47 protein-coding genes (2 of these 47 running past the window's edge) are annotated in these 57,671 nt (G+C 72.2%); 22 read left to right on the top strand and 25 right to left on the bottom strand.

What is annotated here, in order from left to right; all coding sequences use genetic code 11:
• A protein-coding gene (locus tag IE242_RS30300) for a hypothetical protein (RefSeq protein ID WP_189864932.1) crosses the window boundary here: on the top strand, positions 1-600 show its 3' portion. It extends 99 nt beyond the left edge of the window; only the last 600 of its 699 coding nucleotides appear in the window; the start codon falls outside the window, past its left edge; it ends in the stop codon at positions 598-600.
• A 146-nt stretch (positions 601-746) separates the two neighbouring features.
• Here IE242_RS30300 and IE242_RS30295 read toward each other — a convergent pair whose 3' ends face one another.
• The gene (locus tag IE242_RS30295) at positions 747-2,465 is read right to left on the bottom strand and encodes a peroxidase family protein (RefSeq protein WP_229859637.1); all 1,719 of its coding nucleotides are present in this window, start codon (positions 2,463-2,465) and stop codon (positions 747-749) included.
• Positions 2,466-2,862: 397 nt separating this feature from the next.
• Between IE242_RS30295 and IE242_RS30290 the strand changes: the two genes are divergently transcribed.
• Entirely contained in the window at positions 2,863-5,073 is a 2,211-nt protein-coding gene (locus IE242_RS30290; protein WP_189864928.1) for an alpha-N-acetylglucosaminidase, read from the top strand.
• A gap of 54 nt (positions 5,074-5,127) precedes the next feature.
• Here IE242_RS30290 and IE242_RS30285 read toward each other — a convergent pair whose 3' ends face one another.
• From IE242_RS30285 to IE242_RS30255, 7 genes are all read right to left on the bottom strand, one after another.
• Positions 5,128-6,471, bottom strand: coding sequence for a nucleobase:cation symporter-2 family protein (locus IE242_RS30285; protein ID WP_189865057.1), 1,344 nt, complete (start codon positions 6,469-6,471; stop codon positions 5,128-5,130).
• Between the two features lie 394 nt (positions 6,472-6,865).
• On the bottom strand, positions 6,866-8,245 hold the full coding sequence (locus tag IE242_RS30280; protein WP_189864926.1) for an 8-oxoguanine deaminase: 1,380 nt from the start codon (positions 8,243-8,245) through the stop codon (positions 6,866-6,868).
• 216 nt (positions 8,246-8,461) lie between these two features.
• Positions 8,462-9,367 carry a factor-independent urate hydroxylase gene (gene pucL / locus IE242_RS30275; protein ID WP_189864924.1) on the bottom strand — a complete coding sequence of 302 codons (906 nt, stop codon included), beginning with the start codon at positions 9,365-9,367 and terminating at the stop codon, positions 8,462-8,464.
• Positions 9,368-9,373: 6 nt separating this feature from the next.
• Positions 9,374-9,784, bottom strand: coding sequence for a hydroxyisourate hydrolase (gene uraH / locus IE242_RS30270; protein ID WP_189864922.1), 411 nt, complete (start codon positions 9,782-9,784; stop codon positions 9,374-9,376).
• Between the two features lie 7 nt (positions 9,785-9,791).
• Positions 9,792-10,301: a 2-oxo-4-hydroxy-4-carboxy-5-ureidoimidazoline decarboxylase gene (uraD, locus tag IE242_RS30265; protein WP_189864920.1), complete on the bottom strand. Its 510-nt coding sequence runs from the start codon at positions 10,299-10,301 to the stop codon at positions 9,792-9,794.
• A gap of 203 nt (positions 10,302-10,504) precedes the next feature.
• On the bottom strand, positions 10,505-10,816 hold the full coding sequence (locus tag IE242_RS30260) for a helix-turn-helix domain-containing protein (protein WP_373299627.1): 312 nt from the start codon (positions 10,814-10,816) through the stop codon (positions 10,505-10,507).
• 62 nt (positions 10,817-10,878) lie between these two features.
• Positions 10,879-11,130, bottom strand: a complete 252-nt coding sequence (locus IE242_RS30255) for a YkoF family thiamine-binding protein (RefSeq protein WP_189864916.1) — start codon at positions 11,128-11,130, stop codon at positions 10,879-10,881.
• A gap of 189 nt (positions 11,131-11,319) precedes the next feature.
• Here IE242_RS30255 and IE242_RS30250 point away from each other — a divergent pair, with 189 nt between their 5' ends.
• Positions 11,320-12,141: a TIM barrel protein gene (locus IE242_RS30250; RefSeq protein ID WP_189864914.1), complete on the top strand. Its 822-nt coding sequence runs from the start codon at positions 11,320-11,322 to the stop codon at positions 12,139-12,141.
• Between the two features lie 41 nt (positions 12,142-12,182).
• Positions 12,183-13,082, top strand: coding sequence for a 2-hydroxy-3-oxopropionate reductase (locus IE242_RS30245; protein ID WP_189864912.1), 900 nt, complete (start codon positions 12,183-12,185; stop codon positions 13,080-13,082).
• Between the two features lie 645 nt (positions 13,083-13,727).
• On the opposite strand, the gene gcl is transcribed toward IE242_RS30245, so the two are convergent.
• The gene (gene gcl / locus IE242_RS30240) at positions 13,728-15,512 is read right to left on the bottom strand and encodes a glyoxylate carboligase (RefSeq protein WP_189864910.1); all 1,785 of its coding nucleotides are present in this window, start codon (positions 15,510-15,512) and stop codon (positions 13,728-13,730) included.
• A 362-nt stretch (positions 15,513-15,874) separates the two neighbouring features.
• Here gcl and IE242_RS30235 point away from each other — a divergent pair, with 362 nt between their 5' ends.
• The gene (locus IE242_RS30235; RefSeq protein WP_189864908.1) at positions 15,875-16,861 is read left to right on the top strand and encodes a hypothetical protein; all 987 of its coding nucleotides are present in this window, start codon (positions 15,875-15,877) and stop codon (positions 16,859-16,861) included.
• A gap of 24 nt (positions 16,862-16,885) precedes the next feature.
• Here the strand turns inward: IE242_RS30235 and IE242_RS30230 are convergent, their stop codons facing one another.
• The gene (locus IE242_RS30230) at positions 16,886-17,533 is read right to left on the bottom strand and encodes a TetR/AcrR family transcriptional regulator (protein WP_189864906.1); all 648 of its coding nucleotides are present in this window, start codon (positions 17,531-17,533) and stop codon (positions 16,886-16,888) included.
• A 234-nt stretch (positions 17,534-17,767) separates the two neighbouring features.
• Here IE242_RS30230 and abc-f point away from each other — a divergent pair, with 234 nt between their 5' ends.
• Both abc-f and IE242_RS30220 read left to right on the top strand, forming a co-directional pair.
• Positions 17,768-19,399 carry a ribosomal protection-like ABC-F family protein gene (gene abc-f / locus IE242_RS30225; RefSeq protein ID WP_189864904.1) on the top strand — a complete coding sequence of 544 codons (1,632 nt, stop codon included), beginning with the start codon at positions 17,768-17,770 and terminating at the stop codon, positions 19,397-19,399.
• Positions 19,400-19,451: 52 nt separating this feature from the next.
• Positions 19,452-20,108 (top strand): CatB-related O-acetyltransferase, encoded by a 657-nt coding sequence (locus IE242_RS30220; RefSeq protein WP_189864902.1) that lies wholly within the window; start codon positions 19,452-19,454, stop codon positions 20,106-20,108.
• 49 nt (positions 20,109-20,157) lie between these two features.
• On the opposite strand, the gene IE242_RS30215 is transcribed toward IE242_RS30220, so the two are convergent.
• On the bottom strand, positions 20,158-21,837 hold the full coding sequence (locus IE242_RS30215; RefSeq protein WP_189864900.1) for an AMP-binding protein: 1,680 nt from the start codon (positions 21,835-21,837) through the stop codon (positions 20,158-20,160).
• A gap of 310 nt (positions 21,838-22,147) precedes the next feature.
• On the opposite strand from IE242_RS30215, the gene IE242_RS30210 reads away from it, so the two are divergent.
• From IE242_RS30210 to IE242_RS30170, 9 genes are all read left to right on the top strand, one after another.
• Positions 22,148-24,970 carry an ATP-binding protein gene (locus tag IE242_RS30210; protein WP_189864898.1) on the top strand — a complete coding sequence of 941 codons (2,823 nt, stop codon included), beginning with the start codon at positions 22,148-22,150 and terminating at the stop codon, positions 24,968-24,970.
• Between the two features lie 276 nt (positions 24,971-25,246).
• Positions 25,247-26,038, top strand: coding sequence for a S1 family peptidase (locus IE242_RS30205; protein ID WP_189864896.1), 792 nt, complete (start codon positions 25,247-25,249; stop codon positions 26,036-26,038).
• A 195-nt stretch (positions 26,039-26,233) separates the two neighbouring features.
• Positions 26,234-27,820, top strand: coding sequence for an ABC transporter substrate-binding protein (locus IE242_RS30200; protein WP_189864894.1), 1,587 nt, complete (start codon positions 26,234-26,236; stop codon positions 27,818-27,820).
• Positions 27,821-27,840: 20 nt separating this feature from the next.
• Positions 27,841-28,809, top strand: coding sequence for an ABC transporter permease (locus IE242_RS30195; protein ID WP_189865055.1), 969 nt, complete (start codon positions 27,841-27,843; stop codon positions 28,807-28,809).
• The gene (locus tag IE242_RS30190) at positions 28,799-29,698 is read left to right on the top strand and encodes an ABC transporter permease (RefSeq protein ID WP_189864892.1); all 900 of its coding nucleotides are present in this window, start codon (positions 28,799-28,801) and stop codon (positions 29,696-29,698) included. Before IE242_RS30195 ends, IE242_RS30190 begins: the two co-directional genes overlap by 11 nt.
• A 32-nt stretch (positions 29,699-29,730) precedes the next feature.
• On the top strand, positions 29,731-30,750 hold the full coding sequence (locus tag IE242_RS30185; RefSeq protein ID WP_229859636.1) for an ABC transporter ATP-binding protein: 1,020 nt from the start codon (positions 29,731-29,733) through the stop codon (positions 30,748-30,750).
• A gap of 7 nt (positions 30,751-30,757) precedes the next feature.
• The gene (locus IE242_RS30180; RefSeq protein ID WP_189865053.1) at positions 30,758-31,459 is read left to right on the top strand and encodes an ABC transporter ATP-binding protein; all 702 of its coding nucleotides are present in this window, start codon (positions 30,758-30,760) and stop codon (positions 31,457-31,459) included.
• Positions 31,460-31,518: 59 nt separating this feature from the next.
• Positions 31,519-32,271, top strand: a complete 753-nt coding sequence (locus tag IE242_RS30175) for a GntR family transcriptional regulator (RefSeq protein ID WP_189864888.1) — start codon at positions 31,519-31,521, stop codon at positions 32,269-32,271.
• A gap of 52 nt (positions 32,272-32,323) precedes the next feature.
• On the top strand, positions 32,324-33,997 hold the full coding sequence (locus tag IE242_RS30170) for a purine-cytosine permease family protein (protein WP_189864885.1): 1,674 nt from the start codon (positions 32,324-32,326) through the stop codon (positions 33,995-33,997).
• 69 nt (positions 33,998-34,066) lie between these two features.
• On the opposite strand, the gene IE242_RS30165 is transcribed toward IE242_RS30170, so the two are convergent.
• From IE242_RS30165 to IE242_RS30145, 5 genes are all read right to left on the bottom strand, one after another.
• Positions 34,067-35,158 carry a tartrate dehydrogenase gene (locus IE242_RS30165; protein WP_189864883.1) on the bottom strand — a complete coding sequence of 364 codons (1,092 nt, stop codon included), beginning with the start codon at positions 35,156-35,158 and terminating at the stop codon, positions 34,067-34,069.
• Between the two features lie 130 nt (positions 35,159-35,288).
• On the bottom strand, positions 35,289-36,188 hold the full coding sequence (locus IE242_RS30160) for a LysR family transcriptional regulator (protein ID WP_189864881.1): 900 nt from the start codon (positions 36,186-36,188) through the stop codon (positions 35,289-35,291).
• A gap of 43 nt (positions 36,189-36,231) precedes the next feature.
• The gene (locus tag IE242_RS30155) at positions 36,232-37,416 is read right to left on the bottom strand and encodes a glycerate kinase (RefSeq protein WP_189864879.1); all 1,185 of its coding nucleotides are present in this window, start codon (positions 37,414-37,416) and stop codon (positions 36,232-36,234) included.
• Positions 37,416-38,894: a C4-dicarboxylate transporter DctA gene (dctA, locus tag IE242_RS30150; protein WP_189864876.1), complete on the bottom strand. Its 1,479-nt coding sequence runs from the start codon at positions 38,892-38,894 to the stop codon at positions 37,416-37,418. The genes IE242_RS30155 and dctA overlap by 1 nt, the downstream gene beginning before the upstream one ends.
• Positions 38,895-39,527: 633 nt before the next feature.
• Positions 39,528-39,968: a hypothetical protein gene (locus IE242_RS30145; protein ID WP_189864874.1), complete on the bottom strand. Its 441-nt coding sequence runs from the start codon at positions 39,966-39,968 to the stop codon at positions 39,528-39,530.
• 504 nt (positions 39,969-40,472) lie between these two features.
• On the opposite strand from IE242_RS30145, the gene IE242_RS30140 reads away from it, so the two are divergent.
• Both IE242_RS30140 and IE242_RS30135 read left to right on the top strand, forming a co-directional pair.
• Positions 40,473-41,909, top strand: coding sequence for a serine/threonine-protein kinase (locus IE242_RS30140; RefSeq protein WP_506417257.1), 1,437 nt, complete (start codon positions 40,473-40,475; stop codon positions 41,907-41,909).
• A gap of 252 nt (positions 41,910-42,161) precedes the next feature.
• The gene (locus IE242_RS30135; RefSeq protein ID WP_189864872.1) at positions 42,162-43,184 is read left to right on the top strand and encodes a sporulation protein; all 1,023 of its coding nucleotides are present in this window, start codon (positions 42,162-42,164) and stop codon (positions 43,182-43,184) included.
• 158 nt (positions 43,185-43,342) lie between these two features.
• Here IE242_RS30135 and IE242_RS30130 read toward each other — a convergent pair whose 3' ends face one another.
• Complete coding sequence (locus tag IE242_RS30130; protein WP_189864870.1) at positions 43,343-44,608, bottom strand: DUF418 domain-containing protein; 1,266 nt, start codon at positions 44,606-44,608, stop codon at positions 43,343-43,345.
• Between the two features lie 460 nt (positions 44,609-45,068).
• Here IE242_RS30130 and IE242_RS30125 point away from each other — a divergent pair, with 460 nt between their 5' ends.
• Together IE242_RS30125 and IE242_RS30120 are read left to right on the top strand one after the other, a co-directional pair.
• A complete protein-coding gene (locus IE242_RS30125; protein WP_189864868.1) occupies positions 45,069-45,734 on the top strand; it encodes a response regulator in 666 nt (221 codons plus the stop codon).
• Positions 45,731-46,951 carry a sensor histidine kinase gene (locus IE242_RS30120; RefSeq protein WP_229859635.1) on the top strand — a complete coding sequence of 407 codons (1,221 nt, stop codon included), beginning with the start codon at positions 45,731-45,733 and terminating at the stop codon, positions 46,949-46,951. Before IE242_RS30125 ends, IE242_RS30120 begins: the two co-directional genes overlap by 4 nt.
• Here IE242_RS30120 and IE242_RS30115 read toward each other — a convergent pair.
• The 7 genes from IE242_RS30115 to IE242_RS30085 all read right to left on the bottom strand — a co-directional run bounded on the left by IE242_RS30115 (position 46,948) and on the right by IE242_RS30085 (position 55,426).
• Complete coding sequence (locus tag IE242_RS30115) at positions 46,948-47,199, bottom strand: formate dehydrogenase subunit delta (RefSeq protein WP_189864866.1); 252 nt, start codon at positions 47,197-47,199, stop codon at positions 46,948-46,950. The two genes, IE242_RS30120 and IE242_RS30115, sit on opposite strands and share 4 nt — an antisense overlap.
• An 8-nt stretch (positions 47,200-47,207) precedes the next feature.
• Positions 47,208-49,997: a formate dehydrogenase subunit alpha gene (fdhF, locus tag IE242_RS30110; RefSeq protein WP_189864864.1), complete on the bottom strand. Its 2,790-nt coding sequence runs from the start codon at positions 49,995-49,997 to the stop codon at positions 47,208-47,210.
• Entirely contained in the window at positions 49,994-51,619 is a 1,626-nt protein-coding gene (locus IE242_RS30105) for a formate dehydrogenase beta subunit (protein ID WP_189864862.1), read from the bottom strand. Before IE242_RS30105 ends, fdhF begins: the two co-directional genes overlap by 4 nt.
• On the bottom strand, positions 51,616-52,146 hold the full coding sequence (locus IE242_RS30100) for a formate dehydrogenase subunit gamma (protein ID WP_189864860.1): 531 nt from the start codon (positions 52,144-52,146) through the stop codon (positions 51,616-51,618). The genes IE242_RS30105 and IE242_RS30100 overlap by 4 nt, the downstream gene beginning before the upstream one ends.
• Before the next feature lie 119 nt (positions 52,147-52,265).
• Complete coding sequence (locus IE242_RS30095; protein WP_189864858.1) at positions 52,266-53,228, bottom strand: LysR family transcriptional regulator; 963 nt, start codon at positions 53,226-53,228, stop codon at positions 52,266-52,268.
• A gap of 149 nt (positions 53,229-53,377) precedes the next feature.
• Entirely contained in the window at positions 53,378-54,565 is a 1,188-nt protein-coding gene (locus IE242_RS30090; protein ID WP_189864856.1) for a peptidoglycan recognition protein family protein, read from the bottom strand.
• Between the two features lie 327 nt (positions 54,566-54,892).
• Positions 54,893-55,426 (bottom strand): MarR family winged helix-turn-helix transcriptional regulator, encoded by a 534-nt coding sequence (locus tag IE242_RS30085; RefSeq protein WP_189864854.1) that lies wholly within the window; start codon positions 55,424-55,426, stop codon positions 54,893-54,895.
• 353 nt (positions 55,427-55,779) lie between these two features.
• Between IE242_RS30085 and IE242_RS30080 the strand changes: the two genes are divergently transcribed.
• Entirely contained in the window at positions 55,780-56,244 is a 465-nt protein-coding gene (locus IE242_RS30080) for a hypothetical protein (protein WP_229859634.1), read from the top strand.
• A 402-nt stretch (positions 56,245-56,646) separates the two neighbouring features.
• Here IE242_RS30080 and IE242_RS30075 read toward each other — a convergent pair whose 3' ends face one another.
• The gene (locus IE242_RS30075; protein ID WP_189865045.1) at positions 56,647-57,069 is read right to left on the bottom strand and encodes a hypothetical protein; all 423 of its coding nucleotides are present in this window, start codon (positions 57,067-57,069) and stop codon (positions 56,647-56,649) included.
• 163 nt (positions 57,070-57,232) lie between these two features.
• Between IE242_RS30075 and IE242_RS30070 the strand changes: the two genes are divergently transcribed.
• Positions 57,233-57,671: the 5' end (the start) of a polysaccharide pyruvyl transferase family protein gene (locus IE242_RS30070; protein WP_189864852.1), read on the top strand. 482 nt of this gene lie beyond the right edge of the window; 439 of the gene's 921 nt are visible here — the first part of the coding sequence; it begins with the start codon at positions 57,233-57,235; its stop codon lies beyond the right edge, outside the window.

The raw sequence follows: 57,671 nt of genomic DNA, 5'->3' as shown, positions 1-57,671 counted from the left end.
GTGAAGCGAGGGCTCGCCTTCCGGCATCCGCGTCCGCCGCACGATCACTTCCTGACGCCTGCCGGGCACCGGTTGCGGGAGGGGGCCACGGGCACCGGCGCGGGCGCGGACGTTCCGTCACCCTCCCCCGCCGAGGCCGGATCCGGCGCCTCCCCCGCCGAGGCCGGATCCGGCGCCTCCCCCGCCGAGGCCGGATCCGGCGTCTTCGCCGCCCGCGTCGGCGGGGAGGATGCGGCGGGGTCGGGGCCTGCCCGCACGCGCGAGGTGCACAGCGCCTGGCAGGGGCTGCTGGAGCTGCGGCGGATGACCAATCCGGACGGTTCCGTGCACCGGCCGTGCGGGTGGGAGCGCGCTCATCTCATACGGGCCGCCGCGCTGGCCCTGGAGGCAGCCGGTCACCGGCCGGCCACGGGGGCGGAGGACGCCGGTTACCGGGTGCGGGCCACTCCACAGCCGGAGGCCGTCGCGGTGCGCGAGCCGGATGTCGCGGCGCTGCGGGCCTGCGCGGACACGTTGGAGGACGCGGGCTGGCAGGTCAGCGAGCACACCGAGCCACGTACCGGCGTGCGCTATGTGCTGGCCTCGCCCCGCCGGGTGTGACGCGAAGGAAACACCACGACCGAACCGTCTCCTGTCTGTTCAGTGATGTCTCCTGCCGTTTCAGCGCCTGGCGGCGGCTCCGTGGCCCTTCGGGCCGTGAGCCGCCGCCAGGGTGACCTCTCCCGTGGATCGCCCCGTTGTCGCCGTTACCCCTGGCCCAGCGGGTTCAGCAGATCCGCGTCCTCCTCGAACGCGAACAGCAGCAAGTCCGTCATCGTGAACTGGCGCGGGCGGCGGGACGGGAGGCTCGGGCGCCAGCCCGGATGCTTCACTATCGAGATGCGGCTGCCCTCCATCGCCCGGTGGAAGACCTCCGCGACGAGCGTGCCGCCGACTCCTGTGAGGCTGCCGGGATGGCGCTCGTTCACCTCCGCCTCACGCAGGACGTAGAACCAGAGCGGGGTGTGGGCCACCACCTGCTCCCGCTCGGCGGGCGTCAGGCCGTCCAGGACCGCGCCGCCGTCGCCCCGGAGGATCTGGTCCTCCGTCAGCGGCTCGATGCACATCTGGGCGGCTAGCTGCTGGCCGGTGGCGAGCTCGACCATGCCGGCCCGGGTGAGGTTGCGGAAGGCCAGGTTGCGCTGGACCGGTGTCGGGACCGGGCGGCCCCGGCCGTCGAAGGTGCCCGCGGGCAGCGCGGCCAGCGGGTCGACGAGCAGGGTGTCGATGCGTTTGGCGACGTTGGACTCGGCCTCGGGCACCACCAGGTCCTCGCGGCCCGCCTCGCCGAAGTCGAAGAGCCGGCGCCAGTCGGCGATCCAGTTGCTCGGCAGGCGCAGGTTCTCCCCCGCGTTCGGGTCGTCGAGGTCGCTCAGGTCGTCCGGGCCCGGGGTGAGGTTGCCCGCCGTGCCGCTGAACCGGAACAGCGCGCCGAGCGTGGCGATGCCGCCGGGTCCGCCCGCGCGGAAGACGCTGTTCCACTGGTAGGCCCCGCGCACCATGCTGTGCCCGAGCCGGTAGGCGGCCACGGAGAACTCGATGGGCATGGTGGGGAGGTCGCCGGGGCGGGTGCGTCCCGGGACCTCGAAGTGGCGGCGGCCGCGGGTGAAGACGCGCTCGACGATCTCCGGGTCGACGATGCGCGGCAGGAAGTCGGTCCGCAGCATCCACTGGTAGTGCTTGACGACGGCGTCCCGGGCCGCGTGGAAGAGCAGGGGCTCGGGCACGCCCCGCTCGGCGAGCCGGTCCATCACGCGGTTGTGGAAGCGGATGAAGGCGAGATGCAGCTGGCCCACGACCAGGTTCTCGTCGTTGCGGGCGTCCGGGATCAGCGCGGCACGCTTGTCGGCCCGGGTGCCGCCCGCCGTCTCGCCGGCCCGGGGCAGGTCGAAACCCTTCTGGTCGGTGTTGGCGGGCGGGAACTCGGGCGGGAAGGGCACGCCCAGCGTCGTGCCCATGGCCAGGTGGCCGTCCGGCTCGTAGAAGCGGGCGCTGCTGGCGTGGTGCGGACCCAGGCCGTAGAGCGAGTCGAGGTCCAGGGTGGGGCTGCGGCCCTGTAACAGTTCCTCGATCGGGACCGGCTCGCCCAGGCCCACCTGGGTGCGGTCGAGCGTGAGGTCGTGGTCGACGAACTGGCCGAGGTAGGTGAAGCCCGCCGGTACCGGTGTGCCCGCCGTTCCCCCGGGCCCCGGCTGCCCCGAGTCCGGGTCGGCGCCGCTCCCGCCGACCGTGGTCATGGCCTCGGCGAGCTTGACGCGCAGCGCCTCGTCGAGCTGGACCCCCTTTTCCTTGCCGAACCTGGAGAAACGGAAGGCCAGCTGCTGCTCCGCGGCGGTCGGTACGCGCGCGGTCGCGGTGCCCTTCTCGAACTCCAGGATCCGGCCCTCGTCGACGACGTAGTAGGTCTCGCGGTGGTGTCGGTGCACCGTGTGTCCCCTTCTCTGTCCCCCGTACCCCGCACCGGCCATAACCGGACGTAAAGGTTCCTCCGGGATGTACCGTCCCCCACAGGACGCGGAGTGGTCATACGGGCGAATCTCTGCATCTTGACAACCCGGTACGTACCGCCACAAGTTCCAAAAGCGGCGCACTGTGTCACACAGCGCGCACCGGCGCGCGACGGCGCGAGCGGAGCCGTACAGGCGAAGGGGGGCGTTCACGCCAGGTTCTCCCTCTTGTGGCCCCCTGTGCGTGAGCGAGGAGCGGCGTACCGGGTATCCCTCCCAGGGCGCTTCCCAGCCCCCAGGTCCCCGATCCCCTGCCCCAGGTCCCCGCACCCCGCGTCCCGCGTCCCCCCTGCGTCCCGCGTCTCCCGGAGGCATCATGCCGCTCGCCCGTCGTGCCCTCCTGACCGTCCTCGCCGCCGGCTCCGCCGGAACCGCCGTCGCCCGCACCTCGCCGACGGAGGCGGAGCCCTCGGCCGGCCGGCCCGCCGGGGGCTCCGCCGCGGCCGCGGCGGCCCGCCGGCTGCTCCCCCGCCACTGGCGGCAGATCCACTTCCGCACGGAGCCGGACGGCGAGCCCGACACCTTTCGCGTGTCGGGCCGCACCGGGCACATCACCGTCTCCGGCGATACTCCGGGCACCCAACTCACCGGCCTCAACTGGTACTTGCGGCACATCGCCCACGCCGAGATCAACTGGGCCGGTGAGCAGACGGGTCTCCTCCCCCGCGAGCTGCCGGGCATGGACGGCACCGTCACCCGCCGCGCGAACGTCCCGCACCGCTTCGTCCTCAACGACACGAACGACGGCTACACGGGCGCCTATCACGACTGGCCGTACTGGGAGCGCGAGCTGGACGTGCTCGCGCTGCACGGTTACAACGAGGTCCTCGTCTACGCGGGGGCGGACGCGCTGTACCACCGGGTGTTCCGGGAGTTCGGGTACGGGGACGAGGAGCTGAGGGAGTGGATCCCCGGGCCGGCCCACCAGCCGTGGTGGCTGCTGCAGAACCTGTCCGCGTTCCCGTACCCCGTGTCGCGTCGGCTCCTCGACGCGCGGGCCGCGCTGGGGCGCCGTATCGCGGACCGGGTGCGGGAGCTGGGGATGACGCCGGTGTTCCCCGGCTACTTCGGGACCGTCCCGCCCGGCTTCGCCGAGCGCAATCCGGGGGCGCGTACGGTGCCGCAGGGCGAGTGGATGGGGTTCGCGCGGCCCGACTGGCTGGACCCGCGCACGGACCACTTCGCGCAGGTGGCCGAGGCCTTCTACCGGACCCAGGACGAGATGTTCGGCGGGCCGTCGACCCTGTACAAGATGGATCTGCTGCACGAGGGCGGCACCGCCGGCGACGTACCGGTCGGGGACGCGGCGCGCGGTGTGGAGCGGGCGTTGCAGGAGGCGCGCCCGGGGGCCGTGTGGGTGATCCTCGGCTGGCAGCGCAATCCGCCGCGGGAGATCGTGGACGCCGTGGACAAGCGGCACATGCTGGTCGTCGACGGGCTGTCCGACCGCTTCCCGACCGTCGTCGACCGCGAGGCCGACTGGGGCGGCACGCCGTACGCGTTCGGCTCGATCTGGAACTTCGGCGGGCACACCGCGCTCGGGGCCAACACCCCGGACTGGGCCGAGCTGTACGAGAAGTGGCGCACGAAGGACGGCAGCACGCTGCGCGGCGTCGCGCTCATGCCGGAGGCCGCGGACAACAACCCGGCCGCCTTCGCCCTCTTCTCCGAACTCGCTTGGAACAAGGGTGAGTTGAGGCTGGACGAGTGGTTTCGCTCATGGGCGCACGCCCGGTACGGGGCGCGTGATCCGCACGCCGAGGCCGCCTGGGACGTACTGCGCCGCACCGCGTACGGCACGACGCGCGCCGACCGGTGGAGCGAGGCCGCGGACGGGCTGTTCGGGGCGCGGCCGTCGCTGACCGTCGACCGCGCGGGCCGCTGGTCACCGAGACGGCTGCGGTACGACGGGGAGGAGTTCGAGCCCGCGCTCATCGAACTCCTGCGCGTCGAGCCGCGGCTGCGTACGTCCTCGGCGTACCGCCATGACCTTCTGGACGTCGCCCGTCAGGCCCTCTCCAACCGCAGCCGGGTCCTCCTCCCGCGGATCAAGAAGGCGTACCACGCCGGGGACGCGGCCCGCTTCGACGAGCTGACCGCCGGCTGGCTGGAGCTGATGGATCTGCTGGAGCGGCTGGTGGCCACCGACTCCCGTCACCTGACGGGGAGATGGGTGGCGGACGCGCGGGCGTGGGGCGCGGGCGACGGGGAGCGGGAGCGGCTCGCGTACGACAATCTGTCGCTGCTCACGGTGTGGGGCACGCGCGCGGGCGCGGACGCCGGGCTGCGGGACTACGCCAACCGCGAGTGGGCGGGGCTGGTCGGCGGGCTGTACCGGCTGCGCTGGTCCACGTACTTCGGTGGGCTGCGGGCCGCGCTCCGGGCGGGCCGGGCGCCGGAGCCGGTCGACTGGTTCGCGCTGGAGGACCGCTGGACCCGTGATCCGGGGGCTCTGGCCACCCGGCCGACCGGCGACACGTACGAGGTGGCCGTCGAGGTACGGGACCGGCTGGCCGCCACCCGGTAGGCGGCGCGGCCGGCCGGTCCCGTGCCCCGGCGGGCGGGCGGGGGAGCCGCCCGGTCAGTGGGCGGAGGCCGTCGGGCGGGCCGCCGGGGCGGGGTCCGGCTCCATCGGGTTCGTCACCTCGTCGTCGTCGGCGCGGCGCTTGCCCAGGTGGTTGAAGACGTAGTTGAGCAGCAGCGCGGCGACACAGCCCGTCGAGATGCCCGAGTCCAGGATGATCCGCGCCGTCTCCGGAGCGGCGTGGTAGAACTCCGGCGCCGTGATCGGGATGATGCCGACGGCCAGCGAGACGGCGACGATCAGTACGTTGTTGTCCTTCTCCAGGCCCGCCTTGACCAGGGTCTGGATGCCGCTGGCCGCGACCGAGCCGAAGAGGACGACGCCGGCGCCGCCGAGCACCGGGCGGGGGACGACGGCGATGAGCGAGGCGGCCATGGGACACAGGCCCATCAGGATCAGGAAGCCGCCGCCCGTGGCGACGACGTACCGGCTGCGGATGCGGGTCATCGCGACCAGGCCGATGTTCTGGGCGAAGGCGCTGCACATGAAGCCGTTGAAGAGGGGGCTGAGCGCCGAGCCGAGGGTGTCGGCGCGCAGACCGGCCGCGATCGTCTTCTCGTCGGCGGGTTTCCCGACGATCTCGCCGAGCGCCAGCATGTCCGCGGTCGACTCGGTCATGGAGACGACCATGACGACGCACAGGGAGATGATCGCGGCGAGCTGGAACTGCGGGGCGCCGAAGTGGAACGGGGTCGGGAAGCCGACGATGTCCGCGTCCGCCACCGGGCCGAAGTCGGTGACACCGAAGGGGATCGCGAGGAGCGTGCCGGCGACCAGGCCGAGCAGGACGGCGATCTGCTTGACGAAGCCGCGGGTGAAGCGGCGCAGCAGGAGGACGATGACGAGCGTCGCGCCCGCGAGGCCGAGGTTGGTCGCCGAACCGTAGTCGTCGGCCGCCTGGTCGGGGCCCTGGGCCCAGCCGAACGCCACCGGGAGAAGGGAGACGCCGATCAGGGTGATGACCGAGCCGGTGACGACGGGCGGGAAGAAGCGGACCGCCTTGCACAGGAAGGGCGATGCGACGAAGCCGAGGAGGCCCGCCACGATGACCGCGCCGAAGATGATCGGCAGGGCGTCGCTCTTGTCGTCGGTGGAGGCGACGATCGCGGTCATGGGCGCGACACCGGCGAAGGTGACGCCGTTGACGAACGGCAGCCGGGCGCCGATCTTCCAGATGCCGAGCGTCTGGAGGAGGGTGGCGAGGCCGGCGGTGAACAGGCAGGCGCCGGTCAGGAAGGTGAGTTCGGCGGCGCTCAGGCCGATGGCGGCGCCGACGATCAGGGGTGGGGCGACGACTCCCGCGTACATGGCGGCCACGTGCTGGAGGCCGGTGGTCGCCATTCTCACGGGAGGAAGCTTCTCGTCCACGGGGTGCGGTGCGTCGGTGCTGGTCTGCGGGGTCGTGGTGCTGTTCTGCGACTGCGGGGATGAGGCGGCCACGGCGGCTCCTCCGGTCGGGTACACGTCAACCATGCACGGCTGGCGCGGGTGTCAGGGAGGTGGTGCGCGGTCGTGCGGGACCGTTGTCGGACCTTCGTGTGTACGCGTACGAGGTCCGCGGGACGGTGGGGACCGTTCCGGGGCGCGCTCGGCGTGTGTGTGCGCCGTGCACGCCCCGGACCCGGCCGCCGTGGACCCCGCTCGGGTCCACGGACGCCCGGCCGAGGGCCGTCCCCCTCGGCCGGAGTTCCGGTGGGCCGGCCCTGTCGGCGGGCCGGCGCGGTGGGACGAGGGGTCAGCCCTGCCCGGCGATCTCGGCGAGGCGCCGTGCCTCGGCCCGGGTGGAGCGGGCGATCGCGTCCTCGTCCACGTGCAGCAGCCGGCCGTTCTCCACGATCTGCCGGCCGCCCACGAAGGAGGCGGTGACCGGTGCGGCGGCGCCGAACACCAGGGCCGTCACCGGGTCGGCTATCGAGGCGTGGGCGAGGGTGTCCATCCGCCACAGCACCAGGTCGGCGAGCTTCCCGGGCTCCAGCGAGCCCAACTCCGCCGCGCGGCCAAGGACTTGGGCTCCGCCGTGCGTCCCGAGCCGCAGCGCCTGGCGGGCGTTGAGCGCGGCCTCCTTGTGCGGGCCGAGGCGGTTGACGAGGAGGGCGTTGCGCAGCTCGGTGTGGAGTTCGCCGGACTCGTTGGACGCGGTGCCGTCGACGCCGAGGCCGACGGGGACGCCGGCCGCGAGCATGTCCGGGACCCGGGCGATGCCGGCGGCGAGGCGGGCGTTGGACGAGGGGCAGTGGGCGACACCCGTCCTCGTCCGGGCGAAGGCGGTGATGTCGGAGTCGTTCATGTGGACGCAGTGCGCCATCCACACGTCCTCGCCGAGCCAGCCGGTGGACTCGAAGTAGTCGGTCGGGCCCATGCCGAACAGCTCGTGGCAGAACTTCTCCTCCTCCACGGTCTCCGAGCCGTGGGTGTGCAGCCGTACGTCCTTGCGGCGGGCCAACTCCGCACCTTCCCGCAGGAGTTCGGTGGACACGGAGAAGGGTGAGCAGGGGGCAACGGCCACCTGTGTCATGGCGCCGAAGGAGGCGTCGTGGTGCTCGTCGACGGTCGCCTCGGTGGCGGCGAGCGCGTCCTCGAGGGTTTCGACGGCGAAGTCCGGCGGCAGCCCGCCGTCCTTCTCGCTGCGGTCCATCGAACCGCGGGCGAGCGTGAACCGGACACCCGTCTCGCGGGCGGCGCGGATGATGGAGCCGGACAGGTCGCCGGACCCCTTCGGGAAGACATAGTGGTGGTCCATGGCGGTGGTGACCCCGCCGCGGGCCATCATCGCGAGCGAGCCCTGCGCGGCCGCGTACGTCATCCGCTCGTCGATGCGCGCCCACACCGGGTAGAGGGCCACGAGCCAGTTGAACAGGTTGTGGTCCGTGGCCAGCCCGCGGGTGATCCACTGGTAGAAGTGGTGGTGCGTGTTGACCAGGCCGGGTGTGACGAGGTGGCCGGTGCCGTCGATGCGGCGGACGACGTTCTCCAGGCCCTCGGGGGCCCTGCCCGCACCCACCGCCTCGATACGGTCGCCGGCGATGACGACGTACCCGCTCGCGTACTCGGTGTCGTCCGCGTCGACCGTCGCGACGGAACAGTTCTCGATGACGATGCGCTGGGTTGCTGCCATGGTTCGTCCTTTGCGTTGCACGATCCGTTACGAGGGCACGGCAGGACCCTGGAGATTTGAGTGCCGCGGCCGGTGGCCGAGGGTGCCGAGGAGGGAGGTGCCCCCTGCACGACGGGGGCACCTCCGGGTGAGCTCAGAGGGTTACCCAGAGGGTTGAGCTCAACGGGCATTGCTCAGATGAGCAGTGCTCAGCGGGCGGTGCTCAGAGATGGGTGCTCAGAGGTTGGTGAGGTCCACCGGGATGCGCGCCTTGCAACCGTCCCGCAGGATCGTGGCCTCGATCAGGCCGTACGGGCGGTCGGCGGCGAAGTAGACCTCATTGTCGTTCTTGAGGCCGAACGGCTCCAGGTCCACCAGGAAGTGGTGCTTGTTCGGGAGCGAGAAGCGGACCTCGTCGATCTCGCTCCGGCCGTCGATGATGCGCTTGCCCATCTCGTACATGGTCTGCTGCAGCGACAGCGAGTACGTGTCGGCGAAGGCCTGGAGCATGTGCTTCCGCGTCTCCTGGTACGACGCCTCCCAGTCGGGCATCTCCGCCGCGTCGTCCGTCCAGTTGAAGCGCCAGCGGCCGGAGACCTCGGTGGCCAGGATGCGGTCGTTCGTCTCCTGGAGCGTCGTGTACTTGTCCTTGACGTAGCCCCAGAACTCGGAGTCCGTCGAGTTGAGCACGGTCAGGTCCTTCAACCCGGAGACGACCTCCCACGCCGAGCCGTCGTAGGTGACCTGGGTGAGCCGGACCTCCTGGCCCGAGCGGACGAAGGAGTGCTTCTTCCCGCTCTGCGCGTCCGAGCCCTCGATCCGCTCCCAGGCGTACTCCTCGATACGGATACGGGCCCGGTGGATCGGCTCCTGCGAGGTGACGAAGTGGCGGGCGAGGTGGATGCCGAACTGCTCGGCCGACTCGACGCCACGCTCCTTGGCGAACGCGAACACCGTGTTCTTGGTGGTGTCGGTCGGCAGGACGTTGGCGTTGGAGCCGGAGTAGTGGACCTCGTCCATGTCGCCGCTCAGCGACACCGAGACGTTGAGGTCCTTGATGTGGTGGGTGTCGCCGTCCCGCGTGATCTTGACGACTCGGTTCTCGGCCTTGCCGTACTGGTTCTGGCCCAGGATCGTGGTCATTCTTCGCTAGCTCCCTCGGTAAACGGAGTAGCCGAACGGGTTGAGCAGCAGCGGTACGTGGTAGTGCTCGCCCGGCACGACGGCGAAGGTGATCGCCACTTCCGGGAAGAACACCGCCGGACCGCTGTCCCGATGCGCGGGGGCGTCCTGCTGTGCCTCGGCTTGCTTCTTCGCAAACGTCAACTTCTCGAAGTACGCCTCGACGGCGAAGTCGAGCCGTACGTGGGTGGTCCCCTCCGGCAGGGCCGGCAGGTCCTTGCACCGCCCGTCCGCGTCGGTCGCGGAGCCACCGAGCGGCCGCCAGTCCGCTTCCCGCCCGGTGCGGGCGGCGAGCCGGACGGCGACACCCTCGGCGGGGCGGCCGATGCTGGTGTCCAGGATGTGCGTGGACACGGAGGCGGTGGTGCTGGTGCTCATGTACTGATCAGTCCTCTTCGGCGAGCCGGGTCAGGCGAATGCGGTTGATCTTGCCCAGTTCGGTGCGGACGATCTCCCGCTCCTGTTCGGGCGAGTTGCCGATCCGTTCCCTGACCGCGTCCCGCATCTGCTCCCCGGTACGGCCGGTGGCGCAGATGAGGAAGACATGGCCGAACTTCTCCTGGTAGGCCAGGTTCAGTTCGAGCATCTCGGCCTTGAGCTGCTCGGAGGCGCCGGACATACCGCGCTGTTCCCGGGCCGAGGTCGGGTCGCCCGGCTTCGGGCGGCCGATCGGCGGGTGCCCGGCCATCGCCTCCGCCAGGTCCTCCGCGGTCAGCTCGGCCATGGCGGCGTCACTGGCGGCGAGAAGATCGTCGACGGTGCTGTACGGGCGCCCCTTGAGCAGCTTGCGTCCCCACTCCGTCGAGGCGCACGCCTCGTGGAGTGCGGCGGCCGCCGCGTGCTCCTCCAGGGTGTTGAACCGGGCGAGGCCCGGCGTCGAAAAACTCGAAGTCACGGGAGCCTCCGTGGCCGTTTGCTTTCGGGCTGCGGATAGCTAACGCCCAACGGTGACAACGAGTCAACACTTTGTTGAAAAATCGGTGTTACGAAGAAGATCAGCCGGAACGGAGGGCGAACCCGGCCTTCGATTCCGGCGGTTCAGGCCCGCTTACAGCGGTTCGGATCTGCTTCCGGCGGTTCGGATCCGCTTCCGGCGGTTCAGGCCTGCTTCTCGCGGTTGAGGTAGTTGTAGACGGTGAAGCGGCTCACGCCGAGCGCGGTCGCGACGGTCTCCACACCGTGCCGTACGGAGAAGGCACCACGCGCCTCCAGCGCCCGTACGGCCTCCTGCTTGGCCTTGCGGTCCAGTTCGGACAGCGGCCTGCCCTGCTTGCGCTCCATGGCGGCGAGGATGTGGTCCAGCGATTCGGCGAGCTGCGGCAGCCGTACGGCCACCACGGCGGCGCCCTCCCAGGACAGCACGACGTCGTCGGGGCCGGCCTGGTCGGGCGGGAGCATCTCGCCGCCCATGGCGTCGACCAGCGGCTTGACGGCGGTGACGAAGGGGTCGTTCGCGTCACCGGTCACCGGGGTCACCCCTCGCCCTCGGCGATCACGTTGAGCTGGAGCGAGACCCGGGTCGCGCCCGCGTCCAGGGCCTTGCGCAGCAACGCGTCGACCGCGGTGAGCACCGCGTCGGAGCCGCCCTCGGCCGTGTTGCCGAACGGGCCCACGTCCACGGCGTCCAGGCCGGCACCCTCGACGACCTCGCGGGCGACCAGCGCGTGCCGGGGCGGCTCGTCGAGGTCGAAGGGCTCGGTCGTGAACTCCACTCTCAGTCGCACAGGGCGACCTTAACGGACAGGCGGAGCACCCTCTTGACAAGCTTCCCGACCCCGGGCAGCCTTTCCGTACAGCAAAAGTAAACTTCCGCCATACGGAAGCACTGGAGGCCCGGCAGTCCGGCGGTCCGGCAGTCCGGCAGTCCTGCGGAAGCAACGGAAGCGAGCAAGTGGAAGGGAGCTCCGCGCCCCATGGGATTCGCAGAGCAGCGCTTCACCGTCAACCTGTCGATCCTCTTCACGGAACTCCCGCTCCTGGAGCGCCCCGCGGCCGCCGCCGCGGCCGGCTTCACCGCGGTCGAGCTGTGGTGGCCCTGGGTCGACTCCCCCACCCCCGGGCAGTCCGAGCTCGACGCCCTGCGCAAGGCCGTCCAGGACGCGGGCGTGCAGCTCACGGGCCTCAACTTCTACGCCGGGCAGCTGCCGGGCCCCGACCGGGGCGCGCTGTCGGTCCCGGGTGAGGAGTCGGAGAGGTTCCGCGCCAACGTCGACGTGGCCGCCGACTTCGCCGCGTCCCTCGGCTGCACGGCGCTCAACGCCCTCTACGGCAACCGCGTCGAGGGCGTCGACCTGGCCGAGCAGGACGCGCTCGCGCTGGAGAACCTGGTCCTCGCCGCCCGGGCCGCCGACCGCATCGGCGCGGTCCTGCTGATCGAGGCGCTGAACAAGCCCGAGTCGCCGCTCTACCCGCTGGTGGCGGCCCCGGCCGCCGTCGGCGTCGTCGACAAGGTCAACGAGGCGACCGGGCTCGGCAACGCCCGCTTCCTCATGGACCTCTACCACCTGTCCATGAACGGCGAGGACCTGCCGCGGGTGATCGAGCGGTACGCGGCGAAGACCGGCCATGTGCAGATCGCCGACAACCCGGGGCGCGGCGCCCCCGGCACCGGCTCGCTTCCCCTGGAGGACCTCCTCGACCGGCTCGGCAAGGCCGGTTACGACGGCCGGGTGGGCCTGGAGTACAAGCCGGGCGACCGCCCCAGTGCCGAGTCCTTCGACTGGCTGCCCCGCTGACGGCCGGCCGCCCCGCTGATCCCCGTACTGAGAGGTATGCAATGAGCGACACCCGCGCACTTCCCACGATCGCCTGGATCGGGCTCGGCATCATGGGCTCCCCCATGTCCGAGAACCTGATCAAGGCGGGTTACGACGTCACCGGCTTCACGCTGGAACAGGACAAGCTGGACCGCCTGACCGCCGCCGGCGGCACCGCGGCCGGCTCGGTCGCCGAGGCGGTGCGGGACGCCGACGTGATCATCACGATGGTGCCCGCGTCCCCGCAGGTCGAGGCGATCGCCTACGGCCCCGACGGCATCCTGGAGAACGCCAGGACCGGAGCACTGCTGATCGACATGTCCTCGATCACCCCGCAGACCTCGATCGACCTGGCGAAGGCGGCGCGCGAGAAGGGCGTCCGGGTGCTCGACGCGCCCGTGTCCGGCGGCGAGGCGGGGGCCGTCGAGGCCGTGCTGTCCATCATGGTCGGCGGTGAGCAGGCCGACTTCGACGCGGCGGAGCCGATCTTCGAGGCGCTCGGGAAGACCATCGTGCTGTGCGGTCCGCACGGCTCCGGCCAGACCGTGAAGGCCGCCAACCAGCTGATCGTCGCCGTGAACATCCAGGCGTGCGCCGAGGCCGTGGTCTTCCTGGAGAAGTCGGGGGTGAACCTGAAGGCGGCGCTGGACGTCCTCAACGGCGGCCTGGCGGGCTCCACCGTGCTGACGCGCAAGAAGGACAACTTCCTCAGCCGCGACTTCAAGCCCGGCTTCCGCATCGACCTGCACCACAAGGACATGGGCATCGTGACGGACGCGGCCCGCGCCGTGGGCGCCGCCCTCCCCGTCGGCGCGGTGGTCGCCCAGCTGGTCGCGAGCCTGCGCGCCCAGGGTGAGGGCGGGCTGGACCACTCGGCCCTGCTGCGGGCCGTGGAGCGCCTCTCCGGCGACCGGGTCTGACGCCACGGGGCCGCCGCGGCCCCTCGTACCCCCGAGACTTCCGGGCGGCGCGGCCGCTGACACCTGTCCTGTCGCGCCCAGGCGCCCGCGCCGCCCGGAACCACAGCCCCGTCCCCTTGCCCGTCCCGTACGTACGCAAGTGGGCGTATCCGTTCTACGAAATCCTCAAATCAAGCTCTGAAGACGCGCCCGGAGGCTTCAACGGCCCCCGGGCGCGGGCATATTCGCGGCACACGGAGCCCGCCGGCACGGGGGCGGCGGGCTCCGTCCACGGGGGACACGGGGGTCACGGGGACCACGTGGACGCCACGGGGGAAGCACGGAGAACGGGGGAAACGGGAGAACGGGGGAACGGGGGAACGGGGGAAGCACGGGGGAACGGGGGAAACGGGGGACCCTGGACAGCGGTGCGACGAAGCGGCTCGCCTCGTGCGAGGTCGTACCGCTGCGGGGTGAGAGCCCCGCGCCACCGCACCCGGCCGCCGAGCCGTACCGCATCGCGGGAACGGCACCGACGCCGGCGGACCGGGCAGGGTGCGGACGTCGGGAGCGTCCGCGGGGCGCGGGGCATCCCCTGGCCATGCCGAGCAGGGCGGCCCACCTTCTGGTGGACCGCCCTGCTCGCGCTCGGCGCCCGGCGCCGGGTCAGACCTTCAGCGTCCGGATCGCCGTCGGCGCGTGTCCCGGCTCGGTGGCGAGCTCCTCGAACTCCACGACCTCGCCGATGTGGTTGGTCGTGGACATCGCGATGTTGGTGACGCGCTCCAGGATCGCCTCGACGACGACCGGGACCCGGTACTCGGCGGCGAGCTTCTTCGCCTGCTCGAAGGCGGCGCCCAGTTCGCCGGGGTCGGTCACGCGGATCGCCTTGCAGCCGAGTCCCTCGGCGACCTTGACGTGGTCGACGCCGTAGACGCCCAGCTCGGGCGAGTTGACGTTCTCGAACTCCAGCTTGACCTGGAAGTCGATGTCGAAGGCGCGCTGCGCCTGGCGGATCAGGCCCAGATAGGAGTTGTTGACGAGGACGTGGACGTACGGGATGCGGTGCTGGGCGCCGACGGCCAGTTCCTCGATCATGAACTGGAAGTCGTAGTCGCCGGAGAGGGCGACGACCTGCGCCTCCGGGTCGGCCTTGGCGACGCCCAGCGCGGCCGGGATCGTCCAGCCGAGGGGGCCCGCCTGGCCGCAGTTGATCCAGTGACGCGGCTTGAAGACGTGCAGCATCTGGGCGCCGGCGATCTGCGAGAGGCCGATGGTGGAGACGTACCGGGTCTCCGGGCCGAAGGCCTTGTTCATCTCCTCGTAGACGCGCTGCGGCTTGATCGGGATGTCGTCGAAGTGCGTACGGCGCTGGAGGGCCGCCTTCTTCTCCTGCGCGGCCGCGGCCCACGCGGAACGGTCGGGCAGCCGGCCGGCCGCCTTCAGCTCGCGGGCCACCTCGACGAAGAGCTCCAGGGCCGCCTTCGCGTCCGACGCGATGCCGTAGTCCGGGGCGAAGATCTTGCCGATCTGGGTCGGCTCGACGTCGACGTGGACGAACTTCCTGCCGCCCGTGTAGACGTCCAGCCTGCCGGTGTGGCGGTTGGCCCAGCGGTTGCCGATGCCGAGGACGAAGTCGGACTCCAGGAAGGTGGCGTTGCCGTAGCGGTGCGAGGTCTGCAGGCCCACCATGCCGGCGTTCAGCTCGTGGTCGTCGGGCAGGACGCCCCAGCCCATCAGCGTCGGGACGACCGGGGTGCCGGTCAGCTCGGCGAACTCGACGAGCAGGTCGGCCGCGTCGGCGTTGATGACACCGCCGCCGGCCACGATCAGCGGGCGCTCGGCCTCGTTGAGGAGCCCGATCGCCTTCTCGATCTGGGGGCGGGTCGCGGCCGGCTTGTAGACCGGCAGCGGCGCGTACGTCTCCGGGTCGAACTCGATCTCGGTGAGCTGGACGTCGATCGGCAGGTCGATCAGGACCGGGCCGGGGCGGCCGGAGCGCATGAGGTGGAAGGCCTGCTGGAAGACGCCGGGCACCTGGGCGGCCTCGAGCACGGTGACCGCCATCTTGGCGACCGGCTTGGCGATCGAGGCGATGTCGACGGCCTGGAAGTCCTCCTTGTGGATCACTGCGGTCGGGGCCTGGCCCGTGATGCACAGGATCGGGATGGAGTCACCGGTGGCGGAGTAGAGCCCGGTGATCATGTCGGTTCCCGCGGGCCCGGACGTACCGATGCAGACACCGATGTTGCCCGGGTGGGTACGGGTGTAGCCCTCCGCCATGTGCGAGGCGCCCTCGACATGGCGGGCGAGGGTGTGGGCGATGCCGCCGGACGCCTTCAGCGCCGCGTAGAACGGGTTGATCGCCGCGCCCGGGACACCGAACGCGTCCGTTATGCCCTCACGCTTCAGGATCTCGACTGCCGCACGGGCAGCGGTCATACGAGCCATTTTCGTCCTCCTGCTTCGGCCGGCTTCGGCTGTCGGACTCGCGCCTCCGTCGCGCCCCGCGGAGAACCCTGATTCCGCGCCAGTTCCGTAGCGTTCGTCCAGAGAGTTCCACAATACGGAAAACAATTTCTACTATCTGGAAGCAATGTAGGCGGCGGGGTCGGGAGCGTCAAGAGCGGTGCCCTCGGTCCGGTCGCGGTCCGGTCGGGTCCGGCCGTCGAGCGGACATCGAGCGGGCATCGACTGGACGCCGGCCGGCGTCGACCGGGCGTCGTTATCCGGCCGTTCGGCTGTTGGAGCGGCTTCCGCTGGAGCACGATGGAAGGGCTGTCCCGGCGTCATGCGGCGGAGTGGAGTTGGCCATGGCCGAGAGCATCCCGGTGCGGTGTCCGGGCTGCCGGCGCGAGCACCGGTACACGGCACCGGCCTACCCCTGTGCGTGCGGCGCGCCCGTCAGCCCGCCGCTGGACCCTCTCGGCACCGCGACCACCGTCACCCACCGCACCTGGGACGAGGACTGGGTGACCGTCCGCTGCGGGTCCTGCGACCGCGACGACCAATGGCCCCATCCCGAACTGGGCTGCCCCTGCGGCGCTCTCGTACGGGTGCCGGTCACGGTCACCTCACGCCCGCTGCGCGCGCGGGAACGGTGGGAATCCGGACCGCCCGGCAGATCCGGCACAGCTGTCCCCGAAGCCGGCGCGGGCACCGGTCCCGACGATGACTTCGGCTCTGGTTCTGATTCTGGCTCTGGCTCTGGCTCTGGTTTCGGTTCCGGTTGTTCCGGTGCCGACTCCGGCTCCGGTGCCGGTTCGAGCGCCGGACGCCTTGCCTCCGGCGTCGGCTCCGGAGTCGGTACGGGTCCTGGCGCCGGCCCGGGATCCGGACCCGGTTCCCGGCCCGGCTCCGGTACGCGGGCCGGCCTCCCCCGCCCGGACGACGACCCCGGCCCGACCGTTCCGCTCCCCCGCCCCGCCTTCCACCCGGTCACCATCCGTACCGCGCGCGACGCGGTCACCGCCGCCGCCCTCTATCTGCGCTGGCTCGGCTACCGGGACATCCGCCGGGCGGACCAGCGGCCGCCGTCCGGGATCGGGCTCGCCGCGCGGGGCGTCGTGGCCCAGGTCGACCCGACGGTGCGCCCGGCCTCGCCGCGCGACGTCGAGTGCCTGTGGCTGACGGCGATGACGGAGTCGGCGGGCTGTGTGTACTTCTCCCTCGCGGGATACGACCCGGAGGCCCGCAGTCGCGCCGACAGCCTCGGCATCGCCCTGTTCGTCCTGGACCTCACGGGAACGCCCCAGCCGGTGAACGGCCCGGCGAACGAGCTGGTGACCAGCGGAGTCTGAGGCGGGTCGGCGAATCGCCTACGGTCAGACGCCACCCACCCGGGAGGGCCCGGCGAAGGCTCCGGCCGCCGCGGCGAGCGCGGCGGTCCTGGCCGCACGGCCGGGCAGGTGCGGGTCGGCGGGCGTGCGGAGGAGCACCAGCTGGTGGTACAGCGGCGCGGTGGCGGCGATGAGCAGTCGCCGGGCGTCGGTGTGCGGCGGGAGTTCGCCGCGCCGGACGGCCCGGCCGACGGTGATCTCGCAGCGGGCGTACCGGTCCTCCCAGAGCCGCTGTTGGGCGTCGGCGGCCTTCTCCGAGCGGAACGAAGCGGCGATCAGGGACGCCATGATCGGCGGCTGTGCCGTCATCGCGTCCTGGATCTCCTGGTTCAGCGCCGTCAGGTCGCCTTCCAGCGAGCCGGTGTCCGGCGGCTGCCAGTCGTCGTCACCCGCCGCGTCGAGCACGTCGGCGAGCAGGCCGCCGACGTCCCCCCAGCGCCGGTACACCGTCGCGCGGTGCACTCCGGCACGGGCGGCGACGGCCTCCATGGTGAGCCCGTCGTAACCGCGCTCCCCGAGTTCCGCGAGGACCGCGTCGAGCACCTGCGTACGGATACGGGCGGTACGGCCGCCGGGGCGGCGCCGGGCCGGCGGCGGCCGGTTGCCTTCCGGTTCTGGGGCTGCGGTAGTCATCGCTGATGGTCCGTTGCTCGACGTGTTCGCTGCTCAGTACGTCCGTTGGTCAGTAAGTCCGTTGGCCAGTACGTCCGTTGCTCGATAAGTCCGTTGCTCGGAGGACGGCGTTGTGGCAGCATCTTAATGCATCAGTTGTCGCACTAGTGGAGTGATCGATGCTCTTCCGAAGCGTTCGCCCGGCCCTGCGGCCCTCGACGGCCGCCCCGTCCACGAATGCCTCGGAGTGCCCGTATGCCCACACAGATCACCGCTCTCGCCGTCAGCAAGTCCTTCGACGGCAGGCTCGTTCTTGACTCGGTGACCTGCTCGCTCGCCGCGGGCGAGCGCACCGGGATCGTCGGTGAGAACGGATCCGGCAAGACCACGCTGCTGCGTCTGCTCGCCGGCCGTGAACGGCCCGACCAGGGAGAGGTCGTCGTCCATGCCGACGGCGGCGTCGGCTATCTCGCCCAGGACGAGCGGCTGCCGCCGGACGCGACCGTCCAGCAGATCCTCGACCGGGCCCTGAGCGGGCTGCGCGCCGTCGAGGAACGGATGCGCCGCCTGGAGGCGGTGATGGCCGACGGCGACGAGTCGGTCGCCGAGCCGGCCATGACCGAGTACGGCGAACTGCTGACGGTCTTCGAGCTGCGCGGCGGCTACGACGCCGACGCCCGCGTGGACCGTGCCCTGCACGGACTCGGCCTCGGGCTGGTGGACCGTGACCGTACCGTGGGCGGTCTCTCCGGCGGCGAACAGGTCAGGTTGCGGCTGGCGGCCGTCCTCGCGGCCGGGCCGGAGGTACTGCTGCTGGACGAGCCGACCAACCATCTCGACGAGACCGCCCTGGACTGGCTGGAGGAACACCTGCGCACCCGGCGGGGCACCACGGTGGCGGTCTCCCACGACCGGGCCTTCCTCGACCGCGTCACCACGAGCCTGCTGGAGGTGGACGCCGACCGGCGCCGCGTCGTCCGGTACGGCAACGGCTACGCCGGCTACCTCGCCGAGAAGGCGGCGGCCCGGCAGCGCTGGGCCCAGGCGCACGAGCAGTGGCGGGCCGACGTCGACCGGCTCCGCGAGACCGCCGCGACCACCGCTCGCCGGGTGGCCCCGGGCCGGGCGATGAGGGACGGCAACAAGATGGCCTACGACCGGGCGGGCGGCCGGGTGCAGCAGTCGCTCGCCGGCCGGGTGCGCAACGCCGAGGAACGGCTGCGCCGCCTCCTGGCGGACCCGGTCCCGCCCCCGCCGGAGCCGCTGCGCTTCACCCCCGTACTGCGGTCCCGCCGCCTGCGGGGCGTCGTGCTCGACGCCGCCGACATCGCCGTCACGGACCGGCTCGACCGTACGAGCCTCACCGTGAAGGCGGGCGAGCGCCTGCTGATCACGGGGCCGAACGGAGCGGGCAAGAGCACCCTGCTCCGCGTCCTGGCCGGGCGACTCGCCCCCGACAGCGGCAGCGTCACCCGACACGGCAGGATCGGCCACCTCCCCCAGGAGCCGCACCCCGGGAGACCGGGCGAGACCCTGCTGGCAGCCTTCGCCCGCGGCCGGGCGGGGGACGCCGACGAGCACGCCGAACGGCTGCTGTCCCTCGGCCTGTTCGACCCCGACCGGTTCACGGTGCCGGTCGCCCGGCTGTCCACCGGGCAGCGGCAGCGTCTCGCCCTGGCGCGGCTGCTCAGCGAGCCGTCGGAGGTCCTGCTGCTCGACGAACCCACCAACCATCTCTCACCCGCCCTGGCCGAGGACCTGGAAGCCGCCCTGGCCGACTACGACGGCGCCCTCGTCGTCGTCAGCCACGACCGCCGGCTGCGCCGGCGCTGGCGGGGCGATCACCTGGCCGTGCGGCCGGCCCCGGCGTCGGCCGCCGACGCCTGACACCTCACCCCCGAGCCCGCGAAGACTCCTCGTCGGAAGGAAACGTTTCGTCATGCCAACCGCCCCCCTCCCCGCCGACCCGACCGCGCTGCATCCCATGCCCGGGCAGCCGCGCGTGGTGCTGCTGAAACCGCTGGTCACCTCACCGCTGATCGAGGTCGGGGAGTTCTCCTACTACGACGACCCGGACGATCCGACCGCCTTCGAGACCCGCAACGTGCTTTACCACTACGGACCGGAGAAACTGGTCATCGGGAAGTTCTGCGCGCTGGGCGAGGGCGTGCGGTTCATCATGAACGGCGCCAACCACCGCATGGACGGCCCCTCGACGTTCCCCTTCCCGATCATGGGCGGTTCCTGGGCCGAGCACTTCGACCTCATCACCGGCCTGCCCGGACGGGGAGACACGGTGGTCGGCAACGACGTCTGGTTCGGCCACCGGTCCACGGTCATGCCCGGCGTCCGCATCGGCCACGGGGCGATCATCGCCGCCGGCTCCGTCGTCGTCGACGACGTCCCCGACTACGGCGTCGTCGGCGGCAACCCCGCCCGACTCCTCCGCCGCCGCCACAGCGACGCCGACATCGACCGTCTGCTGGCCCTGGCCTGGTGGGACTGGCCGCTCCAGCACCTCACCGAACACCTCCGCACGATCATGTCCGGCAGCATCGACGACCTGGAGAAGGCGGCACCCGCGCAGGACAGTTGACGGCCGGCTCGAGCACCCGCGTCGGCCCCGTGGGCGCAGGAGAGTCCGCTCACCGGAAATCTTCCTCGCGGTACTCGGCATCCGAACCCGCGGCCGTCGCCTCGCGCAGCTCGATCCGGCGGATCTTGCCGGACACCGTCTTGGGCAGCGCGCCGAACTCCAGGCGGCGGATGCGCTTGTACGGGGCGAGGACCTGGCGCGAGTGGTCGAAGAGCACCTTGGCGGTGTCGCGGCCCGGCTCCCAGCCCTCGGCCAGCACGATGTACGCCTTCGGCACCGCGAGCCGCACCTCGTCCGGGGCGGGCACCACCGCGGCCTCGGCGACCGCCTCGTGCTCCAGCAGGGCGCTCTCCAGCTCGAACGGACTGATCTTGTAGTCACTGGCCTTGAAGACGTCGTCCGCCCGCCCCACGTACGTGATGTACCCGTCCTCGTCCCGGACGCCGATGTCACCGGTGCGGTAGTAGCCGCCGGCCATGACCTCGGCCGTGCGGTCGGGGTCGCCGTGGTAGCCGGTCATCACGCCCACGGGGCGGTCCGAGAGGTCGACGGCGATCTCGCCCTCGGCCGCGCCCGGGGCGCCCGACACCGGATCGAGCAGCTCGATGCGGAAGCCGGGGCCGGGGCGGCCCATGGAGCCCGACCGGAGTTCCTGGCCGGGGCTGTTGGAGACCTGGACGACCGTCTCCGTCTGCCCGAAGCCGTCCCGGACGGTCACGCCCCAGGCGTGCCGGACCTGCTCGATGACCTCGGGGTTGAGCGGTTCCCCGGCGGCGACGGCCTCGCGCGGCGGGGTGCGCAGCTGGGTCAGGTCGGCCTGGATGAGCATGCGCCACACGGTGGGCGGGGCGCAGAACGTGGTGACGCCCGCGCGGTCCATCTCCGCCATCAGCCGGGCCGCGTCGAAGCGGGTGTAGTTGTGGATGAAGACGGTCGCCTCGGCGTTCCAGGGGGCGAAGAGGTTCGACCAGGCGTGCTTGGCCCAGCCGGGCGAGGAGATGTTGAGGTGCACGTCGCCCGGTCGCAGGCCGATCCAGTACATCGTCGCCAGGTGGCCGATGGGGTAGGACACGTGGGTGTGCTCGACGAGCTTCGGGCGGGCGGTCGTGCCGGAGGTGAAGTACAGCATCAGCGGGTCGCCGGCGTTGGTGGGTCCGGCGGGCGTGAACTCCGCGGGTGCGGCGGCCGTCTCCTCGTAGGCCTGCCAGCCGTCCGGTGCGCCGCCGACCGCGACGCGGGTGTAACGGCCGGGCACGTCGGCGAACTTGGCGGTGTCCTCGGTGCGGGCGATCACGTGCCGGACGCGGCCTCGGTCGACCCGGTCGGTCAGGTCGGCGCTGCCGAGCTGCGGGGTGGCGGGGATGACGACGGCGCCCAGCTTCATGGCGGCGAGCGCGGTCTCCCAGAGCTCCACCTGGTTGCCGAGCATGACGAGGACGCGGTGGTCGGCGCGGACGCCCCGCTCGCGCAGCCAGTTGGCCACCCGGTCCGAGCGCTCCGACATCGCGGCGAAGGAGACACGGGTCTCGGTGCCGTCCTCCTCCACGATGTGCAGGGCGGTGCTGTCGTTGCCGCGGGCGATGACGTCGAACCAGTCGAGGGCCCAGTTGAAGTACTCGGGGCGGGGCCAGGTGAAGTCCCGGTGGGCCGTGGCGTAGTCCTCGCGGTGCGCCAGCAGGAAGTCCCGGGCCGCCCGGAACTCGTCCGTGGCGCTCGTACGCACCGCCATGTTTCCTCCTCGTTGCCGGACGGGTCCCGAACATCCTGTATCGCGTGACCCGGGTCTCACCACCCCTGAACGGGGTGGACCTGCGGGAAGATGCGGGGCGGGTGGCGGCCGGCCGGTTCCGGGGCGCCCCGGACGCGTGGTGCCGGGCCTTCACACGGACGACATATTCATGTATTGCCCCCGTGAATTTCCCTCTGCCGGACCCGCCTTACCCCACCTGTTGTTTTCCTCACCACACCGCCACTCCGAAATTCAATGAGCCGTTGCCTAATATTGGCCCGGACACGACACACGAGGGGAGCGGTGGACCGTGCGACGGGACCTCGAGGAGCCTGGCAGACCGCGCCCCGACCTGGTCGTCGGCCGGGAGGAGCTGCTGAGCGGAGCGCGTGAGCAGTTGTCGCGGGGCGGGAGCGTGCTGGTGCACGGACCCGCGGGAATCGGTAAATCGACACTTCTGCGCACCTTGGCCGCGGAATACGCCGGTGCGGCGCGAACCGTGCTGCGCTGTTCGGCCACCGAGTCCGAATCCCATCTGCCGTTCCTGGCACTGGCCGATCTCCTCGGCCTGGTCGCCGGCGAGGTGGCCGACCGGCTGCCCGCCCCGCAGCGCGACGCCCTGGAGTCGGCGCTCACCGGCCGCGGCGAGTCCACCCTCCAGCGCGACGGCCTCGCCCTGCGGCTCGCCGTGCTGTCGACCCTGCGCGCCCTCGCCGCCGAGGGTCCCGTCCTGATCGTCGCGGACGACCTCCAGTGGCTCGACTCGGCCAGCGCGGAACTGCTCGGCTTCGCCGCCCGCCGGCTCGGCGGGCTCCCGGTGCGGATGCTGTGCGCGGTCCGTACCGAAACGGAGACCGGCGGGCAGGAGCAGGACCGTCATCTACGCGCGTTGCCCCCGGACACCCGCACCGTCCGCGTCAACCCGCTCACCCGGACCCAGGTCGCCGAACTCCTCGGCCACCGCGGCTACACGGGCCTCCCCCGCTCCACGGTGCGGGACATCCACCGCACCAGCGGCGGCAACCCGCTGTTCGCGCTGGAGCTCGGCCGGGTCCTCGCCGAGAGCCCGGTGCCGCCGCGCCCCGGCGAGCCACTGCCCGTGCCGACCTCGCTGCGGGCGCTGGTGCTGAACCGGCTGGACATGCTGTCCGCCGAGACCCGCCGCACCCTGCTGGTCGCGAGCGCCGGAGCGCGCCCCACGCTCGCCCTGCTGCACGCGGCCGGCCGGGAGAACGCCGAGGCGGAGACCGGCCAGGCGGTCGCGCTCGGCCTGCTCGCCCCCGAACGGGAGGGCCCGGGCGTACGGTTCGCGCATCCCCTGGTGTCGGCGGCCCTGTACGCGGAGGCCGGCGCGGCGGAGCGGCGCGCGGCCCACGCCGCGCTGTCCACGGCCGCCTCCGACCCCATCGAACGCGCCCGGCACCTGGCCCTCGCCACCACCGGCACCGACCCCGCGGTCGCCGAGCGGCTCGGCGAGGCCGCGGCGGCGGCCCGGGACCGGGGCGCGCCCTCCGTCGCCGCGGAGCTGGGCCTGCTGGCCGCCCGGCACACCCCCGCCGACGCCGTCCCCGGACCGGACGTGCGGCGGCTCCAGGCCGCCGAGGACGCGCTGACCGCGGGCGAGAACGACCTCGCCCGGGACATCGCCCGCGACGTGCTGGACCGGGCCACCGAGCCCGCCGACCGGGTGCGGGCCTGGATGGTGGTGATCGAGGCGGCCGGCCAGTCCATAGCCGAGGTCGACGCGGTCTTCCCGCAGGCCCTCGCCGACGCGGGCGACGACCCGGAACTGCTCGCCCTGGTCCACTACCAGCTGGCCTGGCGGGCCCTGGTCGTGGAGGGCGACTTCGCCGAGTGCCGCGAGGAGGCCGCACGCGCGGCACGGCTGGCGGAGCGGGCCGGTATCCGGCGCACGCAGCTGATGGCGCTGTCCTTCCAGGCGCAGACCGAGACCCTGATGGGCCACCCGGACGCGCCCGCGACGATCAAGCGGGCGCTGAAGGAGCCGCACGACCCGCAGGTGGCGTGCCACCACAACGGCGCGGGCTCGGCCCGTTTCCGCTGGCTGATCATGAGCGACCGGCTCGCCGAGGCCCGTACCACCATCACCGCGCTGCTGCGGGAGGTCCGCCGGCGCGGCATGGTCGAGAGCGAGGTGCACTTCCTGCGCGGGCTCGCCGAGACCGAACTGCGCGCCGGGCACTGCGGCCGGGCGCTCGACCTGGCCCGGGAGAGCCTGCGCCTCGCGCGGGACTCCGGTATCGGCGAGGGCGCCTCGGCCATGCAGGCCTCGCTGGCGGAGGCGTCCGGCGGGGACGTCGACCGGGCGATGGCCCTGGCCCGGGAGGCGGTGGAGCACGCCGAGGGGGACGGCGACCTGATGTACCTCTCCCTCGCCCTCGGCGCCCTCGGGTACGCACGGCTGGTGGCCGGGGACGCGGCGGGTGCCGTGCGGTCGCTGCGCCGGGTGCGGGAGCTGGAGGAGAGCCTCGGGGTCACCGATCCGGCGCGCGGGCGCTGGCAGGGCGACCTGGCGGAGGCGCTGGTGCGCGTCCGGGAGCACGCGGAGGCCCAGGAGGTCGTCGACGTCGCGCGGGAGCGCGCCCTGCGGCTGGGGCGGGAGAGCATGCTCGGGGTCCTGGACCGGGCCGAGGCGCTGGTGCGGGCCGCGCGCGGTGAGGTCGACGCGGCGGCACGGCAACTGGCGTCCGCCCAGGACCGGCTGGCCGGGCTGGGCCACGGTCTGGAGGAGGCGCGGGCCGCGTACGCCCTGGCCGGGCTGCGCGCGTACCGGCCCGGTCCGGGGCCGTACGAGGAGGCGACGCGGCTGTTCCGCCGCTGCCGGGCCCTGCCCTGGCTGCGGCAGGCCGAGCGGGCTGCGCTCGCCCCGGCGCCGCGCCCGCAGCAGGCCGTCGCCGCACCGGCCGTGCCGGCCGCGCTGGCCGTCCTGGCCGCGACGGAGCGGCAGGTCGCCGAGCTCGTCATGGAGGGGGCGACCAACCGGGAGATCGCCGGGCGGCTGTTCATCAGTGTCAAGACGGTCGAGGCCACCCTCACCCGGGTGTACCGGAAGCTGGGGATCAGGTCGCGGGTGGACATCGTGCGGCTGGCGGCGGGACACCGTACGAGCTGACCTCCCCCGGACGTTCCGGACGGCTTCTCGGGGTCAGCCTAAGTTCAAACCGGGCATGGGGTCATCGAGGGTTTTCCCTTCCCAACTCACCTAGGGAGTTCCCCACTTGGGCACCCTTCCGTGCCGCTCCTAGCGTGAGGGCGTGCCGCTCGCCAGGGCACACGGAACCGGCGCCTCCCCCTCCCACGCTTCCCCTTCCGGGGAGGCGCGGCCGGCTTTCGTGCACCACCCCCACCCGCGCGACCCCCACCGGCATCCCCACGAATGGAGACTCCTTTGTTCGGGTTCAACCGCGCCAAGAAGACCGTCGTCGCCGCCGCCGCGACCGCCGCCGCCGCGGCGGCCACGCTGCTGGGCGCCCCCTCCGCGGTCGCCGCTCCCCAGCCCATCGTCGGTGGCACGACCACCACCGCGAGCGCGTACCCGTACGTCATGCAGATCACCAACGCCTCGCAGTCCCAGTTCTGCGGCGGCACCCTGGTCGCGGCCAACAAGGTCGTCACGGCCGCCCACTGCATGGTCGGGAGAACCACCAGCAGCACCCGTGTCGTCGGCGGCCGCACCTACCGCAACGGCACCAACGGCACGGTCAGCCAGGTCAGCAAGATATGGATCCACCCGAACTACACGACGGCCACCCGTGGTTACGACGTGGCGGTGCTGACCCTGTCGACGTCGATGCCGTACACCACGGCGCCGTACGTCTCCTCCTCGCAGACCGGCGTGTACGCGGCCGGCACCACCGCCCGCATCCTCGGCTGGGGCACCACCTCCTCGAACGGCAGCTCCTCCAACCAGCTGCGCACGGCGACGGTGCCGACCGTGTCCGACGCGAGCTGTTCCTCGTCCTACGGCTCGTCCTACAAGGCGAGCGACATGGTGTGCGCCGGATACTCCTCCGGCGGCGTGGACACCTGCCAGGGCGACAGCGGCGGTCCCCTGATGATCGGGGGCGTCCTGGCAGGCATCACTTCCTGGGGCAACGGCTGTGCGGCGGCCGGCTACCCGGGTGTCTACACCCGGCTGACGACCTTCTCCAGCCTCGTCACCCAGCAGATCAACTCCTGAGGCACCACCTCGGGCGAGACCGGGGGGCGTTGCGGGCCGGCCACGAGCGGCCCGCAGCGCCCCCTTTCCATGTGCTGCCCTACACCCACAGCCCCAGCTGCAACTAATATGCAATAACGATTCTGTCGTAACAGCGGCGACAGCCGTGACAGCAGTGGCAGCAACAACAGGGGTTGGGTGTTGGGTGTGAGGTCCATGACGGTCCGACGGATACGGCAGGCCGCCGCCGCGGCTGCGGTGATCGGCTCGCTCGCCGCCTGCTCCGCGCCGGGCGGCGGCGCGGACGGCGGCGCGTCCGCCGACTCCGTGGTGCTCGGGGTGCCGTGGGAACCGGACACCCTCAGCCCGCTGCTCGGCTACGGCAAGGACGGCAACTCCAAGATCTTCGACGGGCTGCTCGCCCTGGACGCCGACCAGGAACTGACGCCCGCCCTCGCGAGCGAGCTGCCCGAGGTCGGCGACAACGGCCGGACGTACACCTACACCCTGCGCGACGGCGTGGAGTTCAGCGACGGCGAACCGCTGACCTCCGCCGACGTCGTCTTCACCTACGAGACCGTCCTCGACGAGAAGACGAACAACACGGCGCGCAGCGAACTGGACGCCATCAAGGAGGTACGGGCGGAGGGCGACGACAAGGTCGTCTTCACGCTCAGGTACCCCTACGCGGCGTTCGCAGCCCGCACCGTCCTGCCCATCGTCCCCGAGCACATCGCGGGCGAACAGGATCCCAACACCGGCTCGTTCAACACCAAGCCGATCGGCACCGGTCCGTACGTCCTCACCGGCTGGAGCAAGGGCGAGAAGCTCACCTTCGAGGCCAACCCCGACTACTGGGGCGGCGCGCCGAAGGTGAGGAAGCTGACCATGGCGATCATCAAGGACGACGACGTGCGCGCCACCCGGCTGCGCTCCGGCGACCTCGACGGCGCGGTCCTCCCGCCGAACCTCGCCGCGACCTTCGAGAACGATGCGAACAAGGTGACCTACGAGGCGAAGTCCTACGACTACCGCGCCGTCACCCTGCCCACGGCGAACGAGGTCACCGGCGACCGCGCGATCCGGCGGGCCCTCGACGCCGCCGTGGACCGCGAGGCCATGGTCGAGCGGATCCTCGACGGCGCGGGCCGCCCGGCGTACGGGCCGCTGCCCAGCAACGACGCCTGGTTCGCGAAGGGCGTCGAGCGCGCACAGGACCTGGCGAAGGCGAAGGACATCCTGGACCGGGCCGGCTGGAAGCCCGGGAAGGACGGCATCCGGGCCAAGGACGGGCTGCGGGCCTCGTTCACCCTCTTCTCCCCCGCGGGCGACAAGCTCCGCCAGGACCACGCCCTCGCCTACGCCTCCGACGCCAAGAAGGCCGGCATCGAGGTGAAGGTGGAGAGCGCCACCTGGGAGGTCATCGAGCCGCGGATGGGCGAGGACGCGGTCCTCGCGGGCGGCGGCAGCACGGGCGACCCCGACTTCGGCCTGTACACCACGCTGCACTCCTCCCTCGCGGGCAACGGCTTCAACAACATGGCCCGGTACGACAACCCGGCGGTGGACGAGGCCCTCGACACCGGCCGCCGCACCCAGGACCGCGAGGACCGCAAGGCCGCCTACGACACGGTCCAGCGGGAGCTCGCGAAGGACCCCGGTTACACCTTCCTCACCCACATCGACCACATCTACGTGCTCGCCGACCGCTGGGACGGGCTGACCACGCAGGTCGAGCCGCACGAGCACGGCTTCGCCAGCGGCCCGTGGTGGAACCTCGAGGACTGGCAGCCGAAGAAGTGAGAGCCCTCCCCTGGCCGGACATGGCGCGGCTGGCGGGGCGGCGGCTGCTGTTCGCCGCCCCCGTCCTCCTCGTCGTCACCTTCGGCGTGTTCGCGATCGCCGCCGCCTCCCCGTTCGACCCCGTCAAGGCGTACGCGGGCACCGCCGCCCTCGGCGCCGACCAGGAGACCCTGGACCGGCTGCGGGCCAACCTGGGCGTGGACGAACCCTTCGTCACCCGCTGGTGGCACTGGCTGACGTCCGCGCTCACCGGCGACCTCGGCCACTCCGCCGTGCTGCGGCAGCCGGTCACCCAGGTCATCGGCGAACGCCTCGTCTGGTCCGCGCTGCTGTGCGCGGTCGCCTTCACGGTGGCCGTCCTCGCCGGCACGCTGCTCGGCGTCCTCGCCGCCCGCCGCCCCGGCGGCCCGCTGGACCGGGCCGTCACCTCGCTGTCGTACGCCCTGGAGGCCGCGCCGGTCTTCTGGACCGCGCTGCTCGCCGTCTGGCTGTTCGCGCTCCAGCTGGACGTGCTGCCGGCCGGGGGCCTCACCGACACGGCCAGCGAACAGGTCACCTTCGGGCAGGTGGCGAGCCACATCGTGCTCCCCGCCGGTGTGCTCGCCGTCTCCCAGCTGCCCTGGTTCACGCTGTACGTCCGGCAGGGCGTCGGGGACGCGCTCGCGGAGGACCCCGTACGCGGGGCCCGGGCCCGGGGACTGAGCGAGGGCACCGTACTGCTCGGCCACGCGCTGCGCTCCGGGCTGCTGCCGGTGCTCACACTGATCGGTTCCCGCGTGCCCGAGCTGATCACCGGCGCGCTGCTGGTGGAGAGCGTGTTCAGCTGGCCGGGGATCGCCGCGGCCACCGTCGAGGCGGCGACCGCCGTCGACTTCCCGCTGCTCGCCGCCCTGACCGTGCTGGCCACGGCCGCCGTCCTGGCCGGCAACCTGCTCGCGGACCTGCTGTACGGCCTGTTCGACCCGAGGGTGAAGTTCAGTGACATGTGACGCTCCCGCCGCCGAGGCGGGCACCGGAAGCACGCCGTGGCGGTCGTACGGCACGAAACGCCGCTCCACCCGTACGGTGCGGGTCCGTGTCTCCGCCGCGCTGGTGGCGGTGACCGTCCTCGCCGTGCTCCTCGTCCCGCCGCTGGCCCAGCTCGACCAGCAGGCCGTCGACCTGGCGGCCGAGCTCCAACCGCCCAGCTGGGCGCACCCGTTCGGCACCGACGACCTCGGGCGGGACCTGCTGCTGCGCTGCGTCTACGGGCTGCGGGTCTCCCTGCTCGTCGGTCTCGTGGCGGCGCTCGTGGCGACCGTGATCGGCACCGCGGTCGGGGCGGCCGCCGGGGCCCTGGGCGGTTGGGCCGACCGGTGCGTGATGCGGGTGGTGGACACCCTGTCGTCCGTGCCGCACCTGCTGCTCGGCATCTTCATCGTCGCGTTGTTCCGGCCGGGTGTCGTGCCGGTGGCCGTCTCGGTCGCCGCCACGCACTGGCTGTCGACCGCGCGGATCGTGCGCGCCGAGGTGCTGTCGCTGCGCTCCCGCCCGTACATCGACGCCGCCGTCTCCGGGGGTGCCTCGCGGTGGCGGGTCGCGGTACGGCATCTGCTGCCGGCCGTGCTGCCGCAGGCCGCGCTCGCCGCCGTGCTGATGGTGCCGCACGCCATGTGGCACGAGTCGGCCCTGTCCTTCCTCGGGCTCGGGCTGCCCGCCCACATGGCGAGCCTCGGCAACCTCGTCCAGTCCGCGCGGAGCTCGCTGCTGGCCGGGCAGTGGTGGCCGACCCTGTTCCCGGGCCTGTTCATCATCGTCCCGACCCTCGCCATCGCCGGCCTGGCCGGGGCCTGGCGGGAGCGGATCAATCCACGGCGCCGGTCGGAGCTGATGCTCTGATGGGCCACCCGTCCTCGATCGGAGCCGATGCCGTGACCGAGCGAACCCCCGTCCTGTCCGTGCGCGGGCTGTCGGTGCGCTTCCTCATGCCCGGCGGACGCCGCGTCGCCGCCGTCACCGACGCCCACTTCGACGTGGCGCCCGGCGAGTGCCTGGCCCTGATCGGCGAGAGCGGCTGCGGCAAGTCCGTGCTCGCCTCCGCCCTCCTCGGGCTGCTGCCCGCCAACGCCCAGAGCGCGGGCAGCGCCCGCCTCGGCGGCCTCGACCTGCTCACCGCCGACGAGAAGACCCTCGGCCGTACCGTGCGGGGCCGCCTGATCGGCCTCGTGCCGCAGAGTCCCGCCGCGCACCTGACCCCCGTACGCACCATCCGCTCGCAGCTGGAGGAGACGGTCGCCGCGCTGACCGGGGTCCGGGGCCGTGCCGCCGTACGGGCCGCGGCGCGGGCGGCGGCCGAGCGCGTCGCCTTCCCCGCCGGCCACCTCGACCGCCATCCGCACGAGCTCTCCGGCGGTCTCGCCCAGCGCGCCGCCACCGCGCTCGCCCTCGTCGGCGACGCGCCCCTGCTGCTCGCCGACGAGCCGACCACCGGGCTCGACCGGGACCTGGTGGACCGTACGGTCGACGAACTGCGGCGGCACGTCGACGCGGAGACGGGTGACGGAACCGGCCGGGGCCTGCTGATGATCACCCACGATCTGGCGGCGGCCGAACGCATCGCCGACCGGGTCGCCGTGATGTACGCGGGCCGCATCGTCGAACTGACCGACGCCCGTCGCTTCTTCGGCTCCCCCGGCCCCCGCCACCCCTACAGCCGCGGCCTGCTCCAGGCCCTGCCCGACCGCGCCTTCACCCCCATCCCGGGAATGCCCCCGGAACTGGGCGACCTGCCCGGCGGCTGCGCCTTCGCCCCGCGCTGTCCCCGGGCCACCGGCGCCTGCGCCGCACTGCCTCCGGTGACCGACGGGCTCGCCTGCCACCACCCCCTCCCGGCCTCCGGCGCCGAGGAACTCCGCTCCACCACGCCCGCCCCGGAGAACGCCCGTGCCTGAACAGCCCCTGCTCGAACTGCGCGCCGTCACCGCCGGTTACGACCGGAGGGCCCCGGCCGTACGGAACGCCTCCCTGACCGTCGCGCCCGGCGAGGCCGTCGGCCTGCTGGGCCCCAGCGGCTGCGGCAAGTCCACCCTCGCCCGGGTCGCGGCCCTGCTGCACCGCCCCGACTCCGGCACCCTGCTGCTCGACGGCGCGCCCGTACGGCGGTGGCGGCACCGCGCCCCGCGCGCGCAGCGCACCACCGTCGGTGTCGTCTTCCAGCAGCCCCGGCTCTCCGCGGACCCCCGGCTGCGGCTCACCGACCTGATCGCCGAACCACTCCGCGCCACCGGCCGCCGCGAGGACGTACCGGACCGGGTGGCCGAGCTGGCCGCGGCCGTCGGCCTGACGCCGGACCTGCTGGGCAGACGGCCCCACGAGGTCAGCGACGGCCAGCTCCAGCGCGCGTGTCTCGCCCGCGCCCTCGTACTGCGCCCACGCCTGCTGATCTGCGACGAGATGACCGCGATGCTCGACGCCTCCACCACCGCCGCGCTGGTCGCGGCCGTCGAGGACTACCGGACCGCGACCGGCGCCGGGCTCCTCGCCGTCGGCCACGATCACACCCTCCTGAAGCGCTGGTGCGACCGGACGGTGCACTGGGACGACGTGACCTCCGGGACCTCCGGCACCTCCTTGGAGCCGTCCGTGCCGAGCGCCATGTAACAAACCGTTCACGACATGCGGAACTCACGGGAAACAAGTGCTTCCTAGCGTGTCCCGCCATGGACTCCGATCTGTATACGCAGCTGGACACGGCCCCCGCGGAGCGTGCGGCGCCGGCGTCCGCTCCGGCGTCCGCGCCCTCGCTCCGCGAGGAGGTCTACGTCCGGCTGCGGGAGGCCGTGCTCAGCGGTGACTTCGCACCGCGCGAGCGGCTGGCCGAGATGCGGCTGGCCGCGCGGTTCGGAGTGTCGCGCACCCCGGTCCGCGAGGCACTGGCCCGGCTGCTCGCCGACGGCCTGGTCGAGCGCGGGGACGACGGCTTCCGGGTCACCCTGCCCACCCTCGCCCGGCTGACGGACCTGTACGAGCTCGGAGTCACCCTGGAACTGCGCGGGATCGCCCGCGTGATCGAGGACCCGTCCGTCCGGCACGATCCGGAGATCGTCGAGGCGGAGCTGCGGCGCTGGTACGAGATGCGCGAGCACCCGCCGGTCCCCGGCCTCCGCTTCGTGATCGAGGAGGAACGGTTCCACGCCGAGCTCTCCCGCGCCTGCGGCAACCCGGCGCTCACCGAGGCACTGGTCTCGGCCCAGCGGCGGGCCCGGCGGGTGCGGATGTACGACTTCCTCACCCGCGACCGGGTGGATTCGACCGTCACCGCACACATCGAGATCCTCGAACTGGTCCTCGCCGGCCGCCTCGACGAGGCGTACCGGGCGCTCCACGTCCACCTCGGCGACTCGCCGGCCGCGGTGACGGAGCACGCCCGGCGGGCCATGACGCAGATGGCCCTGCACGCCGGCCGCCTCTGAGCGCACCTCCAGCCCAGCCCCGCTCTTCCCCACCACACACCGGAGAGGTGACATGAGCACAACAGAGTCACGATCGGCGGCGCCGACCGCCGGACCAGGACCCGCCTCCCGCCGGCCGGCCCCGCCCACCGGCCAGGCCGTCAAGGAGACCCTGGAGGACTACACCCTCCGCTTCGCGCCCCGCAGTTACCGCCGCTGGTCCCCGATGGTCGTGGCGACCACGGCCCTCGGCGGCATCGCCTACCTGGCCGACTTCTCCATCGGCGCCGGCATCGGCCTCACCCACGGCACCGGCAACGCGCTGCTCGCGATAGCCGTCGCCGCCGCCGTCATCTTCGTCACCGGCTTCCCGCTCGCGTACTACGGCGCCCGCTACAACATCGACCTGGATCTGATCACCCGCGGTTCCGGTTTCGGCTACTACGGCTCGGTGCTCACCAGCGTCATCTTCGCCAGCTTCACCTTCATCTTCTTCGCCCTCGAGGGCTCGATCATGGCGCAGGGCCTGAAGCTGGGCTTCGGCATGCCGCTGTGGCTGGGCTATCTGGTCTCCACCCTCATGGTCATCCCCTTGGTGATCTACGGCATGAAGGCGCTCAGCAAGCTTCAGGTGTGGACCACCCCGATCTGGCTGGTGCTGATGGTCGCGCCGCTGGTCTACCTGGTCGCCACCGACCCCGGCACGGTCGACCGCTTCCTCGCGTACGCCGGCACGGACGGCGACGGCGGCATCGACACGGCCTCGGTCCTCCTCGGCGCGGGCGTCTGCCTCTCCCTCATCGCGCAGATCGGCGAGCAGATCGACTACCTGCGTTTCATGCCGCCGAAGACGGAGGCGAACAAGAGGAGCTGGTGGGCCGCCGTGGTGATGGCCGGGCCCGGCTGGGTGGTGCTGGGCGCGCTGAAGCAGGCCATCGGCGTCTTCCTCGCCGTGTACATCCTCGCCGAGGTGGGCCCGGACGCCGCGCCCGAGCCGATCCAGCAGTTCCGCGGCGCCTTCGACGCGATGATGCCGTCCTGGCTGGTGGTCCCGCTGGCCGTGGTCCTGGTCGTGATCAGCCAGATCAAGATCAACGTCACGAACGCGTACTCCGGTTCGCTGGCCTGGACGAACTCCTTCACCCGCGTCACGAAGCGCTACCCCGGCCGTATGGTCTTCGTCCTGGTCAACCTGGGCTTCGCGCTCGCGCTGATGGAGGCCGACATGTTCAGCTTCCTCAACAGCATCCTGAGCTTCTACTCGAACTGCGCGATCGCCTGGGTCGTCACCGTCGCCACCGACATCGGCATCAACAAGTACGTGCTGAAGCTCTCCCCGCACGCCCCCGAGTTCCGCCGCGGCATGCTGTACGCCGTCAACCCGGTCGGCGTCGTGGCCTTCACCGCCGCCTCCGGCCTGTCCATCGCCATGTACTTCCACCTCTTCGGCGACGCCCTCCAGCCGTACTCCCCCGTCGCCGCCGTCGTGATCGCCTTCGTCCTCACCCCGCTGATGGCCATCGCCACCAAGGGCAAGTACTACCTGCGCCGCACCGACGACGGCATCGCCGAGCCGCCGCTGGACGCGGACGGCAACCCGAGCGCGGTCACGTACGACTGCCATGTCTGCGGGCAGCCGTACGAGCGCCCCGATCTGACCGCCTGCGCCGCGCACGACGCGGTGGTCTGCTCGCTGTGCCTGAGCACGGACACACTCGGCGAGCACGTACTGCCGGCGAACGCGTAGCGCACGGCGGAGCGGGCGGGGTGCCGTCCGGAGCACCCCGCCCGCCGTCCCTCCGTACTGTCCGTGCCGTCAGGCGTTCAGCGCGTCGATCAGCGCCTTGGTGACGTCCTCGGTCGACGCGGTACCGCCGACGTCTCGGGTGAGGACGCCCGCAGCGGTGGTGGCCTCGATGGCCCTGTGCAGCCGGGCCGCCTGGTCCGCCAGCCCGAAGTGCTCCAGCATCAGGGCCGCGCTGCCGACCGCGCCGATCGGGTTGGCGAGGCCCTGGCCCGCGATGTCGGGGGCGGAGCCGTGCACGGGCTCGAACATGCTCGGAAAGCGGCGTTCGGGGTTGAGGTTGGCGCTGGCGGCCAGGCCCAGGCTGCCGGCCAGCGCGCTGCCGAGGTCGGAGAGGATGTCGGCGTTGAGGTTGGAGGCGACGACGACGGAGAGGTCCTCGGGGCGGAGGACGAACTTCGCGGACATCGCGTCGACGAGGACGCTCTCGGTCTCGACGTCCGGGTAGTCGGCGGCGACCCGCTTGAACACGTCGTCCCACAGCACCATGCCGTACTGCTGGGCGTTGCTCTTGGTGACGGAGGAGACCTTGCGGCGGGTGCGGGTCCGGGCGAGGTCGAAGGCGAAGCGCATGATGCGCTCACAGCCGACCTCGGTGAACAGGGCCGACTGGACGGCGACTTCACCACCCTGACCGCGCCCGGAGAGGTTGCGGCCGCCGAGTCCCGCGTACTCTCCCTCGCTGTTCTCGCGGACGACGACCCAGTCGAGTTCGGTGTCGTCGGCCTTGCGCAGCGGGCTGGTGATGCCGGGGAGGAAGTGCACGGGGCGGACGTTGGCCCACTGGTCGAAGCTCTGGCAGATCTTCAGACGCAGGCCCCAGAGGCTGATGTGGTCGGGGACGGTGGGCCAGCCGACCGCGCCGAAGTAGATCGCGTCGAACTCCTTGAGCCGGTCGAGCCCGTCGTCGTCGATCATCTTGCCGGTCCGCTCGTAGTACTCGCAGCCCCAGGGGAACTCCTCCCAGGCGAAGGCGAAGGCGTCCTCGGACCCCCGGGAGTCCTCGGCGAGCGCGTCCAGGACGGCGCGCCCGGCCGCGACCACCTCCTTGCCCACCCCGTCGGCGGGGACGGCGGCGATACGGAACGTGCGGGGTGCGGTCATGGGTGCCTCCGGCTCGCTGTGGTGCGCGGTGCTGCGGTGATGTGGTCGATTCGAGTCAACACAGCGGGGTCGCGGGGCGTCCAAGACCTGCTTCCGATGCCACGTATAGGTGTGGCCGATGGATGGTGCGTCAGGCGTCGCGTGCGCGTCGCCGGCCCAGGGACCTGGTCAGGGCGAGGAAGGCGCGGGCGGCGGGCGTCAGGTGGGCGGGCAGGCTGACCATCGCCACGTGCAGGTGGGCGGTCGGCTCGATGGGGGCGACCACCGCCCCGCAGCGGCGGGCCAGCCGGGTCCAGGAGGAGGGCAGCACGGCGACGCCCACCCCGGTGAGCACCAGGGGCAGGATGGAGGTGCGGTGGTCGACGACCGTCACGATCTCCGTGCCGGTGCCGCCCGCGGTGATGTCGTCGACGATGCTGCGCATCAGGCTGCCGGTCCGGGACGCGATGAGCTTCTGCCCGGTGAGGTCCCCGGGCGCGATCGTGACACCGTCCTCCAGGGGGCCGCCCGGTGCGGCGACGACCACGAACGGCTGGTCCTCGACGTGCAGGACGTCCAGCCCGGACGGGTTGACGGGGCTGGCGGAGCCGAGCAGCCCGAGCTCGCAGGCGCCGCTGCGCACCAGCCGGATCACCTCGTCGGGGGTGAAGGCGGCCTGCGTGCTCACCGTCACGGACGGGTGGAGCTCGGCGAAGCGGTGGACGAGGGTGGTGAGCGGCTCGATGCCGGGCGAGGGCATGGTCGCCACCTCGACGGTGCCGCCGTGCAGCCCGGACAGCGCGGCGGCGGTGTCGCGTACGGCGGCCAGGTCGCGCAGGACGCGCCGGCTGGGCTCCAGCAGCTCGGCCCCGGCCTCGCTCAGGACGACACCGCGGCCCACCCGGTGGAAGAGGGCCACCCCGAGGTCGGCCTCCAGATTGGCCATCGCCTGCGACAGCGACGGCTGCGCCACGTGGAGCGCGGCGGCCGCCTTGCTGAAGCCGCCGTGCTCGACGATGGCGAGGAAGTACTCCAGCTGCCGGGCGTCCACGGCGCCTCCGAGGTCGTAGCCACGTTCGATAGGCGCAGCCTACTCATCCGCCGGCAGCGTCCTCCTGCTCGTCGTCCCCGTCGTCCCCGGACATGATCCAGCGCTCGGCGAGGGCCCGCCCGCACTGCGCGAGGAGCCGGGCCGACAGGGCGCTGTCGCGCGCGCAGTCCCGGTCCGTCAGATCCGTCAGGGCCTGCACGGAACGGAAGTGGGCGGCGGTCCGCGCCGCGGGCAGCGTGCACCGCCCGGCGACGGCGTGCACGGGCACCCCCCGTTCGCCGGCCCGCCGGGCCAGCGCGACGGGCAGCTTGCCCGACAGCGACTGCTCGTCGAGGCTGCCCTCGCCGGTCACCACCAGGTCGCTCCCGTCGAGCAGCCGGTCGGCCCCGAGCAGGGTGAGGAAGTAGTCGGCGCCCGGCCGCACCCGTCCGCCGAGCAGCATCCCGGCGAAGCCGAGCCCTCCGGCGGCTCCGGCCCCGGGCGCCTCGGCGAGGGCCGCCGCCCCGGTGGCCCCGTCCGCCTCCAGCCGCCGTACGAAGTGCCCGAGCGCGGCGTCCAGCCGGCGGACGTCACGCTCGCCCGCGCCTTTCTGCGGCCCGTAGACGGCGGCCGCGCCCCTCGGCCCGAGCAGGGGGTTGTCCACGTCGGTGGCGAGGACGAGGTCGACACCGGCGAACGCGTCGCGGGCGGAGCCGAGTCCGGCGGTGCGGAGGCCGGCGAGACCGCCCCCACCCGGCCCGGCCAGTGAGCCGTCGGCACGGTGCAGCGCGGCGCCGAGCGCCTGGAGCAGCCCGGCGCCGCCGTCGGTGGTGGCCACGCCGCCGAGGGCCAGGACGATGGTGTCCGGTGTGCCGGCCGGGTCGGCCAGTACGTGCCCGATGGCCTCTCCGACGCCGCGGCTGGTGGCCGTCAGCGGTGCCGTACGTCCGCCCGGCAGGACGCCGAGCCCACAGATCGCCGCGGCCTCGACGAGGACGGTACGGCCCCGTACGGCGACGGCCGCCGTGACGGGGTCCCCGGTCGGCCCGGTCACGGTGACCTCCCGGGCCGTGAACCCGGCGGAGCACGCGGCGGCCACGCTGCCCTCTCCGCCGTCCGCGAGCGCGAGCCGGTCGACCCGGAGGTGGGGCGCCCCTTCCAGGAGCCCACGCTGGAGGGCGAGGGCCACCTCGTCGGCGCTGAGGGAGCCCTTGAACTTGTCGGGCGCGATGAGGACGGAGGCGGCCATCAGTGCCTCACCTCGGCGACTTTCGCTTCCGTTCCCGGTTCCGTCGCCACTGCCGTTCCCGGTTCCGTCGCCACTGCCGTTCCCGGTTCCGCTGCCGTGGGACCGTCGCCGGCCTTCTCCAGCGGGACCGCCGGGTCCTCGACGACCCTGCCCGCCAGCACGTCGCGCGCCCTGGCGAGGTCCAGTCCCTTGTCCCACTTGGCGATGAACAGGGTGGCGACGGCGTTGCCGAAGAAGTTCACCAGCGCCCGGCACTCCGACATGAACTTGTCGATACCGAAGATGAGCATGATGCCCGCGGCCGGGACGTGGCCGACCGTGGACAGGGTCGCGGTGAGGGCGATGAAGCCGCCGCCCGCGACGCCTGCCGCGCCTTTGGAGGTGAGCAGCATGACGGCGAGCAGGCCGAGTTGCTGGGTGAAGGTCAGCGGTGTGTCGGTGGCCTGGGCGATGTACAGCGTGGCGAGGGAGAGGTAGATCGCCGCGCCGTCGAGGTTGAAGCTGTAGCCGGTCGGTACGACCAGGCCGACCGTGGACCGCTCGACGCCCATGAACTGCAGCTTGCGCATCAGCCCGGGAAGCGCGGGTTCGGCGGTCGACGTGCCGAGGACCAGGAAGAACTCCTCCTTCAGATAGCGGAAGAGCTGGAAGATGTTCAGCTTCACGTACGCGCCCAGCACGCCGCCGAGCACGACCACCACGAACAGGATCGACGTGACGTAGAAGAGCAGGATCAGCGATCCGAGACTGGTCAGCGTGGACAGGCCGAACTTCCCGATGGCGTAGGCCATCGCGCCGAACGCACCGAGCGGCGCGGCCTTCATCACGAAGGACAGCACCTTGAACACGACCTCGGTGAGCCGGTTGACGCCCGCGATGATCGGCTCGCCGGCCTTCCCCACCGCCTTGAGCGCGACGCCGAAGATCACGGCCAGGAAGATGACCTGGAGGATGTCCCCCTCGACGAAGGCACCGAAGAAACTGTCCGGGACGAGGTGGGTGAGGAACTCCCACCACTCCTGGTGCTCGCCCTTCTCTATGTACTCCCCGGCGTCACCCGAGGTGTCGAGGGTCGACGGGTCGGCGTGCACGCCCTCGCCGAGCCGGAGGACGTTGATGGCCACCAGACCCGTCAGCAGAGCGATGATCGTGCCGATCTGGAAGTACGCCAGCGCCTTGACGCCGGTCAGACCGACCTTCTTCAGATCCGCGACCCCGGCGATGCCACCGATGATCGTCAGAAAGACGATCGGCCCGATCAGCATCTTCATCGCGCTGATGAACGTCGTGCCGATCGGCTCCATGGCGGTGCCCAGATCCGGCCACCGCCAGCCCAGCACGATACCGATCACGATCGCCACGAGCACCTGTACGTAGAGCTGCCGGTACCAGGGCTTCGACGACGGCTGCGGGGGCCTGTCCGCTGCGCTGCGGTGCTCCGGTGCACGCCGCGCGGCTCCGTCCGGGGTATGCGTCATTGCCACCTCCTCGCTCGCGCGGCACCGAGCCCGATCGCTGCCGCGCTGACTGGCCCACAGTGAACCGGGGCGTACGGCGGTGGTCCACGACCAAAAACCGATGCCCTGTATAGGCGGCTCCTATCGGACAGGCGACAAGCGCATCGCGCCGCGGCCCTTACGGCACCTGCCCCGTATGAGCTATTCGCGATACCCGGGAGATGACCGCGCACCACCCGCTCCGCGAGGGCCGATTCCGCGCTTCCGCCCCATCGGCCAGGGCGCCACATCGTCGGCCGGCGCGAAGAGTGCGCTCTCTTCCCGAGATCGCGCGCTCGTGCGGGGCACTGCGCCCGCTTCGGCGACTTGCCCTCTCATCGGCTGCTCCGATATGCATTTTTCCGTCGGCGCATTCCCGCCTCCGTTCAGGGCCGGAGGCGGGGATGTGCCGCAGTGCGCCGCGGCCGTCTCGCGATCGCCTGATTCGATTTCCCGTCGGAACGGACGCGCGTTCGACCGCCGACGGGGAACCATCTCGGAAGAATCTTTCGGGAGCCATTTCGACAGCAGGCGCGGCAGGCACGGAAAAGCGCAGCCGCAGGAGAATACCTGCGACTGCGCCTGCCGTTCCGGGGAGCGGGCGGCCGGTGTCCGTCAGGGGTCGCCGGCACCGACGCCGTAGCTGCCGTCCGCACTGACGGGGGCATGGATACCGTCACCGTGGAAGTGCGCCTCGTAGCCGTTCACCGCGATGTTGGCGACCTCCAGGTCGGAGGGCAGGTTGGAGTCGCAGCTGGCCGTGCCGTTGACGTCGGTGAAGTCCTCGCAGAGGATCTCCTCACTGCCGGGCGTGGTGAAGACCACCCGGAGCCCGGACACCGGCGCGCCGGTGTCGGCGCGGTGGATGTCCGCGCGGTGGTTCCAGAGCTGGCGGGACAGCACCAGGATTTTCGCCTGGTAGGCCTCCATGGTCACCGGGACGGCGCCGGCGCGCGACGCCTGGCCGGCCTCGGCGGTGCCGGCGAAGGTGCCGGCGGTCAGCGCCGCAGCGCCGAGCAGGGCGCCGAACACCCGGTGGAATGTGCCTTTTTTCATGGTGATCTCCAACAGCCGTGCGAAAGCATGAATGACCCGGTTGGCTGCACCGGGAGATCCACAATCTGACAGGCACACCTGCATATGAGCAATAGAACACACGCACCTGTCCACGGAAGAGGAAAAGGAGGGTCGACGCTGCCGTAGACTCACGCGTTTTTCGGTGGTCATATCCTGAGCGCCCGTACGGCGCACTCCGGGCTTCCGCAGTCGCTTTTCGCGTCACCTTCCGGGATGTGCGGATACCCCGTTCGAGCAATTCCCCGTTGTTTCACGCTGAAAGATGTTCGTCATATCGTCATTCACTGCGGGCCCGTACGAGCGCCGGCGGTGGGCCCGGCGACGCTGCCGGGTCCCGGACGACCGCCCTCCGGACCATGTTGATCAATCACCGCCGGACCACGGGTAGGCTGGTCAGGCTGCGGCTCCCCCCACCGTCACCGTCCGAACGAGGTGCGTCACGCCTGCGGCAGACGAATTGGTCTTGTGGCATGAGGCATGAGGATGAGACAGGTGCTGATAGCCGGCCGTTACCAGCTGCATGATCCGATCGGCCGAGGCGCGATGGGAGAGGTGTGGCGGGCCTATGACGAAACGCTCGGCCGACCGGTCGCCCTCAAGCTCCTGCTCAACCAGGGTGCCGACGCCACGGCGGCCTCGCGGTTCCGCCTGGAGGCACAGACCGCCGGCCGGCTCAACCACCCGCACGTGGTCGGCGTCCTGGACTTCGGCGAGCAGGAGGACCGGCTCTACCTGGTGATGGAACTGGTCGAGGGGGACAGTCTCGCCCGGCTGCTCGCCGACTCCGGCCCGCTGCCCGCCGAGCGCGTGGCCCGTATCGCCGCCGAGGCGGCCGCCGGGCTCGCGGCCGCTCACCGGCAGGGCATCGTCCACCGGGACATCAAGCCCGCCAACCTCCTCCTCGACGCGAACGGCACCCTCAAGATCGGGGACTTCGGCATCGCCCGGTTCCTCGACGACCCCGGCGCCGCGCTCACCGCCACCGGCCAGATCGTCGGGACGAGCCTGTACATCGCGCCCGAGCGCGCCCTGGGACAGACCGCGGGCCCGCCCTCCGACATGTACTCGCTGGGCTGCGTGCTCTACCAGCTCCTCACCGGCCGCCCGCCCTACCAGGGCGACAGCGCGGTCGGCATCCTCCACCAGCACCTCGACGCCGCCCCCGTACCGCCCCACGAGCTCGGCGTGGCCATCCCGCCCGCCTTCGAGAACTACCTGCTCGGCCTGCTCAACAAGCAGCCCCAGGACCGGCCGACGGCCGAGCAGGCGGCCGAGTGGTTCGCGGCGGGCTCCTGGCAGGGCCGCGCCGAGCCCCTGCCCGCCGCCGCCCCGATGACCGCTCCTCCGGCCGCCCCTCCGGCCACTCCCCTGGCCGCGCCGGCGGCCGCCACCGCACAGAGCCCCGTCCCCATGGGGGAGACCGGCCCCCCGACCACCTACAAGCTGCCGACGGCCACCGGCGGCGCAGCACGCGTGGGGCGGGGGCACGGTGCGCCGCGGCCCGGCGCCCGTGGACTCGTCACGCGCCGGTCGAGAGTGGTGGTCGTCGTCGCCGGTGCGGTGCTCTTCCTGGCCGCGGTGTTCGTCGGCATGGAGTTGTTCTCGTCCGACCGCAGCGTCGCGGAGAACCCCCGTCCGAGCGACTCGACGACCGGTTCCTCCTCCTCTTCGTCCCCGTCGTCCGCTTCCGCCTCCCCCGACTCCGCGCCGGCCTCGACGCCGGGCCAGTCCTCGGGCGACGTCGCCCCGGCCGCCCCGGAGGCACCCTCCAGCAGCAGCGCCCCGCAGCAGACGGAGACCTCCCAGGGGACGGACTCCGCTCAGGAGCAGCAGGCGGAGGAGGAGCAGAAGAAGCAGAAGCAGCGGGAGGCGGACGAGGACGAACCGGACGAGGACGAACCGGACGAGAACGAGAACTGATGCACTGACCGGCGTCATACGGCGCCGGACCGTCCACGCGACGGTCCGGCGCCGTTTCCGTGCCAGAGGCCGCAGAACTGGGTTGTTTTCGGCCTTTCCCGCCACGCCCGCGCCGTCCGCGCCCCTGCCGGCCGCCGACAGCCCTATGCTTCTACATGACTGTAGAAGCAACCGCCGCAGGGTTGGCATGGGCCGCGGCCGAGTGACCAGCCCTCTGCACCACATTCGTACGTTTAAGGAGTGGACGCCGCGATGGTGTTCAAACGACTGCTCGGCTCGCTCGGTGTGGGCGGCCCCACGGTGGACACGGTTCTCGACACCGGTTCCGCCCGGCCCGGTGGCGCGCTCACCGGCCAGGTCCATCTCAAGGGCGGCACCGCGGACTTCGGCATCGAGCACATCACGCTGGAGCTGGTGGCCCGGGTCGAGGCCGAGCACGAGGGCGGTGAGAGCGAGGGCGTCGTCGCCTTCGAGCGGTTCACCGTCGGCGGTGGATTCCGGCTCGCCGAGGGCGAGGCGCGCAGCGTGCCGTTCAGTGTGACGCTGCCGTGGGAGACGCCCGTCACGGAGCTGTACGGCCAGGGACTGGGCATCGTCCTCGGTGTGCGGACCGAGCTGGCGGTGGCGGGCGCCAAGGACAAGGGCGACCTCGACCAGCTCGCCGTCGCTCCGCTGCCGGTGCAGGAGGCGATCCTGGAGGCCTTCGGGCAGCTCGGCTTCGGGTTCCGGTCCGCGGACCTGGAGTACGGGCGCATCGGCGGCACCGGCCAGCAGCTGCCCTTCTACCAGGAGCTCGAGCTGACCCCGGCGCCGCAGTACGCGCACCAGACGAACGAGATCGAGGTGACCTTCCTCGCCGGCCCGGGCGGCATGGAGGTGGTCCTGGAGGCCGACAAGCGCAGCGGCCTGTTCTCCTCCGGCCACGACGCGCTGACCCGGTTCACCGTGTCCCACGAGGGCGTCGGGCACCAGGACTGGAACGGCATCGTCGACGGCTGGGTCCGGCAGCTGGTCGAGCACCGGGCCGCGTACGGCACACACGCCGCCTACGGGCACGGCGACCCGTACGCCGGGGGCGGCCATCACGGGCACGGGTACGGCGAGCACCACCACGACGGACACCACGACGGACACCGCTCCGGCCCCGGCATGGGCACCGCCGTCGCGGCGGGTGCGGCCGGGCTCGCGGTCGGTGTCGTCGGCGGCATGGTCGCGGCCGAGGTCGTGGACGAGGTCGGGGACTTCTTCGAGGGCGAGGAGGACGAGGAGGGCTGAGCGCCTACCGGCGCCACCGGCCTGCGGGGACACGCAGGCCGGTGGTGGCCGGTGACAGCGGGCGGAGGCCGGCCCACGCCATGGCCGGCCTCCGCCCCGGGGGTACGGACGCCGGCCCACGCCATGGCCGGATCCGTCCGGGGAGCAGTCCAAGTGGCCTATCTGACGATGCGGCGCGCGAGCGCTGTCGACCCCAGGTGCAGCAGGTACTCCAGCGGGCCGCGCCGGAACAGACGGGACCAGAGGGTCGCCAGCAGCATGGCGGCCCCGATGAAGGCGAGCAGCACCCGCAGCACGGCCATGGAGCCGTCGTCGACGGCGGCCACGTACCAGACGTCGATCAGCGCCCACAGGGCGACGATGTGCAGTACGTACATGGTCAGAGCCGCCTTGCCGACCGCGCTGACGGGGGTGGCCAGGCGCGTGGTGCGCGGCAGCCGGGCGGCGACGGTGAGACACGCGGAGATCACGAGCAGGGCGACACCCGTGTTGCCGATGACGGAGAACGTCGTCTGGCTGTGCGGTGCCGCCACCAGCAGCCAGGGGAGGGGGATGAGGTCCTCGGGCTCGCCGGCGGTGTCGGACCACCAGGCCGCCGAGGCCTGGCCGCCGTCCGTGGCCGACGAGATGACGTGCAGCGCGGCCGGGCCCGCCAGGTGCAGGGCCAGCCAGGAGCCGCCGTAGCCGAGGACGGCGAGCGCGCCGCCGGTGCACGCCAGCCGGGGCCGGACGCCGGGCCGGGCGAGGTCGAGACGGGCCACCGCCATGCCCGCGACCAGGAACGGGATCCAGGTGAGGACCGGGTACGACCCGGTGAACAGCAGCTCCACGAACCCGTCCGAGTCGGTGACGCGGGCCAGCGGGTCGTAGGCGATGACGACGTCCGCCCAGTCGCTCACCTCGATCGACTGGCGGATCGCGTACAGCAGCTGGGGCAGGATCAGCGCGCCCGCGGCGGCGACGACCGCGAGCGTGCCGGCCCGCAGCCGGCGCAGCGGGAGCACCGCGAGGAACAGCAGCCCGTAGAAGGCGAGGATCACGTCGACCCAGGTGTCCAGGGCGGTCAGGGCGAAGCCGAGCGCGATCAGCACCACGGCGCGGACGACGACCCGGGCCGCCGCCTGCCGTCCGGCGAGCCCGGTCCGGGGCTGCGGCCGGCCGGTGAGGACGACCAGGGAGAACCCGGCGAGCACGGCGAACAGGGCGGAGGAGCGCCCCCGGGCCAGCTCCAGCAGGAATCCCACCGGACCGCCCACCGTCACGCTCGGGCCGACGTGGGCGGAGTACATCCCGAAGACCGCGAGTCCGCGGGCCAGGTCGATGCCGATGAGCCGTCCGGTCGACGGCGTGCCGGAGGGAGCGCGGCCCGTCCCCGGCCGGGACGGCGCCGCCGACGGCGCGACCGGCGTTGCGTGGTGCTTCATGTACATCAGGGTCCGCGCGCACCGGGTCGCGTCCCACCCGGCGACCTTCCGACGACACCCGGCCGAACGGCTGGTCCTGTCCGGCCGGTCGGCCGGTCGCCGAACCCGCCAGCCCGGCGGGAAACCGCCCCGGCACGCGAAGGTACGGCCGTGGACGTGATACGCATCGGACGTCGGTCAGGCGTCGAACAGCGACCGGCGGCGAACGGCGAACAACGACCGCCCACGAGCGGCAGACTGGCGACGGACGACGGACGACGGACCGACGACGAGCGGCAGACTGCAGACCCTCGAAGGGCGACGACGGACCGGCGGCGAGCGACGGAGTGACGGCGGAACGCATACGACGGACAGGCGTCGAACAGTTGAGTGGCTACGAGCGCCGGACCGGTGGCGGGTGGAGAGCGGACCAGCGGGTGAAGAGCGGGCCGGCGGGCAGCGGGCGACGAGCGGAGCGCACGTGATCCGGGTACTGGTGGTGGACGACGAGGCCCTGATCCGCACGGGCTTCCAGCACATCCTGGGCGCCGCGCCGGACATCGAGGTGGTGGCGGCGGTGCCCGGCGGGGAGGCGGTCCGGGCGGTGCGGGCGGCCGCCCCGGACGTGGTGCTGCTGGACATCCGGATGCCGGACGTGGACGGCCTGACCGTGCTGGCGGAGCTGCGCCGGCTGGCCCGGCCGCCGATCGTGGCCATGCTCACCACGTTCGACACCGACGAGTACGTCACCACCGCGCTGCGCTCCGGCGCGGCCGGGTTCCTGCTGAAGGACACCGACCCGGAGCAGCTGCCGTATCTGGTGCGCACCCTGGCGGCAGGCGGCACCGTGCTGTCGTCGAAGGTGACCCGGCGGGTGGTGGACGGCTATCTGGACACCGGGCTGCGCGAGCCGGCCACGGCCCGGCTGGTGGCCCGGCTCACCGACCGGGAGCGGGCCGTGCTGGTGCTGATGGCGGAGGGCCTGGCCAACACCGACATCGGCGACCGCATGCACCTCAGCCTCGGCACCGTCAAGGGCCACGTCACCGCCATCTTCGGCAAGTTGCAGGTGAGCAGCCGGGTCCAGGCGGCCCTGATCGCCGAGCGCGCCGGTCTGCTGCGGTCACCGCGGGAGGAGGACGCATGAGCATCCGCGGCATGCCGCGCAGCACGACCCGAGGCCTGACCGTCCGGGGCCTGACCGCCCGGCGTACGGCCGGTCACCGCAGGCCCCCCAGGCGCCTGTCCGGTCTGCCCGGCTGGCACTTACCCGCCCCGCTCGTCGACGCCGCCCTGGTCGTGGCTTCCCTGGCGGACGTACGGATCAACGTCCCCGCCGACTACGAACAGGGCATGGTGTGCGCCCTGCTCGCCGCCTTCGCCCTCCCCCTGCGGCGCCACCTGCCCCTGCTGACCTTCCTCCTGACGCTCCCCTCGGCCCTGTTCAGCGACGCGGTGTTCGCCCCGCTGGCCGCCCTGTACACGCTCTCCTCGCTCAACCACCACCGTTCCCTGCTGGCGGTCTGCGCCGTCGTCTACGCGGTCAGCGACTTCCTGCCGTTCCGGTGGTGGGAGCCGGAACACGTCGACTTCTCCGAGCATCTCAGCCTGATCCAGCTCACCTACACGCTGGCGTGGGCCACCGCTCCCGTCTTCCTCGGCCAGCTCGTCCAGGCCAGACGGGAACTGTCGCTCCGGCTCGCCGAGATCTCCGAGGCCCGCGAGCACGAACGGCTGCTCACCGCGCAGAGCGTGCTGGCCAGGGAACGCGCCCAGCTCGCCCGGGAGATGCACGACGTGGTCGCCCACCAGGTCAGCCTGATCGCCGTCCAGGCCGGGGCGCTCCAGGTGGGCACCCGGGACGCCGAGACCCGGCAGGCCGCGGCCACCATCCGGCGGCTCAGCGTGCAGACGCTGGAGGAGCTGCGGCACATGGTCAGCGTGCTGCGCGCCTCCGGCAGCCGCCCCACCGAACTCACCCCGCAGCCGTCCCTCGCCGACCTCCGGCGTCTGGTGGACACCAGCGGCATCGAGGCGGAGCTGCACACCGACCTGCCCGGCACGCTGCCGCCCCCCGTGCAGCGCGCCGTCTACCGGACCGTCCAGGAAGCCCTGACCAACGTCCGCAAACACGCCCCCGGGGCCCCCGCGACGATCCGTCTCCACCACGAGGGCGACACGGTCCACGTCACCGTCGCCAACGCGGCCCCCACCCGGCCGGCGCTCCCGCTGCCCGGCGCCCACCACGGACTCGTCGGCCTGCGCCAGCGGGCCGAACTCCTCGGCGGCACGGTGACCTCGGGCCCCACCGCGGACGGCGGGTACGAACTGCGCCTGGAGCTGCCGGCGGATGCCGGGCATTAGTTCCGTGGCAGCGGCGAGGGCGGTGGTGGCGGCGGCAGAAGCGCCGCCACCGCCCTGATCAGCGGGTCCACGCCGGGATGGCCGGCCTCGGCGTCCTCGATCAGCCGGGCGCGCATCCGGGGATCCCAGAAGGCCCGGATGTGCGCGGCGATCTCCTCGGCCGCCGTGGCCGGGTCGCGGTGCCGGAACTGGGCGGCGATCTCGTTGGCCAGCCGTACGTGGGCGGGTGTGGGTGCCGTGGTGGTCATGGCCGGGCTCACCTCACGGGTCCTGGTGCGGCCGGTACCGGCTGTTTCAGGGTCACCTGCACCGCCGTCACCTTGTACTCGGGGCAGTTGGTCGCCCAGTCCGAGTTCTCGGTGGTGACCACGTTGGCGCCGGTCGCCGGGTGGTGGAACGTCGTGTAGACGACGCCCACCGGCATCCGGTCGTCGATCCTCGCCCGCAGGCTGGTCTCGCCGACCCGGCTGGCCAGCACCACCGTGTCCCCGTCCCGGATGCCGCGCACCTCCGCGTCGTGCGGATGGAGTTCGAGGACGTCCTCCGGGTGCCAGGCCACGTTGCCCGTACGGCGGGTCTGGGCGCCCACGTTGTACTGGGACAGGATGCGGCCGGTGGTGAGGATGAGCGGGAAGCGGCGGGTGCTGCGCTCCTCGGTCGGCACGTACACCGTCTCCACGAACCGCCCCTTGCCGCGCACGAACCCGTCCACGTGCATGATCGGGGTGCCCTCGGGCGCCGCGTCGTTGCACGGCCACTGCACGCTGCCGACCCGGTCCAGCCGGGCGAAGGACACTCCGGCGAACGTCGGCGTGGTCAGCGCGATCTCGTCCATGATCTGCGCGGCGTCGTCCCACTTCATCGGGTAGCCCATGGCCTGCGCGAGCTCGCAGACGATCTCCCACTCGTGCTTGCCGGTCCTCGGCGCCATCACCGGCCGTACGCGGTTGATGCGGCGCTCGGCGTTGGTGAAGGTGCCGTCCTTCTCCAGGAAGGAGGTGCCGGGGAGGAAGACGTGCGCGAACTTCGAGGTCTCGTTGAGGAACAGGTCCTGGACGACGAGCAGGTCCAGGGAGGAGAGCGCCGCCGTGACGTGCCGTGTGTTCGGGTCGGACTGGGCGATGTCCTCGCCGTGCACGAACAGCGCCCGGAAGGAGCCGTCGAGCGCCGAGTCGAACATGTTGGGGATGCGCAGGCCCGGCTCGGCGAGGATCGTGCGGCCCCAGAGCGTCTCGAAGACCGAACGGACCGCGTCGTCCGAGACGTGGCGGTAGCCGGGGAGTTCATGCGGGAAGGAGCCCATGTCGCAGGAGCCCTGGACGTTGTTCTGGCCCCGGAGGGGGTTGACGCCGACGCCCTGGCGGCCGATGTTGCCGGTGGCCATGGCGAGGTTGGCCATGCCCATCACCATCGTGGAGCCCTGGCTGTGCTCGGTGACGCCGAGGCCGTAGTAGATGGCCGCGTTGGGGGCGGTGGCGTAGAGGCGGGCGGCGGCTCGCAGTTCCTCGGCCGGTACGCCGGTGATGTCGGCGACGGCCTCCGGGCTGTGCTGCGGCTGGGCGATGAAGCGTTCCCAGGTCTCGAAGTCCTCGCACCGGTCGTTCACGAACTCGCGGTCCACCAGGCCCTCGGTGACGACCACGTGGGCGAGTGCGTTGACGAGGGCCACGTTGGTGCCGGGGGCGAGCTGGAGGTGGTGGGCGGCCTCGACGTGCGGGGAGCGGACGAGGTCGATGCGGCGCGGGTCGGCGACGATGAGACGGGCGCCCGCGCGCAGGCGGCGCTTCATCCGGGAGCCGAACACCGGGTGGGCGTCGGTGGGGTTGGCGCCGATGAGCAGGATGACGTCGGCCTGGTCGACGGACTTGAAGTCCTGGGTGCCGGCGGAGGTGCCGTACGTCTGCTTGAGGCCGTAGCCGGTGGGTGAGTGGCAGACGCGGGCGCAGGTGTCGACGTTGTTGTTGCCGAAGGCGGCGCGGACCATCTTCTGGACCGCGTACACCTCCTCGTTGGTGCAGCGGGACGAGGTGATGCCGCCGATGGCGCCGGTGCCGTGCGCGGCCTGGATCTCCAGCAGGCGGCGGGCCGTGTACCCGATGGCCTCCTCCCACTCGACCTCCCGCCAGGGGTCGGTGATCCGCTCGCGCAGCATCGGCTTCAGCTTGCGATCCGGGTGGGAGGCGTAGCCGAAGGCGAAGCGGCCCTTGACGCAGGAGTGGCCCTCGTTGGCGCCGCCGTCCTTGTACGGGACCATGCGGACGACCTCGTCGCCGCGCAGCTCGGCCTTGAAGGAGCAGCCGACGCCGCAGTACGCGCAGGTGGTGATCACGCTGCGGGTGGGCATGCCGAGCTCGACGACCGACTTCTCCTGGAGCGTGGAGGTCGGGCAGGCCTGCACGCAGGCGCCGCAGGACACGCAGTCGGACTCCATGAAGCTGCCGCCCGCGCCCGCCGCGACCTTCGAGGCGAAGCCGCGGCCCTCGATGGTGAGGGCGAAGGTGCCCTGGACCTCGCCGCAGGCACGCACGCAGCGGGAGCAGGAGATGCACTTGCTCGCGTCGAAGTCGAAATAGGGGTTGGAGCTGTCGGTGGGTTCGGTGAGGTGGTTCTCGCCGTCGAAGCCGTAGCGGACCTCGCGCAGGCCGACGACGCCCGCCATGTCCTGGAGTTCGCAGTCACCGTTGGCGGGGCAGGTCAGGCAGTCGAGCGGGTGGTCGGAGATGTACAGCTCCATGACGCCGCGGCGGAGCTTCGCGAGCTTCTCGGTCTGGGTGCGGACCTTCATGCCGGGGGCCACGGGTGTCGTACAGGAGGCCGGGGTGCCCTTGCGGCCGTCGATGTCGACCAGGCAGAGGCGGCAGGAGCCGAAGGGTTCCAGGCTGTCGGTGGCGCAGAGCTTGGGGATGTCGATGCCGGCCTCGGCGGCGGCGCGCATCACGGAGGTGCCCTCGGGGACGAGGACCTCCGTACCGTCGATCTCGACGGCGACGGTCGCCTCGCCGGGGCGGGCCGGGGTGCCGAAGTCGGGCTCCTTGATCAGGCTCATCGCCGTGCCTCCGTCGTCGTGGCGAGGTCTGTCGTCGCGAGTTCCTCGGTGGTGGGGGCTCCGGTGTCGGCTGCGGGCTGCTCGCCGAAGTCGGCGGGGAAGTGCTCCAGCGCGCTCTTGACCGGCATCGGCGTCAGCCCGCCCATCGCACACAGCGAGCCCTCGGTCATCAGGTCGCACAGGTCGTTGAGGAGCGTGAGGTTGGCCCGGCGGTCGATCCCGGCGGTGATCCGGTCGATGACCTCGACACCCCGTACCGCGCCGACCCGGCACGGTGTGCACTTGCCGCAGGACTCGGCGGCGCAGAACTCCATGGCGAACCGGGCCTGCCCGGCCATGTCCACGGTGTCGTCGAAGACGACCACTCCCCCGTGCCCGACCATCGCGCCCGCCGCCGCGAACGCCTCGTAGTCCATGGGGAGGTGGAAGCGGGCGGTGGGCAGGTACGCGCCCAGCGGCCCGCCGACCTGCACGGCCCGTACCGGGCGTCCGGACCGCGTACCGCCCCCGTAACCCTCGACGAGTTCGCCGAGCGTGACGCCGAACGCGGTCTCGACGATGCCGCCGCGCGCGACGTTGCCGCCGAGCTGGAAGACCTGCGTGCCGCGCGAGCGGCCGGTGCCGAGGCCGGCGAAGGCCTCCGCGCCGTCGGCGAGGATCATCGGTACGGAGCCGAGGGTGAGGACGTTGTTCACGACGGTCGGTTGGCCGAACAGGCCCTCCAGCGCGGGGATCGGCGGCTTGGCGCGCACCGTGCCGCGCTTGCCCTCCAGGCTCTCCAGCATGGAGGTCTCCTCGCCGCAGATGTACGCCCCTGCCCCGACCCGTACGTGCAGGTCGAAGCGGAGGTCCGAGCCGAGGACGTGCTCGCCGAGCCAGCCTCGCCCGTACGCCGTCGTGATGGCGGCGCGCAGGGCGGCCACGGCGTCCGGGTACTCGGAGCGGACGTAGACGTACCCCTCGGTGGCGCCGACCGCGCGGGCGGCGATGGTCATGCCCTCGATGAGGGTGAACGGGTCGCCCTCCATCAGCATGCGGTCGGCGAACGTTCCGCTGTCCCCCTCGTCGGCGTTGCAGCAGACGAACTTGAGGGGGGAGTCCGCCTCCCGCACCGTCTTCCACTTGATGCCGGCCGGGAAGCCCGCGCCGCCCCGGCCGCGCAGTCCGGAGTCCGTCACCTCGGTGACGACCTCCTGGGGGCTCAGTTCCAGGGCCCGGCGCAGTCCGCGCAGGCCGCCGTGGGCGAGGAAGTCGTCGGGGTCGAGGGGGTCGATGACGCCCACGCGGGCGAAGGTGACGCGGTTCTGGGTACGGAGCCAGTCGATGTCGTCGGTACGGCCGAGGTGCAGCGGGTGCGTGCCGGCAGCGTCCAGCAGGCCCGCGGCCACCAGCCCGTCGACGTCCTCGGGGGCGACCGGGCCGTACGCGAGCCGCTGCCCGTCGGGGCCCGCCACCTCGACCAGCGGCTCCAGCCACAGCAGGCCGCGCGAGCCGTTGCGGACCAGGCGGATCTCGCGTCCGGCCGCGGTGGCCGCCGCGGTGATCCGCGCGGCGACCTCGTCGGCGCCCACCGAACGCGCGGCCGAGTCGCGGGGAACGTACACCGTCACGGGGGTGCTCATGCGTCCGCCTCCTGGGGAACCGACGCCAGCAGGGCGTCCAGCCGCTCGGGAGTGACCCGGCCGTGCAGACGGCCGTCGACCTCGACGGCGGGTCCGGTGGCGCAGTTGCCCAGGCAGAAGACCTGGTCGAGGGTGACCGCGCCGTCGGGTGTCGTCTCGCCGAAGGACACGCCGAGGCGGGACCTCACGCGGTCGGCGAGTGCGCCGGCGCCCACCGCCCGGCAGGCCTCGGCGCGGCAGATCCGTACCGTCGTACGGCCCGGCGGGGACTGCCGGAAGTCCTCGTAGAAGGTGATGACGCCGTACACGTCGGCCCGGGACAGGTTCAGTTCGCCGGCCAGGACCGGGATGACGGACGGATCGACGTACCCGAGCTCTTCCTTGACGGCGTGGAGTACGGGCAGCAGCGCGCCGCGGGAGTCGCGGTGCTCCGCGACGATCGCACGCACTCGCTGCTCCAGCTCCAGCTCCAGCCCCGGCTCCGACTCCGGTTCCGGCTCCGGCGACTGCTCCGGCGACGCTGCCATGACCAGCCCTTTCGGTCGCACAACAGGACACAGGGACAAAGGCACTGTGCTGCTGTCACCGGGCCCCGTCCAAGGGCGCGTCCGAACGTTGTTGGCTATGGGGTGTTAGGCGCCGTCTATCAACCACCGTCCGTCGCCTCCCTCAGAGGGCCCTGTCTGCGCAGACACGCGCGCAGGACTCCGTCGAGTTCGCCCGCGACATCCACCTGGTGCGCCACGTCGACCAGGGCGCGCACCAGGCTGAGCGCGGGGTCGCGGTCGGCCAGCACGAGGCCGACGTGGTAGCTGCGGGCGGGCCGCTCCATGGGGACCAGCCGCATGCCCGCGGGGACGCCGAACAGGCCGAGCCAGGCGTGGGCGATGACACTGGACCAGCGGCCGGTGCCGAGGTGGGCGTAGAGGGCGGAGACGGTGTCGGTCTCGAGGGAGGCGTGCACGGCGCCGACTCCCGCGTCGGCGAAGCAGCGGTCGAGTATGCGGCGGTTCTGCATCTGCGGGGACAGCAGGCACAGCGGGAGGCGGGCCACGTCCGCCCAGCCGGCGCGGGACCGGTGCGCGAGCTCACCGTCCCCGGGTGTGAGCAGGAGGTGCCGTTCGCGGTACAGCGGGACCGTGCGGACGCTGCCGAGGGGCTCGCCGTCCACATAGCTGAGGCCGACATCGAGGTCGTACTCGGCGAGCCGGTGCACCATCTCGCGCGACGACAGCGACTCGAGCGAGATCCGCACCTGGGGGTGCCGGTCGAAGAAGGGCATGGTCAGCAGTTGTGCGGCGGTCAGCGCGGTGGGGATCGCACCGATGCGCAGGACACCGGTCAGTCCGCCGTCCATGGCCGCGATGTCGTCGCGCAGGGCGTCGCGTTCGGCCAGGATGCGGCGGGCCCACATCACCACCCGCTCGCCCTCCGGGGTGAAACCCTCGAAACGCCTGCCGCGGCGCACGATCATCACCTTGAGCTCACGTTCCAGCGTCCTGATGCCCGCGGACAGGGAGGGCTGGGAGACGTGGCAGGCCTCGGCGGCGCGGGCGAAGTGGCGTTCGCGGGCCAGGGCGGTCAGGTACTCCAGTTGTCTGAGCAGCACCGCGGGCCCCTCCCTGGTGTTCTCCTGGTGTGTTCCTCGCGCGGTCGGGGGTGACTTACCCAGGGAAGGGGGCGGGTGTTCACGTCATGGCCGGTCGGTGATCCGTCGGTGGTCGGCCAGTGGTCCGTCGATGGTCTGCCGGTGGTCCGTCAGGGAAGCGCGGGTGCGGTGGCCCGGCCCGCGGCCCAGGAGCGGATCGTGGGGAGCTGCCCGTAGAGGGCGTCTCCGGGACACTCGGTGTTGTACCCGTCGCGGTGGCCGTGGATGGCGGGGAAGCGGAGCCGGGCGCCCTTGGCCCACGACTTGCCGGCGTGGTTCTTGCCGGCCGCTCCGGCGGTGAGGACCGCGGTGCCGGCCGGGTCGACCCCGTCCAGGCCCAGTTTCCAGCCCGCGAGACGGGCGACCGAGGTCAGCGCCTCGTTGGGCGGGGCGGCGTCGGTGTAGGTGCCGAGGATCGAGATGCCGGTGGTCTCACTGTTGAAGCCGTACGCGTGCGCACCCAGCACGGCACGGTCCACGCCGCCCTTGCGGCCCTCGTAGACCGTGCCGCACTTGTCGGCCAGGAAGTTGTAGCCGATGTCCTTCCAGCCCAGTTGCTTGACGTGGTACGTGTAGACGCCGCGGACCACGGCCGGCGCCTCGGTGCACGTGTAGTCGTTGGACTCCGCCGTGTGGTGGACGACGGCCGCCTTGACCTTGCCCCCGGGCAGATAGCTCGGCTTCTCGGGGCTGATCGACTCGTCCGCGCCCCAGTCGGCACGGGAGACGATCGGCGGCTGCTCGGCAGCCGGCGCGTCCACGCCAGTGCCTGCGTCCGTGCCAGTGCCTGCGTCCGTGCCGGTACCTGCGTCCGTGCCGCCAGGGTCGATCATGTCCAGGCGGAGGCCGGTGGGCAGCGGTGCGGCGTTGTCGCCGTTCACGCGCACCTCGACCCCGTCGGACGGCCCCACCCACGCGGGATCGGTGCCGCCGCGCGCCGCGCCGTCCTCCCCCGGCCCACTGCCGACGTCCAGCTCCCGCCAGTCCGACCACACCTCGGTCTCCGCGTCCCGCGCGCGGAACTCCACCGCCCCGGCCACGACGGCCGACGGTCGCGCCCAGGTGACACCGAGCATGCTGAAGGGCTCGGTGTCCCGGCTGCCCAGCGCGGCGAACGTGCCGTCCACCGTGGTGTTCAGGGCAACGGTGCGGGTCCGCGCCTCGACCGGGCCGTCCTTTCCGCCGTCCCGGGTGTGCCCCGCGGGCGGGGCGGACTGCCCGGTGATCCCCTGCATCGCGCAGAGCCCGGCGCTCGCCGCGACCACCGCGGCCGTGTTCCACCAACGACGAGATCTCATCCGTACGCACTTCCTTGCCTGTGTTCCGTGTGAACCGGTCAGAGCCAGTCAGCGCCGGTCGGAGCCGGTCAGCGTGGATTGACGCGCTGTCATATGACGGACGCGCTGTCGGAACGACCGTGGGTACGACCGCCGACTCAGCGGGATATACCCAGCAGTAGGACGGTGCTGACACGGCGCCACCGAGCAAAACGGAAGGAGGCGGTCCCGCGTGCGACGGCAGTGTGAGGAGGCATGGGAGAGGTCTCCACGAGGGGTGTCGCGGAGCACCACCGTAGGGGATCGACGGCCGTGTGCCGCGGATCAGCGCAGGGGCGGGTCAGCCTGTCAGGCGCCGCGGACCGGCTCGTCGCCCGCCCAGCCCAGAGGATACGGACCCACGCCCTCCAGTCCCGGAGCCGGCGCCTCGCCCCCCGCCTCGTTGAACGCCGCCAGTGCCTCCACCAGCGCCACCCGCTGCCGCGGCTCCAGTCGCTGCACGACTCCCGCTATCTCGGTCCGGCGCCGCGCCATCACGTCCTCGACGGTGCGCCGTCCCTCCTCCGTCAGCCTGAGCAGCGTCTCCCGCCGGTTGCCCGGATTCACCTGACGGTCCGCCAGCCCTGCCGCGATCAGCCGGTCCACCATCCGCATCGCCGTCGACGGAGCCACCTGCAGCTGCTCCGCCAGCACCACGAGCTTCGTCGGCCCCCGCGCCGCCAGCACCACCAGCATGCGGAACTGCGGAAGCGTCACCCGCTCCTCCACCGCCGTGAGGGAGCGCGCGGAGATCGCCACCAGCAACCGCGACGCCGTCATCACCGCCTGCGTCACCGCATCGACATCATCCACGCCCGCCAAGGGGAACCCACGCTTCGGCATGCCCTCTTTCTACCTGCCGGGGCCACCTTCACGCGCCGCCCGGTCGGAACTTCGCTCCTCACACCCCGGTCGACAGGAACGGCACCGAATTGGCGTGAGCATTTTGCACTGTGCAATGATTCAACCCGGGGGAGTCACCCGGCGGTCGGCGCACGCCGGCCGCCGGAGGACCACCGACGTCCCCGTCCCCTCGGCCCTCTCCCCCGGGCCCCGTCACCCGTCCTCACTCGCCACGCTCCCGATCCCGTAGCCTGGCCAGGCAACCTCCGCCGTACGCCAACCGTCTTCGATCACGGGCAACGGGTCTGCGGACCGTGACGGCCAGAGAACGATCAGAGGAAGAAGACGGGGCAGTGGCCACTCAGGAGCCGGGCAGCACCGGAGCGCCGAACGGTGGGGACGGCGAGGACGGCGCGTCGTCCATACCGGACGAGATCTGGCGGAAGTTCATCGAGGACAGCGAGCGCGCCATCCTGCGCTCCGCGGCGCCCCGGGAGCCCTCCGCCCGGGACCGCGGCGCCCTGCCCCATCCCCTGCCACCGCATACGACGGACACGACGGACGCGGTCGGCGAACTCTGGCAGCCGGAAGACCCGTCGGCCCGCCCCTCCTGGCGCGCCCTGGACAGCCGGGCCAGGCGCCGGCGCGTGGGGCGGGTGCTGGGATCGGCCGCCGCGATCGCAGTGCTGCTGGGAGCACTGGCCCAGCTGCCGTCCGGCGAGGGCGGCCCGTACGGCGGCGGACAGAGCGAGGCCACCACGGAGCAGTCGGAGGACGCTCCGCGGGAGCTGCCGGCCGCGACCGTCTTCACCCCCTGAGACACGGCCGTCTTCACTCCCTGAGGCACGGCCGTCTTCGCTCCCTGAGACACGGCCGTCTTCACCTCCTGAGCCTCCCAGGACCGCCCTCAGTCGCTGGTCAGCCGTTGGTCATCCGCTGGTCGCCCGCGGAGCCGGGTGCACGGTGGCGTGCCGGGCCACAGGGGCGGACCGGGGATCCACGCGGACCAGCCGGGGCGGCACCGTGCCCGCGAGCCGGTCCAGGACGCCTATGGGCCGGCGATGCGGTCCGGCACGGGCCGCTCCGACGTGGTCCGGTCGCCTCCGGGCCGTTCTGCCGGGGTCGTCACGTTCCACCTCCGCCGTCGCTGTCGGTGCGTCCGGCGAGTACCCACGCCGCTGATCACCGCTCGTACGGCGTCGGCGTCGGCGTCGTCGGCGTCAGATGAAGGGGCCGCCCGCCGGGCCGTGCGGGGTGATGCGGCGGTAGGCGGCACGGGCGTTCACGACCCGGGCCACGGCCGTGCCGCTGAGGGCCGCCGTGAGCAGGCAGGCGAGCCAGAAGCCGTCGCGGTCGCCGGCCCAGGACAGCGTCCCCGCGGGCGGTATGCCGAAGCCGTTCAGGAACAGCCAGCACAGCACGGCCGTGCCGGGCGCGGCGACGAACCGCGCGCACAGGCCGAGCAGCGCGGCGAGCACGGACAGCGCCACCAGGGCGGGCGTCGGCCGGCCGATCCCGCCGAGCAGGGTGAAGACCACCATCATCACCAGCGCGCCGACGAAGGCCGCGGACCAGACGTACGGCGTTCCCATGGGCTCCGGAACGGCCCGTGCCCCACTGCTGAGCCGCGCCCACTCGATCACGGCCACGCCCCTTTCTGTTCTCCCGCGGCCGCCCCCACCAGCCACCGTGCCACGGCGCCGCGCGCCACCCGGACCGGATTCTCGCATCCGGTCCGGCCCCGGTGTCCCGGGTGGCCCCAACCGCCTCGACCCGCCTCCTCGCACGACGACAGGTGTGGCTGACATGGCCTCCCGCCGGAGGGGAACCCGTGGCGCGGTGCGACGGAGAATTCTGGTGACCGGATGGTTCAGTTTCCGGGACGGTGAGGCCACCGCCGGGGACGTCCTCGCGCTGCGGCGGGTGGAGGACGTGCTCGGGCGCGCCGGACTGGCGTACGACGTGGTGTGGAGCGCCGGGTTCCGGCCGGGGCACCTGCACATGGAGCACGTACGGCCGCGGGCGTACTCGCATCTCCTCTTTGTCTGCGGCCCCCTGCACGGCGAGCAGGTCACCGAACTGCACCGGCGGTTCCGGCACTGTGTGCGGATCGCCGTGGGGGTGTCGGTGCTCGACGCGCGCGATCCGGCGGTGGCCGGTTTCCACCGGGTGCTGGCGCGGGACACCCCGGAGGGCGAGCCGGTGGCGGACCTGGCCGCCCGGGCACCCGCGCGAGCCGCGCCGC

The sequence above is a fragment of the Streptomyces poonensis genome (assembly GCF_014650915.1).
Taxonomy (GTDB): Bacteria; Actinomycetota; Actinomycetes; order Streptomycetales; family Streptomycetaceae; genus Streptomyces; species Streptomyces poonensis.
Note: the sequence above shows the minus strand (reverse complement) of the source record. Positions and strands in the feature narration are given on the sequence as shown.

Coding starts and splice junctions, on each gene's coding strand:
- IE242_RS30200 (WP_189864894.1), top strand. CDS start 26,234: ATGACGGTCCGACGGATACGGCAGGCCGCCGCCGCGGCTGCGGTGATC.
- IE242_RS30170 (WP_189864885.1), top strand. CDS start 32,324: ATGAGCACAACAGAGTCACGATCGGCGGCGCCGACCGCCGGACCAGGA.
- IE242_RS30115 (WP_189864866.1), bottom strand. CDS start 47,199: ATGACCACCACGGCACCCACACCCGCCCACGTACGGCTGGCCAACGAG.
- IE242_RS30090 (WP_189864856.1), bottom strand. CDS start 54,565: ATGAGATCTCGTCGTTGGTGGAACACGGCCGCGGTGGTCGCGGCGAGC.
- dctA (WP_189864876.1), bottom strand. CDS start 38,894: ATGACGCATACCCCGGACGGAGCCGCGCGGCGTGCACCGGAGCACCGC.
- pucL (WP_189864924.1), bottom strand. CDS start 9,367: ATGACCACGATCCTGGGCCAGAACCAGTACGGCAAGGCCGAGAACCGA.
- IE242_RS30260 (WP_373299627.1), bottom strand. CDS start 10,816: ATGGGCGGCGAGATGCTCCCGCCCGACCAGGCCGGCCCCGACGACGTC.
- IE242_RS30235 (WP_189864908.1), top strand. CDS start 15,875: ATGGCCGAGAGCATCCCGGTGCGGTGTCCGGGCTGCCGGCGCGAGCAC.
- IE242_RS30155 (WP_189864879.1), bottom strand. CDS start 37,416: ATGGCCGCCTCCGTCCTCATCGCGCCCGACAAGTTCAAGGGCTCCCTC.
- IE242_RS30245 (WP_189864912.1), top strand. CDS start 12,183: ATGAGCGACACCCGCGCACTTCCCACGATCGCCTGGATCGGGCTCGGC.
- IE242_RS30085 (WP_189864854.1), bottom strand. CDS start 55,426: ATGCCGAAGCGTGGGTTCCCCTTGGCGGGCGTGGATGATGTCGATGCG.
- IE242_RS30145 (WP_189864874.1), bottom strand. CDS start 39,968: ATGAAAAAAGGCACATTCCACCGGGTGTTCGGCGCCCTGCTCGGCGCT.
- IE242_RS30175 (WP_189864888.1), top strand. CDS start 31,519: ATGGACTCCGATCTGTATACGCAGCTGGACACGGCCCCCGCGGAGCGT.
- fdhF (WP_189864864.1), bottom strand. CDS start 49,997: ATGAGCCTGATCAAGGAGCCCGACTTCGGCACCCCGGCCCGCCCCGGC.
- IE242_RS30220 (WP_189864902.1), top strand. CDS start 19,452: ATGCCAACCGCCCCCCTCCCCGCCGACCCGACCGCGCTGCATCCCATG.
- IE242_RS30130 (WP_189864870.1), bottom strand. CDS start 44,608: ATGAAGCACCACGCAACGCCGGTCGCGCCGTCGGCGGCGCCGTCCCGG.
- IE242_RS30100 (WP_189864860.1), bottom strand. CDS start 52,146: ATGGCAGCGTCGCCGGAGCAGTCGCCGGAGCCGGAACCGGAGTCGGAG.
- IE242_RS30105 (WP_189864862.1), bottom strand. CDS start 51,619: ATGAGCACCCCCGTGACGGTGTACGTTCCCCGCGACTCGGCCGCGCGT.
- gcl (WP_189864910.1), bottom strand. CDS start 15,512: ATGGCTCGTATGACCGCTGCCCGTGCGGCAGTCGAGATCCTGAAGCGT.
- IE242_RS30140 (WP_506417257.1), top strand. CDS start 40,473: ATGAGACAGGTGCTGATAGCCGGCCGTTACCAGCTGCATGATCCGATC.
- IE242_RS30120 (WP_229859635.1), top strand. CDS start 45,731: ATGAGCATCCGCGGCATGCCGCGCAGCACGACCCGAGGCCTGACCGTC.
- IE242_RS30165 (WP_189864883.1), bottom strand. CDS start 35,158: ATGACCGCACCCCGCACGTTCCGTATCGCCGCCGTCCCCGCCGACGGG.
- IE242_RS30280 (WP_189864926.1), bottom strand. CDS start 8,245: ATGGCAGCAACCCAGCGCATCGTCATCGAGAACTGTTCCGTCGCGACG.
- IE242_RS30135 (WP_189864872.1), top strand. CDS start 42,162: ATGGTGTTCAAACGACTGCTCGGCTCGCTCGGTGTGGGCGGCCCCACG.
- IE242_RS30285 (WP_189865057.1), bottom strand. CDS start 6,471: ATGGCGACCACCGGCCTCCAGCACGTGGCCGCCATGTACGCGGGAGTC.
- IE242_RS30215 (WP_189864900.1), bottom strand. CDS start 21,837: ATGGCGGTGCGTACGAGCGCCACGGACGAGTTCCGGGCGGCCCGGGAC.
- uraH (WP_189864922.1), bottom strand. CDS start 9,784: ATGAGCACCAGCACCACCGCCTCCGTGTCCACGCACATCCTGGACACC.
- abc-f (WP_189864904.1), top strand. CDS start 17,768: ATGCCCACACAGATCACCGCTCTCGCCGTCAGCAAGTCCTTCGACGGC.
- IE242_RS30290 (WP_189864928.1), top strand. CDS start 2,863: ATGCCGCTCGCCCGTCGTGCCCTCCTGACCGTCCTCGCCGCCGGCTCC.
- IE242_RS30195 (WP_189865055.1), top strand. CDS start 27,841: ATGGCGCGGCTGGCGGGGCGGCGGCTGCTGTTCGCCGCCCCCGTCCTC.
- IE242_RS30230 (WP_189864906.1), bottom strand. CDS start 17,533: ATGACTACCGCAGCCCCAGAACCGGAAGGCAACCGGCCGCCGCCGGCC.
- IE242_RS30250 (WP_189864914.1), top strand. CDS start 11,320: ATGGGATTCGCAGAGCAGCGCTTCACCGTCAACCTGTCGATCCTCTTC.